Source organism: Muriventricola aceti (genome assembly GCF_025567565.1).
Classification (GTDB): Bacteria; Bacillota; Clostridia; order Oscillospirales; family Oscillospiraceae; genus Lawsonibacter; species Lawsonibacter aceti.
Map to the genome: position 1 here is coordinate 189,795 of NZ_JAOQKF010000001.1, position 52,463 is coordinate 242,257.

Sequence of the window (52,463 nt, forward strand, 5' to 3'; positions counted from 1 at the left end):
CGTGGCCGGCCAGCAGCTGGCCGGGGTGGTTTACCCGGAACGAGCCCCGGCCCAGAACCGGATCTCCGGGCACCAGGGCAAAAATAGGGCCGTCGGCGGCAGGATCGGTTTCAGGGCCGAAGCCCTCCAGAGGGGCTGGAGAAACCAGGGCAGCCCCTTTCCAGCGGTAATAATACATACAGATCACCTGTCCTTTTTACAGTTTCAGCGGTTGGGACACAGGGGGCACAAGCGTGGCAGCTCCGCTGTCATCCGTTTTGACGGAGAAGCTGCTCCAGGTCGTTCTCCAGATAGACGGAGGGGGACAAATTGGGGTCGTAGCTCAAGCAGGTGCCCTTGTCCGGGCACAGGGGCAGGACGACCGCCTCTGGCAGCCGGGACAGGGTCAGGTTGCGGCCATAGAGGACCCGGTACTCCCGCTCCAGCACCCGCATCACATCCAGAGCGGCCTCCAGGCAGGTGCGTGACAGTTGAAAGACAGCTTCCCGACCGCACTCATCCTGGTAGGGCGGCGCCGCATAGGGCAGGATATGGTTGATGCCCGGCAGCAGCCCCGGCACCGGGGAGGCGGGCCGGCGGACCGTATTGCCGCCGATAAAGGGATACAGGGTGGCCTCTACGAACCACTGGCGCAGCCGGGGCAGGAAGTAGACGCAGTCCACCGGCCGGTCCCAGGAGCGCATCAAATCCCGGCCATAGCCGGACAGGATACCCACCAGCACCATACGGATATCCACCCCCTCTTGGCGAAGGATGGGGTCCAGACTCCCCATCCGGAAGCCGGGGTGCATCAGGTCGTCCACCAGGATAACCGGACGATTGAAGGACTTGATGGTGCGGATCTGGCTGGGGATGGGGGCATAGTATGGGAACGCCTCCATCACGCTCTCCGACAGGTCAGGCGTAAACACCTTGTCGGTGTGGATGGTCTTGGTCACCGTGTTGGGCACAATCTTTCCCCGGAGCATCTTGCCGAAGGGGACACACATATCCTCGCCCAGCGTCCTGGGGGTGGTGGGGGTGGCGGGGACATTGTTATAGGCCGTGATTTTCTCCAGCAGGCGGTGGTGGATGATATCGGTGGACAAAGTCAGCACCAGGCAGCCGGGATAAAGGCCGGTCATAGCCCGCTGGAGCCGCTCGTGCCCGCGGCGGATAGCGGACAGCACCCTGGGATTGCCGGACAGAGGCTCCTGAATGGTGGTCTCCAAATTCTGGATAAGCACTGTGGGCGTCCGCATATCCACCTCCCAGATGGCGGTACCGCCCCCCTCCCGGTCCACAAAGCCGGACCGGGACAGGATGTCGCCCAGCTCCTGAGGCAGCTTTCCGTCGTGGGGGGAGAACACGGCGTAAACATACTCCTCCTCCAGAGCTCGGGCCAGCAGTTCGCTCAGGATGAGCTGGCCGTAGTCCTTATGCCGGTCGGTCCGGTCGGCAGCCAGGGCAGTAATAAGCAGCACCTTTCCCCCCGCCCGCAGCCGCAGGCGGTCCGCCAGCCGCGGGTCCTCGGTAGCCGGGAACAGGTCGGAGGAGGCCAGATAGCGGTAGCTGGCATAGCCCAGCAGCTTCCCTTCCTCCCCGGTACGGTGGAGAAGGAGAAGCTGGTCCCCCTTCCGGATAATGGCGGAGCGCAGGGCCTCCCCCTCGGGATGACCGGCGGTGATGTCCGCCAGCAGCAGCGGGGAGGGGTCCTTCACCCACTGGAACTCCAAGTCCCCGGCATAGAGCAGGGGCTTGTCCTGGCTGTCCCGGAGGTAGAGGCCGTTTTGATAGATAAAGTCCTGAATGACCGGGTCGATGAAGTTGGAAATGTCCCGGTTCAGGTCCACGTTCTCCCGGATGCGGGAGGAGCTGATGTCCTCCAGATGGTGGGGCAGCTGGAGCTGAATGACCCGCCCCGTGATGGGCAGGGGCTGCGGCAGCTCCGCCTCTCCCGCCCGGCGAAAGATGACGTGGTCCATGTGGTGGATGGAGAAGGGCCTGGGCTCCGTTTTGTAAGAGGACGCGTTGGCCACCACATCGCTGCCCGCCACGATATAGACCTGCTGACCGGGGAACAGCTCCACCAGCCGCTTCAGGTCCCTGGGATTGGCGATATTCACCGGGATGTCGTCCGGGAACAGGTGGACGTGGAAGTCCCCGGCAATAGACAGGTTGACGATCTGCCGGCGGACCAGGTGGGGCTGGGCCTTCTTGGACCAGGAGAACTCGTCCACAGCCAGATAGACCTCGAACCCCAGGTCCCGGATGGCGTGGACGATGCCCTTGTGGGACAGGGTGAAGGGGTCAAAGGTGCCAGGGAAAAAGGCGATTTTCGTGGGGCAGGAGAACTGGAAAGGCCCTTGGTCCAGCCGCCGCAGAGCTATGAACCTGTTGATATGGGCCAGGGCGGCGGCCCGGTAGAAGAAGGTCAAGCCGCTGTGCCCCGTGGTCTCCTGTGTTAGGAAAAGGAGCTTGCGGTAGCACAGGGCAAAGAGCCGGGCCTTCTCCTCCATGTCCAGGATGGGGGACTCAAAGAGGAGCTTGCCAGTCACCAGCAGGGCCTCCTGCCGCACTGCCTCCCGATAGTGGGCCAGCCCCTGGAGAAGCAGTCCCAGCAGCTCCTGCCGCCGGCCTTCGTAGTGCTTGTCCGGCTCAGGAAAGCGGTCCCGGTAGGCGGGATAGTGCTGTAAGAGGACTCCAATGGTATTCAGGGCGCCGGATACGGCGGAGTCGTTGGGGGAGCCCAGCAGCCCCTTGAGCCAAAGCACCTGCTCGTCCAGCTCAGAGGGGTAAAGATAGAGGGCGGCCTCCCCCAGGTATTGGGGGATATATTTGGATATCTCGTACTGTCCCATCTCCAGCCCTTTGCCCAGCTCCACCACTACCTCGTTGCGCTGGTCCCGGCGCAGCAGGGACAGAGTGCGTACCAGGGCGGAGCCGGCGGTGTGCCGGACCACCACCCGCTCAGATACCTTGACCAGGTTGGAAAAGTGGGTGGCGATGTGAAGAATATGGGTGCGCATCCCGTATTCCACCTGGTCCCGGAGCAGCTCCACGCCGGCCACCTTGACGATCCAGGGGGTGGCCGTCTTTAGGTTGTCCAAAAAGACCTCGCTGGTGATGTCCAACTGGTACAGAGTCTGCTCCAGAGGGGTGGCGTCCTCCCCGGCCCGGCTTAAGATCTTATACTTCAGGAAAATTGTGGTCAGCTGGTCGGAGCCAGCCTGTCGGGCCACCTGGGCGATGCGGGCCATCTGGGGATGGCTCCGAGGGATGGACCGCTCCGCCTCCCGCAGGAACTCCAGGGCGGCGGTGACCAGGCGCAGGTCGTCAGACCTGATAAAGTGGGCGGCAAACTCGATCAGCCTGCCACGGACGTCATCTCCGTAGTATTGGGGCGGCAGGTAACGTACCGCATCCAGCAGGGTAAAGGCGGTGTCTGGGATGGTGTCCTCTGGGGTCTCAAAATAGCGCAGAAAGGCCCCCAGGAACCGGGGAATATCTCCCGGCCGGGCGTGGTCCAGCATAGAACCGATGACCAGCTTCAGAGTATAGCCGATGTGGGATCGCTGCTGAGGGGTGGTCTTGTGGTCTGGAAAAATGATCATGTCCAGATACTGCTCCCACAGGGTAAAGGGCACCTCCTCCGCCGGGTCGCTCTGGGCGTCGGCGGGCACCTCCTTGCGGTACACCAGGTGGAAACGGGCGATCAGCTGGCCGATGAGGCCACCGGCCTGGCGGCGAATATCGCCCTCACGGTGCATCAGCAGCTCATAGAGGAAGGACAGGGCCTGGGTCTTCTGTCGGACAGACAGATAGGTAAAATATTCCTCAAAGATATTCAGATAGGCCCGCAGCTGCTGCCAGCTCTTGACAGAGCGGGCCTCCTCGATGATGTTGCCAAACTTCTGCTCGTTGGACAGCATGTGCATCAGCCGCAGATTGTGATCCACCGACAGCAGAATCAGCCCCTCCAGCGTTTCCTCCGGATCCATGAGCGCCGGGTCCTTGTGGGGCAGCGGAGGCTGGGGGCGGCCAGTGAGGTCCACGTCTACCCCCAGTGAACGCATATAGTCCTCGAAGTCATGAAGCTTTCCATAGACGAACTCATACCGGCGGCGCTTCTCATAGTCCACATTGTCCAGCTTGGACAAAATGACCTGGAAGGACTGATCCAGGGGAAAAATGGTGGTCACCTCGTTTCCTTCCTGGTCCCGCTCCTGCTTGCAGCGGAAGTCGGCGTAGATAAGAAGCAGGGACTCCACGGACAGGGACTCCAACTCCAGATCCCAGGTCGAGTGGTTGGAGGCGATGTGACTCACCGCCTCCATCTTCCGGCCCAGCAGCCACTGGTCAGTATAGTAATAGTGGAGGTAGGGCACCCGCTCCCTAGGCCGGCAGCCGAATTTGCCCACATCGTGGGCAGCGGCCGCGGCGGAGATCAGGGCCAGATCCACGTCCACCTGAGCCTCCGCCAGACCTCTGGCCGCCGTCATAGCGATATAGTGAACGCCGGCAATATGATTCAGGGCACGGAAGGGAGTAACCTCCAATCCCATCCGCATCAGTTCGTAGACGAACTCCTCCCGCCACGCAGCCAGAAACCAGCGGTACTCCTTTGCCTGGTCGCAGAGGGAGTACTCCTCCTCCGTCAAAAACTGGAAGTCCAGCATTGGGTCAAAGGGCAGGGCAGCCCGCTCATGGTCCAGCAGGACCTGGAGTACGGTGAGATAGAACTCCGCCCCCTGGGCATACCGGCCGGCCTCCGGCGCAAAGCCGTTTTCTGGGAACATCAGCCGGCACACATACTGATAGATAAAGGGCTCCCACCCCTTCTCCGGTCCCTGGGGACAGAGACGCTCCAGGGCCGGGGCGCACAGCTCCAGCACCCGTACGCAGCTCAACCGCTCCCGGATGGGAAACAGGGCCGCCAGGCTCTCGGCCATGCCGCAGGACTTCAGCAGGGCCTGGGCGGCCTTTCGGTTGGGAATCGCGGCCAGCTTTCGGGATACCAGGGCCTCGGCGATCTCGCCGGTGATCTGACGAATCAGCTTGTCATTCATAGTGGGCCCGCCTTTCTCCGCGCCCGTGTGGCACGGGATACTATTGTAAAAAGTGTAACACATCCCTGCCGGTTTGGAAAGTGTATCCGGCCGAGAAAATGGCCACACGCTGGGAGGCTGCGGGATAGGGCGGCCCGCATCTCACGCGGGCGGGCCCTGCCGCCTCCTCTCTCCCCTCCGGGCCGCAACCTGGCCGAAGATTGCCCCCAAAAGCAGGATATTTCCGCAGAAATACAGCCATACCAGCAGGATAATCAGCGAGGCCAAGGAGCCGTACACCAAGGTATACCGAGAAGACAGGCCGATAAACCAAGAGAAGAGGACGGAGCAGGCCACCATGGCCAGGGAGGCCAGCAGGGCGGCTCCCCGCACGATCCGACGCCCGGCCCGGTCTCTAGGCGTCCCTACCCGATAGATCACCAGCACCAGCAGCAGGAAAAAGAAGAAGAGCAACAGATAGCGGGTCCATCGCCACAGCCCGGACAGCGCCTGCAGCGGGATCAGCTCCACCACTCTGGGGGGCAGATGGGTCTGAAGCAGGCCAAAGAACCAGTCCCCGGTGAAGATTACCACCACGGACAGGTAGATGGTCAGCAGAAAGAGCAGAGACAGCCCCAGGCTGAGAAGAAACCGGGCCGGGCCGTTGTTCCGCCTGACCTGGTACAGCTCGTCCATGGTCAGAAACAGGGTACGGATGCCGGCGGAAGCTGAAACCAGGATGGTAAACAGTCCGGCGGCCAACAGGGCTGGGGACTGGATGTCCGCCGCGTAAGCCAGATAGTCCTCCATAATGGCCAGAGCCTGGGCGGGGAGCAGCTGGTCCAGGGCGGTCAGGAGCTGCTCCAAGTCTAGATGGAACAGCCCAATGAAGTAGTTGACACACAACAGCATGGGAAACAGAGTCAAAATCAAAAAATAGGACAGGGCCGCCGCCGACCGGGCCACACCCACCCGGATGTAGGTGTGGGCCATCTCCAGAGCAAGGGCCACGGGCGGAAATGTTATCAGCTTTTTCACCATAGGAGGTCCCTCCTTCTCAGACCATTGTACTGGTCCCGCCTGTCAAAAAAAGTATGTTTTCGGGGGCGAGGTCTTTCTTCCCTCTGATCCCCCGGCCTGTCTGGGAAAATCCCCTTGATGAATTGGGGTATCCGTCGTAAACTGTAAGAGATTTGTAAGAGATATCCGCTGAAATCTGTAAGGGATCTCTGTTATCCTGTATCCAGTGACCGAGGAAGGAGCTGTTTTCATGGCTGAACAAGCGGCTATCCTGGTGGTGGACGACGACCGGGAGATCGTGGGGGCCATCACCGCCGCCCTGGAGAAGGAGGGCTACCGGGTGCTTCGGGCCTACGACGGCATGGAGGCGCTGGACAAGGCCCTGGACCCGGACCTGCGGCTCATTCTGATGGATGTGATGATGCCCAGGCTGGACGGCCTGTCCGCCGTCCTCCGCATCCGGGAGCGCCGGAACCTGCCCGTCATTCTCCTGTCCGCCAAGAGTGAGGAGAGCGACAAGGTGCTTGGCCTGTCCATGGGGGCGGACGACTATATGACCAAGCCCTTCGGCATCCAGGAGTTAGTGGCCCGTGTCCGCAGTCAGCTTCGGCGGTATACCCGGCTGGGGGATGTGAATGCCGCCCCCGCTGGGGCCATCGTCAATGGCCGGCTGGTTTATGACCCGGACCGCCGCGCCCTGACGGCGGATGGGGATGAGGTACGTCTCACCGCCACCGAAACAGGCATCGTGGACCTGCTGATGCGGAACCTGGGCCGGGTCTTTCCAGCGGAGGAGATCTACCGCCGGGTTTGGGGGGAAGACGCGTTCGCCTCCGACAACACGGTAATGGTCCATATCCGCCGCATTCGGGAGAAAATTGAGCTGAATCCTCGGGAACCAGACTATTTGAAGGTGGTGTGGGGCATTGGATACAAAATGGAAAAAAAGTAGAGCGGCTGCCGGGTTTTTGGCCTTCCTGCTGGGAATCTCCATGCTTCTGGAGGGGGCCCTGTACTTTGGCACGGCGCTGACCTCCTCTGGCAGCCGCCGGTGGATCTCCGACAGCTTCCAAGCCGACTGGCGGGATACCACAGAGTTTCAGGGCTTTATCAGCGCCCGGTTGGTGCAGCTGATCACTATGGGCGCCGGAGGCGATGTCTTTGGGGATATCAATGGCTATGACGGGGGCGACTGGGGGTTACGGGATACAAAGGTCCGCTCTCTTCACAACGTCATGAAGGAAGACTTGAACATCCTCTACCGCGTTGAGCGAGAAGGAAAAGAACTTTACAGCAATAGTGACACTTTGACCTCCTCTACAACGGCGGCACAGCTCCCCGATGGCTATGGATTCCTGCTCCAGTTCGACGGAGCGAAGGTCCGGGCCTGGCGGGACGGTGTCGAGCTGGACATCTATGGTGATGGCTACTACCGCTATCAGAACATTGACGAGCCCTATCAGTGGTATGTCCCCGGCTACAAAAACTTTACCATAGATGAGGCAGGGAGCAAAGTCAGGGTAACCATGGCGGTCATCGACGAGCCGCATATCTTTATTAGGGGGGACTATGGCAATTCCGGGGCAAAAGAGTATAACGAGCTGTATTATTTAAAGCAAAATTTACAGATCTATCGAGAAACGATCCTCGCCCACGCCGCCTGCATGGGTGTGGGAGGGGCGCTGTTCCTGGTGTATATCCTTCTGCGGAAGGACAAACAGCGGGCCGACCGACTTCTGGCCCGTGGGACGGGAAGGATATGGTTTGAGGCGAAGCTCGTCCTGGCTTTCCTGCTGGTGTTTTTCTGTATGCCCCGGACGCAGTATCTGGGGGATGTATGGCAGGATCTGGTGTACAGCGACACGCCCCAAAGCACTGCTTCTGGCTCCACCTCCGCCGCTACCTATGACCCCGAAACGGGAGAGTGGGCCTCTGTCGAACCCGTTTACGAATACGACTACTCCTTTGAGCAGGCCATTGGCATCGGTACGGCGGTGACCACTCTGTCGGAGAACCACGGCTGGCTGCTGCGGGAGTATCTGCCCCAGCTGGCAGACCACGCTCCCGGCCTGCTGGCGGTGCTCTGGGGACTATACCTGCTCATCATCAACGACTGGCGGTATAACAAAAAGCCCTGGCGGCACGGCGTGCTGGGAATGCTGGCCGCTCGGGAGCTAAGTCGTCCTATCCAGAAGCAAATGAGCCGATTGGCTGGGCTGACGGGGCTGACCTTCGGAGCGCTGGGACTGGTGGCGGGCTATCTCTTTTTAGTTATTGTGTCAAATGAGGGCTGGCCCGATCCCCTGTGGTGGTATTTCCTAGTGCTAGGACCTTGTATGTCGGCACTGCTCTTGTTGGTATGGGCCCTGGGGCGACAGAAGAATATCTGGACTGACCTGGGGGCCCTGGCCAACCACACCGCCCGGCTCCGGGCGGGAGAAATGGACCGGCCTTTGGATCTGCCCCCGGATCACGGCCTTTATCAGTTGGCCGACGACCTGAATCACATCCAGCAGGGCCTCCACCAAGCGGTGGAGGAGCGCACCCGCAGCGAGCGGATGAAGGTAGAGCTGGTCACCAACGTATCCCACGATCTAAAGACCCCCCTGACCTCCATCCTGAGCTACACCGAGCTGCTGGCCCAGGAGCCCCTGAATCCCCCGGCCAGCGAATATGTGGCTATTTTGGAGGAAAAGGCCCATCGGCTGCGGGCTATGGTTCAGGATGTATTCGAGGTAAGCAAGGCCGCTACCGGTCAGCTTCCGGTAAAACTGGAGCGGCTGGACCTGGGCCGGCTGCTTCGACAGACCTTGGCGGACATGGACCAGGCGATTCAGAACAGCGGTCTGGCCCTGCGGCCCTCCATCCCGGATGAGGGTATCCCCATCACGGCGGACAGCGACAGGCTGTACCGGGTCTTCCAAAATCTGCTGTCCAATGCCCTAGCATACTCCCTGCCCGGCTCCCGGGTCTATCTGACCCTGACCGTGGAGGGGGAACAGGCCCGGGCCATCGTGCAGAACACCTCCGCCGCCGAGCTAAGGCCGGGAGTGGACTACACCGCCCGCTTTGTCCGGGGGGATGAGAGCCGGACCGACGGCGGCTCCGGTCTGGGGCTGTCCATTGCGGACTCCTTCACCCAGGCCTGCGGCGGTGTGCTGGAAATCACCACAGAGGCGGACCTGTTCACCGCCACAGTCATTTTTCCTCTCGCGCGGTGAATAAAATACTGCTCTCGGCACGGGGACGAACTTTCGTCCCCGTGTTTTGATTCAGATACGAAAAAAGCCGTCTGTCAGTACAGACGGCTTTCCCCACATCGGCCCTTAGGCCAGCTTGTTCAGCTTGATGGTCATGCTGCTCTTCTTGTTGGCAGCGTTGTTCTTATGCAGCAGCCCCTTGGCAGCGGCCTTGTCCACAGCCTTGACGGCCACCTTATAGGCGACATCGGCCTCGCTGCGGTTGCCTTCCGCCACAGCGGCGTCAAACTTCTTCAGTTCGGTCTTCAGCGCGGACTTCGCGGCCTTGTTCTGCGCGGCCTTGGCCTGATTGACCAGCACACGCTTCTTGGCAGACTTGATATTCGGCAAACCAAACACCTCCTCCGATCTTATCGTTGATTTGAGCACAGTACGCCTGTGCAGATATGTATTGTACCATCGGTTTTTGAAAAAATCAACTGTTTTTTTCATTTTTTCCAGATTTTTTGGATAGAACGGAATGTGCCGCAAAGACTAGGGGCGCAAAGAAATCATCCGCACAAGATATAGCGTGAAGGAGGGATGGTCATGACTATGCGCCGGACCGACCTGGCCCTGGAAGCCAGAGAGCTGTGGCAAGAGAGCGCCGGAGAGACCACCAAGCTGCCTGGGGTGGAGGCTAGGGATGGAGAACGGGAGGGCCTGCCTGTCACCACAGTGGACATTCTGGACCAGGAGGGGGAAAAGGCCCTTGGCAAGCCCAAGGGCCGCTATGTGACTCTCACTCTGGAGGGGTTGGCCAGCCGGGAGGGGGACATCTTCGCCCGCTCGATACAGGCTCTGGCCGCCGAGCTCTCCCTGCTGCTGAAGGATATTCCTCCCCAGGGGCTGGTGCTGGTGGCCGGGCTGGGCAACCGGGCCATCACCCCGGACGCCATCGGCCCCAAGGTCCACAACTACACTCTGGTAACCCGGCACCTGGTCCGCCAGATGCCGGAGACGTTTGGCGCCTTCCGGCCTGTGGCCTCCCTGGCGGCAGAGGTCATGGGGACCACGGGGGTGGAAAGCGGCGAGCTGATCCAGTCCCTGTGTGAAAAGATATGTCCCCACTGTGTCATCGCCGTGGATGCTCTGGCCTCCCGCTCCCTCCACCGGCTGTGCCGGACCGTGCAGCTGACGGATACCGGCATCACCCCTGGCTCCGGGGTGGGCAACCACCGGATGGGGCTGGACCGGAAGTCCCTAGGCGTGCCCGTTATCGCCATCGGGGTTCCCACGGTGGTGGACGCCGCCACCCTCGCTGCCGATCTGATGGGCGTGGAAGAACTGCCCGATCTTGGGGAAGGCCGGGACCTGCTGGTCACCCCCAAGGACATCGACAGTCAGGTGGGCGACCTGTCCAAAATCATCGGCTACGCCATCGATCTGGCCCTCCAGCCCGGCCTGACCATTGAGGAGCTGGAGCTGCTCCTGAGCTGACCGCTCCCCCTCTTTCTTTCACAGCTTCTGGGCAAGCCAGATCAGGACCACATTTACCACATAAATCAGAGCCAGCCCTGCCAGCCGCTGCCACTGCTTTTCCTTCACAACGTCCCCCCTTTTCCTCCACGCCTAGTCTACGGGTGGGACAAGGAAGAATATACCGGCCAAAAAGTGGACACACTAGTTCCATGATTGGGAATGTGGATCCCCGGAAAGGATGTGGCAGATATGGTCAAGGGCATCACCCGCCAGGTCATCCTGGTCAAGTCCCCGGACCCCCGGCTCTTTGAGGAGGCCATTTTTATTGTCAAGGAGGAGGCTCTGGCCCGGGAGGGCGTCAGCGCCGACCGGGTCTTGAAGGAGGCCCGTCAGGCGGCGGATGGCTATCTCAAGCAGGGTCGGGCCTGGAACCGGCGGCTGGAGCGGCTGCCCGGTCCCGTCTGGGGAGCGGCGGGGGCCCTTCTGGCCTCTCTGGGCTGGACGGTGTGGCTGTTGCTGCTGTGAGCCCTCTCCCGGCGGCGGAATAGAATGGAGATGGCAGGCCCCCTCCCACTCTCTGCGGGGCAGCCAGCCTCCGCCGCCGGACCGGCTCCGGGCGGACACTCCAAATTGATCCCATAAAGGAGCGTATGTACTTATGTCTGGTATCTGTGGATCCTGCGACTTTTTTCGTGACGGCGGCACTTTGGCCCGCCGGGAAGAGGCCCATCAGATGGGAGAGGGGCTGACCTGCCCTCAGCCTGTGGAGCGCGGCCTATGGCAGAGCCGGCACTGTGTGCTGGTCCACCGCCGGCCGGCGGGTCTGGCGCCCCAGGCCCGTCAGCCCATGGTCCGGGGTTGGGAGGGGGCGGAGTACGCCCTTGTATGGGATGGGGCCCTGACCAACGGCCCGGAGCTTCGCCGGGAGCTGGCGGAAGCCGGTTTTCCCCTTGACTCCCACGATGATACGGAAACTCTGCTTGCCGCCTGTATCCTCTGGGGAGTAGAGACGCCCAGACGGCTGCGGGGCTCCTTTGCCTACGCCTTCTGGGACGGGGGCTCCAGGCGGCTCCTCTGCTGCCGGGACCGGCTGGGAGGACGGTCTCTGTTCTGGACCTGGGTGGACGGCACCTTTCTCTTTGCTTCCCAGCAGCGGGCCCTGTTCTGTTTCCCCGGTCTGGCCCCTCGGCTGAGTCAGGACGGCCTACGGCAGCTTCTGAGCCTGGCTCCAGTCCCACCGCCCGGCATTGAAATGTTTGAGGGTATCCATCTGCTGCCCCCCGCCTCCCTGCTGATCTTTTCCCCGGACGGGGTCAGTGTCCACCCCTATTGGGCGCTGGAAAGCCGTCCGCACCCCGACGACTACCCCACCACCGCCGCCAGGGTCCGCCAGCTGGCCGACGAGGCTGTCCGCCGGGAGCTGGCCGGCCCGCCTGCACTGGGCTCTTTTTTGTCGGGCAGTCTTTCCTCCTCATTTGTAACCGCGGCCGCCGCCCTGGCGTATACTGAGGATGGGCGGCCGCCATTGGACACCTGGTCCCTTCAGCGGAACGGGGAATCCTCCGTCCGACAGGTGGCCGATGCCTTTCATACCCGGCACCGCGCTCTGGAGTGTCCCCTGCCCTCCTTGGTCAATTGTATGGAGGAGGAAGGGGAGATTCTGGAGTTTCCCGCCATGGCCCTGTCGGACGCCGGACTGTTCTTTCTCTGCCTCCAGGTCTCCGGGACCTGTCACACGGTCCTCACAGGGACTGGGGGCGGCTGTATTCTGGGCGGCTCCCTCTGGCCGGAGGGGGAAGGCGGGACTTTTCTCCCCCTCCCCCGGTCCACCGCCCTGCCCCTAGGCAGGCAGATCTTTGATCCCGGTCTGTGGCACTCCTCTGGAGTGGAGGAACACGGCAGGGACCACCTGTCCCGGCTCCTAGATCGCTGTCCCACACTGGATGGTGAGAGTCCTCGAGAGACACAGCGCCGCCGGGAGAGCTGGCTGGCCTTCAACTGGCTCCTTCCCGCCCTGCTGGCCCGCAACGAGCGTTTGGGCCGGGCCTCCGGCCTAGACCTCCGCTCCCCTCTGTGCGACCACCTTTTAGTGGAGTACGCCTGGAACATCCCCTGGTCCATGAAGACGGCCAACGGCAGACCCCTTCAGCTGCTGCGGGACGGGACAGAGGACCTTCTCCCCCAGGCAGTCCGGGACCAGGCCGCTCTCCCCCGCATCCCTGCCGCAGAATCCCTGTATGGGCAACTGGTTCGGGCCAGGCTGGCCCGTCTCCTGGACGACACCAACGCCCCGATCCGCCCTCTGGTAGAGGAGCGGGCCCTGCGCCGCCTCCTTATGGAGGATGGCGGCGCTCCCGTGGGCTCCTCCATCCCGAAGGCCCATGTCATGGCCTATCTGGTTCAGCTCAACCGCTGGATGGAGGCATTCCATCTGTCGGTATGACACCGGCGCAACCAATTTTCTTTGCTCTCATTCTTTTCCTCCTTATCCTGGCGCCCCGGTTTTCCGGGGCGTTTTCTTATTGAAAGTTTTAAAACAATTTTAATGAAATCCTCATAATTCCTTTAGAGTAATCGTCAAAACTGTATGATATGATTTGATACAGTTTTAGGGGTAATCCCCCGAAGGGAGCGGATATACGATGACGAACCATATCAAGACGGGACTGTGCGCGGCTGTATTGGTGCTGGCTCTGCTGGCAGCCTATCTCCAGGATGTGTCCTATCAGGGTGGAGGGCCTGGGGCAAGCTCCGCTTCCCCCATTCCCTTTTCCTATCTGGCTCCCGGACGATAGGGTTTACTCCGCGGGCCAGCTTTGTCCGCGCTTACAGTATGACAAGGAGGAACATCATGGCAGAGATTTTAACAGTAACAGACCTTCGGCGGGTCTATGGCAAAGGGGCGGCCACCACCCGCGCGCTGGACGGGGTGTCCCTGTCTCTGGAAGCGGGGGAGTTCGTGGGGGTCATGGGCCCCTCTGGCTCGGGCAAGACTACCCTGCTCAACTGCGTGTCCACCATCGACCGGCCCACCGCCGGCTCCATCGTTATCGACGGCCGGGAGCTCACCGCCCTGCGGGGCAAGGAGCTGGCCCGGTTCCGCCGGGAGCGGCTGGGCTTCATCTTTCAGGACTGCAATCTGCTGGACACCCTGACCGCCGGGGAGAACATCGCCCTGGCGCTGTCCATCGTCAAGGCCCCCGCCCAGGAGATCGACGGCCGGGTGAAGGAGATGGCCGGACTGCTGGGTATCTCCGACTGTCTGAACAAGTACCCCTATCAGATGTCCGGCGGCCAGCAGCAGCGGTGCGCCGCCGCCCGGGCCATGGTCACCCGGCCGGCCCTGGTGCTGGCCGACGAGCCCACAGGGGCCCTGGACTCCAAGTCGGCCAAGCTCCTGCTGGACCGGCTGGAACACTTGAACCGGGAGATGGGAGCCACCATCCTGATGGTTACCCACGACGCCTTCACCGCCAGCTGCTGCCGCCGGGTGGTCTTTCTCCGGGACGGGCAGATTTTCCTGGAGCTCCGCCGCGGAGGGGAGGACCGGCGCGCCTTCTTCCAGAAAATCATCCGTGTGGTGTCTGAAATGGGAGGAGAGATGGCCGATGTTCTCTAAGCTGGCCCTTCGGAATGTGCGCCGGTCCTTCCGGGATTATGGGGTCTATCTGCTGACCCTCACCTTCGGCGTGTGCCTGTTCTATACCTTTAATTCCATCGACGGGCAGGGGGCCATGGTCTATCTGGCCCAAAATCAAAATCCCATGGTGGAACCCATCCTCATGCTGATCGACATCTTTTCCGTCTTTGTGGCGGTGGTGCTGGCCTGCCTGATCCTATATGCCAACCGCTTCCTCCTCCGGAGGCGGAAGCGGGAGCTGGGCACCTATCTCCTGCTGGGCCTGTCCCAAGGGCAGGTTTCAAGACTGCTCTTTCTGGAGACCGGAGTTGTCGGGCTCCTCTCCCTAGCCGCCGGGCTGGGTCTTGGAGTGGCCGCCTCCTACGGGATGTCTGCCCTCACCCTGTCCATGTTCGAGATGGATGTGTCCGACCTGCTGGCCATCACCTTCTCCCCAGGGGCCGCGGTCAAGACCGTCCTATACTTTGGGCTCATCTTTCTGCTGGTGATGCTCTTCAGCGGTGTGCAGGTATCTCGGGCCAAGCTCATCGACCTGATGCAGGGGGAGAGAAAAAACGAAGTGCTAAAGCCCCGCCCCCTGGGAGTGGCCGTGTTCCAATTTCTGCTGGGCGTTGTATTTTTGGCCGCCGCCTATGCCATCCTGCTTACCTTCGGCATGGCCATCGCCGTAGCCGTTCTGCCCATCTGCGTCCCCATGCTGACTCTTGGTACCCTGGGCACCCTGCTCATTTTCCGCTCCCTGTCCGGCTTTGTGTTGAAATTTGTCCAGGGGCGGCCCCGGCTCTACTACAAAAATCTCAATCTGTTTACCCTGCGCCAGTGGATCAGCAAGGTCCATTCCACTTATCTGGCCCAGACCGTGGTGTGTATTCTCCTCCTGCTGGCCATCGGCATCACCGCCAGCTCGGTCGGACTGAACAGCACCATCGAATCCATGACCGGCTATCAGTCCCCCTTCGATATCACTGTCCAGAACCGGAACGCCGACGCCTTGGGGCCTATGGACTTTGACGCCCTGCTGGAAGAACACGGGGTAAACTCCTCCGCCCTTTCCTGGCAGCAGGACACCATTTTTTATTATAATGACGCCTCCGTCACCGGCATTGAGGAGGCCAGCGCCGCCGTCCGGCTGTCCGACTATAACGCCCTGCTGGCCCGCCAGGGAGAACCGGGGTGCAGCGGCCCCCTGCCCCATCTCCAGGAGGGCAGCGACGTGACGCTGACCACCGGGAATCTGGGGTTAAGCTATCTCATTATTCCGGATGAGATGGCGTCCGAACTCAAAATACGCCGTCAGGTCTGGTCAGCGGATTACGCCGGAAACCCGGAGGAAACGGAGGCGGAGGTCATGGCCGCCTTGCGCCAGTTCCAGGAGGAAAACTGGTACTTGTCCATCAACAGTCGGCTGATCATCTATCAAGAGGCCATGGGCAACAAGATCCTGGCCCTGTTCCTGGGGCTGTACCTGGGCTTTACGTTCCTGCTGGCAGCGGCGGCTGTGCTGGCCCTCCAGCAGCTGAGTCAGGGGGCGGACAATACCGGCCGGTATGCCATCCTCCGCCGGCTGGGGGCCGAGGAACGGCTGGTGGCCCGATCAGCCACCCAGCAGGTGGCCCTGGCCTTCCTGCTCCCCCTCGGGCTGGCCCTGATCCATTCCGCCGTTGGAATGAGAGCAGCCAACGAGCTCATCTCCACCGCCGGGAAGGTGGACAGCGCCGCCAGCAGCGCCGTCACCGCCCTGGTCCTGCTAGCTGTGTACGGGGGCTACTTCCTGGCTACCGCTCTGGCCTGCCGCCGGATGGCAAAACAGGCCTGAGGCTGTACAAGAAAGAGGCGATCCACTGACGATGTATCCGCTGTAAATGGGCATATTCCACACTTACGGGGTGAGGTACGCTTTTATTCTTTCGCACCTGTGGGCACGAAACTCTGTGAGGTTTTTTTGATAGTTTGTGGCCCGCCCATGGATATCCATGGGCGGGCCTTTCTGCCTTTCCCCAGTCGAGAGGGGCCTCCATTTCCCTCATGGGCCGCCGGCCGAGGCATTCTTTGCGTTTTAATGCAAAACAGTTGGCTCTCTAGCCATAAAGATTGTATAAAAAAGCTCTATGCAGGCCGGGAACAGGTGACTATAATACGGATGATTATTTTGGCTCCTGTTTGGAGGTATGTGCATGACTAAGGACCTGACCCAAGGCAGTCCCATGGGACTAATCGTCCGATTCGCCCTTCCCACTCTGCTGGGGATGCTGTTCCAGCAGCTTTATAATATGGTGGATACCATGATCGTGGGCAAGCTGTTGGGGGCTTCCGCCCTGGCGGCGGTGGGCTCTACCGGCTCCATCAACTTTTTTGTCATCGGCTTCTGTATGGGGCTGTGCGGCGGCTTTGCCATCCCGGTGGCCCAGCGGATGGGGGCCAACGAGCCCTCCAAGATGAGGCGCTATGTGGCCAACTCCGCCTATCTCGCCGCCCTTTTCTCCCTGTTGCTCACCACGGCCACTGGTCTGCTCTGCCGCACGATCCTGACCGTCATGCGGACTCCGGCGGACATCTTTGACAACGCCTACACCTATATCTTTATCATCTTTATGGGCATCCCCGCCACCATTCTCTACAATCTGCTGGCCGGCATCCTCCGCTCCCTGGGAGACAGCAAGACGCCGGTGGTCTTTCTGGCGCTGTCCTCCTTTCTCAATATTTTCCTGGACTTCGCCCTTATCCTGTGGTTCGACGCTGGGGTGGCGGGGGCAGCCATCGCCACGGTGGTATCCCAGGGGATCTCTGGTGTAGCTTGCCTATGCTACATGGCCAAAAAATATCCCATCCTCCGCATGAGTCGGGAGGAACGGCGGCTGGACGTCCACTCCTGCCGGGTGCTGTGCGCCATGGGAATTCCCATGGGCCTGCAATACTCCATCACCGCCATCGGCTCCATTATCCTCCAGTCCTCCGTCAACGCTCTGGGCAGTCTCTATGTGGCCGCCGTAGCGGCCGGAGCCAAGCTTTTTCAGCTGCTGGCCTGTCCCTTCGACGCCATGGGAGCCACTATGGCCACATACTGCGGACAGAACGTGGGAGCCTGCAAGCTGGACCGGCTGGGCCGGGGCATCCGCTCCTGCACGGCGCTGGGGCTGGGCTGGTCCCTCCTGGTGCTGTGCGCCATGCTGGCCTTCGCCCCTCAGTGTGCCATGCTCTTCCTGGACCCCAGTGAGGAACAGTTGGCCCTGCTGGTGGAACTGACCGCCCGGTATACTGTGATCCAAGTATCTTTCTACTTTCCCCTGGCCCTTGTGAATATTGTCCGCTTCTCCATCCAGGGGATGGGCTTCTCCACCTTCGCCATTCTGGCCGGGGTGCTGGAGATGTTTGCCCGGACCGGCGTAGCCACCCTGCTGGTCCCCATCTTTGGCTATACCGCCGCCTGCCTGGCCTCCCCCGCAGCTTGGCTGGCCGCAGACCTGTTCCTACTCCCAGCCAGTATCTTCTGCATCTCCCGGCTGCGCAAGCTCTACCCCTCTGTCCCGGACAATGAGCGGACTGCCGACCCCGCCCCCGCTCTTCTGTCGGACCCGGCCCGGTAAGGGCAAAAACTTTCCTTCAGGACTTGACACAGGGCTCTATCTATGATACAACAAGTAGCGTTGTTGCTTCAGCACTTTTAAGCGATAAAGTATTTGGGGAGGAACTCCAATGGAAGAAAACCGACCAATGGCCCAGCACGATCAGGAACAGCTGGAAGCCAAGGCCCAGAAGCTGCTGGAGGAAAAGGAGGCAGAATCCCGCACCCGCTCCTACTCCGGCCCGGCAGGTACAGCAATCACCATCCTTCTGTGTGTGTGGACGGTGTTCCAGCTGTATTACAGCACCTTTGGTGTCATGAGCGCCATCAACCTGCGGGCATTCCACTGTATTTTTCTGCTGGCTTTCACCTTTCTGCTCTACCCCACCTATAAGCGGGAGAGGCGGGTGCGGAAGCTGCCTCCGGTGTGGGACCTGGCGCTAGTCGTGCTCACCGTTCTCACCTTTGGCTATCTCATCTTGAATTATGAGCGCATCGCCCAGAACGGCGGCCGGATCAACCAGTTTGAGCTGATCATCGCCGGTGTGGCCCTGGTGCTGGCCTTTGAGGCTGCCCGCCGGGCCTCTGGCAATCTGGCCATCCTGGCCCTGATCTTCCTGGCCTACAACTGGTTTGGCCAGTATCTGCCCGGTAAGCTGGGCCACAACGGCTTTACTTTGAAGCGGGTGCTGTCCACCCAGTTCTGGGGGACCCAGGGACTATTGGGCACCGGCATCGGCGTTTCCGCCACTTACATCTTCCTGTTCGTGGTGTTCGGCGCCTTCTTGAAGTACAGCGGCTTCTCCCGCTTTATCAATGACTTCTCCCTGACCCTGGTGGGTCAGACCGCCGGCGGTCCGGCCAAGGTGGCGGTCCTCGCCTCCGCCCTGATGGGCATGATCAACGGCTCCGCCATTGCCAACGTGGCCACTACCGGCACCATTACCATCCCCCTGATGAAGCAGACGGGATATAAGAAGGAATTTGCCGGCGCCGTGGAGGCGGTGGCCTCCACCGGCGGTCAGTTCTGTCCCCCCATTATGGGCGCGGTAGGCTTCGTCATGGCGGAATTTTTGAACCTGAGCTACACTGCCGTCATGCTGGCCGCCATCGTCCCCGCCTTTTTATACTATTTGGGGCTGCTGTTTGCCGTCCACTTCGAGGCCAGGCGGCTAGGACTGTCCGGCCTGTCCAAGGAGAACATCCCCGACGCTATGAAGGTACTCCGGGAACAGGGGCATCTGGTGATTCCCCTGGTGGTCCTCATCGCCCTGATGGCCATGGGTTACACCCCTCTATATGCCGCCGTCATCGCCATCTTTGCCACTATCGCCGCCAGCTGGCTGCGGAAGGACACCCGGATGACCTGGTCCAAGATCGTGGCCGCCACGGTGGAGGGGGCCAAGGGCGCTGTTTCCGTGGGTGTCTGCTGTGTTATCATCGGCGTCATCATTGGCACCGTCACCCTCACCAGCCTGGGGTTGAATATGGGCTACCTCATCCTCTCCGTCGTGGAGAACAGCAGCATCTATCTCACTGGTCTGCTGGTCATGATCATGTCCACTATCCTGGGCATGGGCGTCCCCGGAGTGGCCGCCTACGTCATCGTTCAGGCGGTGGCCGTCCCCGTTCTGATCGACGTGAACGTACTGCCTATCTCCGCCCATATGTTCTGCCTTATCTACGCCTGTCTGTCCAATATCACCCCCCCGGTGGCCATGAGCAGCTATGTGGCCGCCGGCATCGCCGGCTCCAACCAGACCAAGACTGGCCTGCTGTCTGTCCGCCTGGGCCTGGTTGGCTTCCTGATCCCCTTCTTCTTCCTGGATAACCCCATCCTCCTCATTGGAGCCGACCCCACCGCCACCATCGCTGGCAGCCTGTGGGCCATGTTCACCGCCTCCATCGGCACTGTGGCCCTGGTGGGCGGACTGGAGGGTTGGTTCGTCCGCAAGTCCAGCTGGCCTGAACGTATCGTCCTCATCGCTGTGGCCCCCCTGATGCTCTATCCCGGAGCGGTCACCGACTTCATCGGCTTTGCCATCCTAGCGGCAGTCATTCTCTTCCAGTTCTTCACCCGCCGCCACGCCCCGGCACAGACTATCTGAACCTTGTCCTGGACCCCATCTGTTGTTCCTCATCCTCCTGTCACAGGGTGTCGGACATATGAAATTACATCGCAAAGGAGTATTCGAAATGAAAAAGATCCTCTCTCTTGCCCTGGCCGCCGCTATGACCCTTTCTCTGCTGGCCGGCTGCGGCTCCAAGGACAGCGGCAGCTCCACCAGCTCCGCCAACAGCGGCGGCACCTCCAGTCAGACCACCGGGACCCATGACCCGGTCACCATCAATTTCCCCACTGCCTCCGCCTCCGGCGCCCTATACGCCGTCGGCGCCGCCATCACCAATCTGTGGGATACTGAGATCGATTATGTCAGCGCCTCCAGCCAGGCCTCTGCCGGCGGCATCGAGAACCTGACTCTGGTATCCGAGGGCGAGGCCCAGGTGTCCATTGCCATCTCCAGCAACTGCTACCAGTGCCTCAACGGCACCGACAGTTTCGAGGGTTACGCCTATGACGATCTGAAGGTCATCGCCGGCCTGTACTTTAACCCCAATCAGGTGGTGGTCACCGAGAAGTCCGGCATTACCTCTCTGGCCGATGTGGCCGGCAAGCACTTCGCTGTGGCCGCCGCCGGCTCCTCTGTGGAGGGTGAGTGCCGCAACCACTTCACCGCCGCCGGCCTGACCTACCCCGACGACATCCAGGCCGAATATATCGACTTTACCGCCGCCGCCGATATGCTGGCCAACGGCACTATCGACGGCGCCTGGATTATGTCCGGCGCCCCGGCCGCCGCTGTGTCCCAGGCCCTCTCCTCCGGCTGCAAGCTGCTGAATATCGACGACGCCATCATCTCCTCCCTGCAGGAGCAGTACCCCTGGTACGCCCCTTTGACCATCCCCGCCGGCACTTATCCCAACCAGGACGAAGACATCCAGACCTCCGCCATCAAGATGGTCATGTTCTGCCGGGGCGATCTAGATGAGGAGACCGTCTATCAGCTTACCAAGACTTTCTGGGAAAATATTGATAAGTTGGGCGACTCCCAGGCCAATCTGAAGGGTCTGACTCCCGAGGAGGCGGTGAAGGATATCGCCGATCTGCCCCTCCATTCCGGCGCTGAGAAGTACTACACCGAAATCGGTGTGCTGTAAGCTTCTCTATTGGACCGAATAATTTAAATAGCTCCGGGACCTGTTCAGGTCCCGGAGCTATTTTTATCATCTTATCCACAGGCCGCCGTTCTCTTCGGCATACCTTATTTTCCCACGCAAAACCGGGAAAAGATGCGGTCAGTGATATCCTCCCGGACCGATTGGCCGGTCAGCTCCCCAAGGGCGGACAGGGCCTCCTCCACATCGGTAAGCAAGGCGTCCGGGGTAATCCCCGCCTCCAGGGCCTCTCGGGCCCGGCCTACCGCCTCCCGGGCCCGACCAGCCGCCTCGGCCTGCCGCTGGTTGGTGAGCATCTGGCCATAAGAGGCATCGCTGCCGCGGGGAAACAGGTATTCCACGGCGGCGGCCAGATCATCAAGGCCCTCACCAGTGGCAGAGCTGACAGCCACCGCGTGGGGCGCTTTTGCGCCAATCACCCCCAGGCTGCTGGCATTGCGGGCCAGGTCCTTCTTGGACACTACCAGTACCCAAGGTTTTCCGGTATCTGAAACGGTCCGCATCAGATCCAGGTCCTCCGGGGTGAGGCGGACAGTCCCGTCCACTATCAGGAGGATGAGCTCCGCCTGCTCTATGGCCTGCCGGGAACGCTCTACTCCCATCCGCTCAATGGGGTCGTCGGTGTCCCGAAGACCGGCGGTATCAATGAGGCGGAGGGTGACGTTGCCCAGTTCCACCCGCTCCTCCACCGTATCCCTGGTCGTTCCCGGAATATCGGTGACAATGGCCCGCTCATATCCCGCCAGCGCGTTCAACAGGGAAGATTTGCCTGCGTTGGGCCGCCCCACGATGGCACAGGGGATCCCATCCCGAAGATAGCGCCCCCTCTGGTAACTGCCTGCCAGCGTCCGGAGCGCATCCTCCTGACCCCGCAAAATCCCATTCAGCTCCTCCAGCCGGAAGGGGTCTATGTCCTCGTCCGGGTAATCCAGTACCGCGTGGAAATGGGCCATCACGTCCACTAAGGCGGAATAGATCTCCCCGATCCTTTTGGATAGAGCTCCGGCCAGCTGTCCGGCCGCATGGCGGGCCCCCTCCCGGCTTCTGGCTTCCAACAGGTCGCCCACCGCTTCCGCCTGGGCCAGATCCAGCTTGCCGTTCAAAAAGGCTCGCCGGGTAAACTCTCCAGGCCCCGCCTGACGGGCTCCCTGCGCAAACAGGGCCTCCAGCCCTAGAGAGAGCACCATAGGCGCCCCATGGCAGTGGAACTCAGCGGTATCCTCCCCGGTGTAGCTGGCTGGGCTCAGGCTGTAGGTACACAGCACCCGGTCGATGGGACGGCCCTCCAGGTCCAGCAGGTCTCCATAGACCAGGCAGCGGGGGGCATGATCCGTTAATCCCTTGGGCCCCAGCGGTTTGAAGCACTTTCCCGCAATCTCTACCGCCTGCGGGCCAGACAGGCGGAGTACCCCGATGGCTCCGGAGCCAGCAGGAGTGGAGATGGCGGCTATAGTGTCAGTGTAGCACATAAAAGCCTCCTTCGGTATGCGAGCCGACAGGAAGCGGTCCGCTTCCTGCAAAAACAGACGGCAAGTTTTTTGTCGAATTTTTACCCTTGACAATAATTATGGAAACCAAAATGAATCGTCTGCTCCCCAGAAGTTAACATAACACGTTGTGGAAAACCCTGTGGATAATGTGGACAACCCTTGAAAACAGGGCATACTTTCTTCTGTGAAAATCAAAATAACGGTTTCGCGAAACTGCATATACATCTGCCAAAAAATAACCGGCATCCCTCGGGTCTCGGCGCCCACCTTACCCAAAAATGCAGGAAGACCGCCGCGCCCTGAGCCGGCCACGGTAGCCGGAAGGACGGGCGGCCTTCCTGTCCAGGGGGCCGGCCTTACATCCGTTTTACGACAGCTCTGGCCGCCTGCACACCAGAGGCACCGGCCTGAGCTAGTCCTCTGGTAACACCGGCGCCATCACCCGCGGCAAAGAAGTTGGGCAGGGCGGTTTCCAACTCCTCGGTGAGCTGCAGGCGGGCGGAGTAGAACTTCACCTCTGCCCCGTAGAGCAGGGTGTCATAGTTGGCAGTACCGGGGGCGATCTTATCCAGCTGATAGATCATCTCAATGATGTTGTCCAACTGCCGCTTGGGCAATGTCAGGGACAGATCTCCGGGGACGGCGGCGGTAAGGGTGGGCCGGACAAAGGACTTGCTCATCCGATGCTCATTGGTGCGCCGTCCACCCACCAGATCCCCGAACCGCTGGACCAGTACGCCACCGGCCAGCATATTGGACAGGGAGGCCACGTGCTTGCCGTAGCGGTATGGTTCATTGAATGGCTTGGTAAAGCGGTTGCTGACCAGCAGGGCAAAGTTGGTGTTCTCACTCCGGAGGGCCGGGTCAGCGTAGGAGTGGCCGTTCACCGTGTTAATGCCCTCCACGTTCTCCGCCACCACATGGCCGTAGGGGTTCATGCAGAAGGTGCGCACCTGGTCGCCGTACTGCTTGGTGCGGTAGACTAGCTTGGACTCGTACACCACGTCGGTGATGTGCTCAAAAACGGTGGCGGGCAGCTCCACCCGCACGCCAATGTCTACCTGGTTGTTGAGCAGCTCCAGCCCCAGGTCCTTACACTGGTTGGAGAACCACTCAGCACCAGATCGGCCCGGGGCGGCGATGAGATATTTGCAGGCCACCTCGCCCCCCTTGGCCAGAGTCAGGCGGTAGCCCCCCTCTGCCCGGGCGATGGCGGCCACCTCGGTATTAAAGGAGAACTCCAGCTTGTCCCGCAGTCCCTCGTAGATATTGGTGAGGATGCGCAGATTGTTTTCTGTGCCCAGGTGCTTACACCGGGCCTGAAGCAGGTGGAGGTCAAAGGCCAGGGCCCGACGGGCCAGAGCCTTGGCCTCTGGGGACTCGGTGGAGAATACCTGGTCAGTGGCCCCGTGACGGACGTTGATGGAGTCCACATAGTCGATCAGCTCCATCACCTTGCCAGGCTCCATGAAGTCAGTGAGCCAGCCCCCAAACTGGGTGGTAAAGTTGAACTTCCCGTCGGAAAAGGCTCCGGCCCCGCCGAAGCCGCACATGGTGTGGCACACCGGGCAGTGGATGCACTCCTTCACCTTACCGGCCACGATGGGACAGCTCCGGTGGTAGATATCGCTGCCCTGATCTATGGCCAGTACCTTTAGGCCGGGGGCTAGATGGGTCAGTTCGTAGGCGGCAAAGATGCCAGCCTCGCCGCAGCCCAGGATGACAACGTCATAATTGGCGTTCATGGGAACGTCTCTCCTTTATCCTTATCTTGAAAATCCATTTTTGTCAGGGATCTCCCCTCAGACACATACAGGAAATAGTATAGCATACTTTTTAAAAAAAAGAAAGAGATTTCCCATAGCGGCGGCCTGTTTCAGTACCTACATGGCTCTAACCGTCCCTTTTCACCAGAGAGAACTGTAAAAAATCGGCAGAAAAGCCGCGCCCATAAATATGAATAAATCTTGACAGGAAAGACAGATGCCTTTACAATAGAAACGGACAAAAATGAAAAACTTTGGGGATGTTTTTCAGTTGTCGCAGAGAGGCCAGCCATTCCAAGTCGGGCGCTCTTTGCGGCTGATTTTATGTACAAGTCCCGTGAGGGCTGGCGGCCTGGACACGGGCGCTGGGGCGGTCCGCTCCAGCCTTATGAAATTTCATGGAGGTGTAAAAGACCAAATGCTACCCTATATCATCGGAGCGATCATCGGTATCGTGATCGGTCTGGCGGTAGGTATCCCTGTAGGCATTCAACGTCGGAAGAAGTCCGCCGAGCAGCAGATCGGCTCCGCCGAGGAGGAGGCTACCCGCATCGTTAATGAGGCCTATAAAAGCGCCGAGAGCAAAAAGCGCGAGGCCATGGTGGAGGCCAAGGAGGAGATCCTGAAGGCCAAGAACGAGCATGAGCGTGAAGTCAAGGAGCGTCGGGCCGACCTGCAGCGCCAGGAGCACCGGCTCCAGCAGAAGGAAGAGAACCTAGACCGCAAAACCGAGAACATCGAGAAGAAGGAGGAGCAGCTCTCCTCCAAGCTGTCCAGGCTGGAGGCCACCCAGGCCGAGGCGGAACAGATCAAAAAGAGCCAGTTGGAGGTGCTGGAGCGCATCTCCGGCTACACCGCGGAGGAGGCCAAACACTACCTGCTCCAGCAGTTGGAGGAGGAAGTCACCCACGAGTCGGCCATGAAGATCAAGGAGATCGAGGCCCGGTTCAAGGACGAGGCGGACACCAAGGCGCGGGAGATCATCTCCCTGGCCATCCAGCGCTGTGCCGCGGACCATGTGGCCGAGGCCACAGTTTCTGTCGTTCCCCTGCCCAACGACGAGATGAAGGGCCGTATCATCGGCCGCGAGGGCCGGAACATCCGCACCCTGGAGACCCTGACCGGGGTGGACTTAATCATCGACGACACGCCGGAGGCCATTACAGTCTCCTGCTTTGACCCCGTCCGCCGCGAGGTCGCCCGGCTTGCCCTGGAGAAGCTGATTCTGGACGGCCGCATTCATCCCGCCCGCATCGAGGAGATGGTGGAGAAGGCCAAGCGCGAGGTAGACGCCGTCATCAAGTCCGAGGGCGAGCGGGCCATCTTTGAGACCAACGTCCACGGCCTGCATCCGGAGTTGGTCAAGCTGCTGGGCCGGATGCGTTACCGCACCAGCTACGGTCAGAACGTGCTCAATCACTCCATCGAAGTATCCCATGTGGCTGGACTGCTGGCCGCTGAGATCGGCGCCAACGTGGCCGAGGCCAAGCGGGCCGGTCTGCTCCACGATTTGGGCAAGTCCATTGACCATGAGGTGGAGGGCTCCCACGTTCAGATTGGCGTGGAGCTGGCCAAAAAATACCGGGAGAGCGAGGGCGTCATCCACGCCATCCAGGCCCATCACAACGACGTGGAGCCCCGGACCGTCGTCGCCTGTCTGGTCCAGGCGGCTGATGCCATTTCCGCCGCCCGCCCCGGGGCCCGGCGGGAGAATTTGGAAAACTATATCAAGCGGCTGGAGATGCTGGAGGAGATCACCTCCTCCTTCAATGGGGTGGAGAAATCCTTTGCCATTCAGGCCGGCCGTGAGGTCCGTATCATGGTCAAGCCCGAGGTCATCAGTGAGGACCAGATGGTCCTGCTGGCCCGGGAGATCGCCAAGAAGATCGAGGACGAGCTGGAATATCCCGGCCAGATCAAGGTCAACCTGCTGCGGGAGACCAAGGCCATCGAGTACGCCAAATAATACAGTCAAAAAGAGCGGGACGCCCCCCAGCGTCCCGCTCTTTTTTGTTGATATTCTCGGAAGAACCACCGCGAAAGGCGGCGATCCGTCTTCAGCGGTACTTCACCGCGGTACCGTAGGCGATGACCTCGGCCGCCCCCTGCATGACTGAGGATGAGCCGTAACGCACGTTGATGACCGCGTCCGCCCCCATGGACTCCGCCTCGTCCACCATACGCTTGACAGCGATCTGACGGGCCTCGTTGAGCATCTCGGTGTAGCTGGTGATCTCACCGCCCACCAAAGTTTTCATCCCGGCCATAAAATCCTTGCCAAAGTTCTTGGACTGGACGACAGTACCTTTAGCAATCCCCAGCACCTCAAGCTCCCTGCCCGGAATATAATCAATGTTTACCAATAGCATATGTCTTTCCTCCTTATACAAACTCACAAACTCCTTTGCTGTATCCAGCTCCTGAAACCGCTTCCGCAGTGTCCACAGTGCGGGCAGCAGCACAGCGGCACAGACCGCCGCCAGTACAGTAAACAGGATAAACAGCCACCGTGGAATGTTCGGGATAGCGCTCAGGGCCGCAAATCCAATGACACAGGCCATCTGGAGCAGACCAAAAAGGGCCATTCCCAAGACAGCCGATCTCTTTTCTCTCCGCAGCCACTCAATATTTCCGCGCTTCATCCAGCTCCCCCCTCTCGATCTCCCGAATCCGCTGGATTAGCACGACAAAACTGAAGGGGATGGTAAGCAGATCTAGAATGGCCAGCAGAAGCAGCAGGCCGTGGAGTTCAGGCCAGGGGGTGTGCTCTCGTGTGAAAAGCAGCAGGGCCGCTCCAAGGATTCGGAATAGGCCGCTGAACAGCACGCTTTTAACGGCAGCCCGCTTCTGTTCCCTCTTGCGGATGTCAGTACCTTTTGGCTTCATCCTCCTCACCCCCTTGGATCTCTTTCCAGCGGCGGTACAAAGAGATGATCGCGCCTAGAGCCACCGCCAAATACAGCAGGGCAAAAAACAGAACGACGCCGGTGGCAAAGGGCTCGGTATCCCCGCCGAAGTAGCCGGTCAATAGGGCGCCAGTGAGCAGGAACATCAGGACCGCCACAGTGATCGTGACCAGTACAGCACCCAGGAAGCCTTTTCCCTTAGTAGTTTTTCGCATCGTCTTCCTCCCCCCGCTGAATCTCCCGAATCCGCTGGATCAGTGCCAGCAGAACCCCCAGAATGACCACTGCCGGGAGGGCCACCAGCACCACGATCAGCGGAAGGGGCGGAGCTTCCGCAGCCTCCACTGTAAACCCCCAAATCATCAGCGCGATGACACCAGCCATAAAGGCGGTCATTACCAGGGCCGCGATTACGGCCGCGGCATAGCGGATGGGCTTCACATCTCCGTACTGCTTATCCTGGAAGGTGGAGCCCGCCTGCTCCATCTGCTCCATCTCCGCCAGCAAGGATCCGGCATCCAGCTCGGCCAGCCGCTCCTCCCGGTTCTTCAGGCAGCGGCACAGTTCCATAGACTGCTCCAGACTGCGCTGCTCCCGCTCCAAGGTGACCAGGTGTCGCCTCATCCCGTCCGCTACCGTGATCCTGCCCGCCTGCATCCGCCGGATCTCCTCCAACGGGACACCCAACTTGCGCAGCAGCTTGATCTGCCGCAGAGTATCCACTTCCTCCTGGCCGTAGTCCCGATAGCCGTTCTCACTGTTGCGCCTGGGAGAGAGCAGGCCCTGCTCCTCATAAAACCGGATGTTCTTTTTGGTGATGCCCACCAGGGCCTCCACCTCGTTGATCTTCATGGGCTACGCCCCTTTCTGGTCCTACTCTACACCTTCCACCTGGGGGAAGGTCAAGACTTTTTCCATTTTTCCTGTAAATAGACCCGTCGGGCCAGCAGGGCCAGGGCTGCCGCCCATGCTGCCAGCAGCGCCTCGGTAGCCGGAATAGGCAGGAAGGCCCCGGCTGCCACAGCGGTGACGTCCACCGCGGCGTGGAGCAGAATGGCGGCAGGGAACCAATACCAGCCGCTCTTCCTGGTAACGGCGGCGTACACCAGTACCGACAGGGCGATCTGTACCACCATCGCCGTGATCCGCTCGAAGGCCCCCCAGAGGTAGAGTGCGGCGGGGGTAACAGCAAGAGAGGTGATAGCCGCCATACCAGCTTCTGGAATGGGGCCTATCAGCTCCTCCACCGCTGGCAGGCCGCCCCGGTTGATGGTCAGGGACAGAATGACATTGTTGACCATGGTCATTCCCAAGAGGAGGAATGACTCCGCCCCTCCGTGGCCCGCCCCATACATCAGGGCGTCTCCGGGACCCTGAGTCCACCGCCGGCCCAGCCGGAAGGCCACCCAGCGGCCGCACTCCTCAAAGATACCGGCCATCAGCCCCCCGTACAGAGCGTATAGCCAGATGCTGCTGTTCAGCGCCTGGCTCCAGACCCCGTAGTACAGCAGCCGGTGCCCCTGGGCCTCCAGCCCCATGGCGAACAGCGGGAACACCACACAGCCCAAGAGGAAGAATCTCGTGCGTCCCCCGGTCCTCCGCCGAAATAGCAGGGCCAGTCCCAGCGGGAGGGCGACCGAGAACAGCCCCACCAGCCCCATGACCAGTATGGCCGAGGAGTCTACCGCTCCATTCATTTCCATATCGCTTCCACTCCTTTCTGGTCAGACCATACATGGTCCAGAAGGGGGAATGTCAAGACTATTTTATAAATAACTTTTCTTCCTGTTGGTGGAAGGTCTTCTTTTTCAAAAAGCGGCCCCGGTCTGGCGAGACCGGGGCCGCTGTCCGCAGGTGCGCTTACAGTTTTTTAAAATCTGATACGTCCAGCACGAAGACTGTGGCTCCCCCAGCCTCCACCTGGATGGTGCTATAATTATAGTTCCAAATGGGCGCCCCGCCTATGGGATAGGGTGCGGCCACATCGATCTGGGTCCGCTTCGCACAGTTCTCCCGCAGGATCCCCATGACTTCCTCCACCCTGCTGTCCTCGACCCCGATCATCAGTGTGGTATTGCCCTCCCGCAAAAAGCCTCCGCTGCTAGCTAATTTTGTCACACCGATATTTTTTTCACTCAGAGCGCCGATGGCGGCATAGCTGTCCTTGTCCCGGATCACCGCAAAGATCATTTTCATAGGTTGCTCCTCCTGTACTTCTGTTTTTTCGATGCTTTTAAGACTGATATCCCTAGTCACTAATGTAGTATATAGCGATATTATACACCATTTTGAATCAAAACTTTATTAAGATTTCCTCCGGGATATTTGGCACACATTCAGGATATCCCCCTCTACCTGAAACTTTACCTCCAGACCTCCAAACTCCATGGTGTAGATCCGGTCCGGAACCTGTTGATAAGAGGGCCTGGGGTCCTGGGCCAGCACCCCAGTCAGCGCGGGCAGCAGTCCTTCTGGAATCAGAGCCTTCCACCGCTCCGGGATATCCACCGCCAGGGACGCCTCCTTGGGTTGGCTGGCAAAGCCCCCCACCGCCTCCGGCTTACAGTCGGAATAGGGCAGGTAGGGCTTGATATCATAGATCGGGGTCCCATCCATCAGGTCAGCCCCCCTGACACGGAGGACGGGCCCCCGTTCCGTGTGCGGATCTATTCCCGCCAGCCGGACACAGCTTAGGCCGATAGGGTTTGGACGAAAGGGGGACCGGGTGGCAAAAACTCCCAATCGGCGGTTTCCCCCCAGTCTGGGCGGCCGGACAGTGGGCGTCCAGCCTTTGTCCCTGACCTCGGAAAAGTCCCAGATAAGCCAGATATGGGAAAATCCTTCCAGCCCCCGCAGCGCATTGAGGTCCCGAAACTGGGGTTCGAACACGACGTCCGCCTCCAACTCCTCCACCAGACCGCTCTGCCGAGGGATACCAAATTTTGTGTGGAACTGGCTCTCGATGTGGGCGATTACCGTCATCGCTCCGTTTTCCTCCACTCCATATCCCCTCCTCCGCCGTCCATTGTCCCCTCTATTATACAACAGGTCAGCCCCGATTTCATCCCCTGAAGCAAATTTGTTTTTGCCCCTAAAAGCCCTCCCGCAAGAAGTTCCGTCGCCCGCAGGCGACGGAATAAAATTTGATCCCGTCATTTCCGGCGACATGCGCGTCGGAAATGACACTTCTCCCGCAGGGTGGGCCGACTTTTCCGCTGGGAGTGGAGGACCACCCTGCGTATGGCTTTTCTCGAAAAAGTGTCTTTGCCGCTTTTTTAACAGTTTCAAGCCCCCCTGGTCTTTGACCAGGGGGGCTTCCTTCAGACAGAAAAGGAGCTAATCTGTTCATGCCGGTCCATCAGCCCCTGCAGCTCCTGGGCGCTGATGGGTTCCTTGACCCGGACGGTCAAGGTATAGGCCACATCTCCATCTCCCGTCTTGTTCACGGCGCAGTTGCAGATACTGCCTCCCCGCTCTTGTAGAAGGCGGAAGAGATAGTCCCGAAATTCCAGGGAGTCCCGGAATCGCACCTTGATCTCCTGCATGGTGTAGGCGTCGTTTCCAAAGTGGAATCGGTGCATCAAAAATTGTTCCAACACAATAAGCAGCGTACCTGTGATGCCGATGATATACATACCCGCCCCTAGTGCCAGCCCCACGGCAGACGTGGTCCACAAACCCGCAGCGGTGGTCAGGCCCTTGATGGAAACCCCGGTGCGGAAAATAACTCCGGCCCCCAAAAATCCCACACCGCTGACTACCTGAGAGGCTATCCGCGACGCATCCGCCCCCTTCGTCCCGTAGAGATACACCCCGGCCTCCTGCACAAGATCCGCAAAACCATATTTGGAAACAATCATCATCAACGCCGCTCCGCAGGCGACCATACAGTGTGTGCGCACCCCGGCCTCCTTCAGCCTTTTGGACCGCTCAAAGCCAATTAAAATACCGCAGACGCTGGCCAACACGATACGGAGAAAAAACTCAGCTTCCAGTATGTAGGGGATCATGGACATATACTCCTCTCAAAAACCTCTTCAGCCGCACAGCAGCTGGATCAATGTATCCCAATCCAGGCCGGACACATAGGCCCCAAGGTCCACCCCGGTTAGAGGGGACAAGTCTTCTGGGATGAGCCGCCGTCCCCGGAACAGGTCTTCCAGGGAAGACAGCTCTTCCCTGCCAAAAAAGTCACCGGACAGTTTCAGGCATTGAATCCGGCCTTTCTCCATCGCCAGTTCAGCTGATATCTGACCGAAGGGGTAATACCCCTCCCTCCTGATATCACAGCGGGGAGACGCCCCGTAGTTCCACTCCCACGTCGCGTAGCGGCTGTCCCGCAAAATCTGGATTTCCGACAAATCTCCCTGGCTCAACACGACTGGATGGGGTGCCGCCGCAAAGACTTGTTTCCGTAGCACCTCTTTGAAACGGGCCATAGTAATGGGGCGCTCCAGATGCTCGTTGATTGAGGTGACACGGCTGCGCACGGATTTGATGCTCTTGGAGCGAATCTTGCCCTCCTTCACCTGGAGCGCCTTGGTCAGAGTATCCCGGTCACAGTCCAGCAGGATACAGCCATGATGGAGCAGCCGCCCATTCCTGAAATACTGAGAACTGCCGGATATCTTTTTCCCATCAATGGTGATGTCATTCCGACCGGATGTCTCCGCCGCCACGCCCAGTTCCTTCAAGGCAGCCAGCAGAGGCTTTGTAAACACTTCAAAACGAAATGCCTCAGCCCGGTCTTCCTCCACGATAAATGTGTAGTTCAGATTCCCCAGATCATGATACACCGCGCCTCCGCCCGACAGGCGGCGGGCTACCCGGATTCCCCTCTCATCCACGAATGTCTGGTCAACTTCCTCCAGAGTATTCTGGTATTTTCCTACTATAACAGCTTTATCATTCTGCCACAGCAAAAAATAGTCCTTCATGGAATCCATATGGGTAAAAAAATAGTCCTCCAGCGCCAGATTGTAATAGGGATCTGTGCTGGTGCTTTCATAAAATTCCATAGCGCCGGCGACCTGCTTTCTAAAGCAAAAATATTACTAATAATATTTTATTTTTATAGTAGATAGTATAGAGTATACTTTCTATTTTGTCAATAGCACTCCGTTTTTTGCCTATATTTTTTATCAATTATTCAACTTTTAAAATTTTTTCTCCATAAAATATTATTAATATATTTTATCCAATTCTTTTGCCAATCGCCGGGCCATTTCCCGATGCCCCTCAAGATTTGGGTGGATTCCATCCAAAAACAACTCATGGCGCACCTGCCCGGAAACGCTCAGGAAATCCGACGCAAAGTCTACCAGGACCAGCCCGGCACTGGCTGCAAAACGTCTGAGCCACTCATTGTAGGCCAAAATGCGTGGGGCACTCTGATAGAAGTCCACCACCCCCGTCCATTTCTCTGGAGCTTTGGACCAGTCTACCGGAAGCGGAATGCCAATTCCCGGAAAAATTCCCTCCGCCTCCAGTTGGTGACAGATCGCGGTCATATTGCCTCTGGCCTGGCTGTCTGTCCCGGAAAAAAAGATATCGTTGCTGCCCCCCATCACCAAGACCCGGCAGTCTCCGCCGCATCGGCGTTCCTCCAGCGCCGGACCCAGGACATCCCGTTGCAGACGAACCAGCATTCCGCCGGTCGTATCACCACTGATCCCCCGGTTGACCACCGTCCACCCACACTCCCTCTGAACAAGAGAGGTCCAGCAGTCCCGGCGAGTTACTCCCGCTCCAAATGTCAGGCTGTCTCCCAGGCATATCAGTTTCCTCCGAATGCCGTCCCCGTTTCTCCCTAGATCTTTACCTATACCACACATCGAATTTTGCCTCCAAGTTTTAATAATATATTTTTTCTATCTTCCCTTGACATCTCTGTATATTCCGTCTAAAATATTGATATTCAAAATATATTTTCCTGTTTTTTGCCAATTTTAGAGCAATTTTAAGTAATATCAAACTAATATTTTAATAGAATCGGAGGTCAACTATGCGAGACATTTACTTATCTACTTACTGCGTGGCCTTTCAAGACTACCCCTGGCTGGCGGAGTGCATCCGTACCTTCCCGGACTTCCCTGTAGGTGTAGAATTTGCCACCAGCTGGACCACACCCAATTTTGACGAAAATCTGGTCCGTCAGATCCCAGTCTTCTCCCATCTGCCTATTACCCTCCACGCCCCTTTTGTGGAGGAGTGCACCATCCCCGGCAGCCCAGAGGAGCAATTCATGGAAAAGGAGTACAACAAGGCTTGTCGCCTCTATCATCAATTCCACGCTACCTCCATGGTTATGCATACCCACGAGGGTAGCTTTCCCGCCCAGGAGGGGGACCGCTGGCGAGCCCGCTCTCTGGAGGTCTTGCTGGACTGGACCCGCCGCATGATAGACGAGGGCATCCACGTAACAGTGGAAAATGTGGGCTATCCCAAAAAGAACAGCGTCCTTTTTGACCAGGAGCAGTTCGTAGCTCTTTTTGACCGTCTCCCCCAGGAGGTCGGCTGTCTGATCGATACCGGTCACGCCATGCTCAACCGCTGGGATATTCCCGCCCTTATCCGCCGAATGGGGACCCGCATCAAAGGATACCACCTCAACAACAACGACGGCTTCCACGACAGCCACTACCCTATTTACGACCCAGAGGGCTTCTGTTCCCATCAGGAGATGGACGACATTCTCCGCGCCATCGCCCAATATACACCTCAGGCCCACCTAGTGCTGGAATACGCCCCCGACGGGAGGGCAACCACGCCTGTCATCCACTCCGACATCCGCCGAGTGGTTCAAATCACAGAGTCCCTGTAGCAGCTGTACTCCCTCACAAATATTGCGCGCCCCGGCATCCGGCCTCTCAGGCCGGCTTTGCCGGGGCGCATATTTTGTGTCCGCTTCCTGTCACTTTAACACCAGCCGGCTCTGGGCAGGAGGAGGAGCCGTGGTCCCACGGGCCACCAGCTGAGGATGGCACTCCACCTTGTACCGCGGCACTGTGCCGGCCGCCCCAGCTCCCCCCGGAGGCATTTTGAGCTTTTGCAGCAGCACTTCCACCGCGCTCCGGGCCAACATCTCAGTGTGCTGATCCACTGTGGTCAACGATACACCGGTCAGCCGGGAATAAAATAAATTATCAAACCCCAGCACCGATACATCTTCCGGCACAGAAATGCCCCTCTCTCGAAGGGAGTCAATCACTCCGTATGCCAGCATATCATTGATACAGACAATGGCGGTGACTCCCTGGTCGTACAGCTTCTCGTTCTGGGCCAGCAAGTAACCCGCGTGGTAATCATTGAGCCGTTCGGCCAGGTTGTCCGCCTCCGAATTGTTTTCAATACATAAGACCAGGTCATTGTCGGGCAGATGCTGTGCGAAATAGGCTTTCAGCCCGTTCAGCCGCTCCGTCCGAGCAGTGTTCCGTTTCAGAGGGCTGGTAAGTACAGCGATGCGCTGATGTCCCAGCGCATGGAGGTGTTCAGCAGCCAACCGGCCCGCCAGACAGTTATTCAGCTCTATGATATCTGTTTCCAGATTAGAGATGCGGTCACAAATGGTAACTACAGGTATCTTAGCTGACACCTCAGCAAAGGCAGCCGGATTATCCGGCGGCGACAGCAGGATAACTCCGGGATAGTTATTGCTGACCGCCATCTCCATATACAGCTTTTCCGACTCCGTATCGTGGTAAGTGCAGCAGGAGACCACCTTATACCCCTGGGCGTAACACACGTCCTCGATGCTGCTGAGCATGGCTGTGTAATACGGGTTGGTCACGTTTGCCATCAGCACCATAACGGTCTTGGGCCGAGGCCCCTGCGTAATGGGACGTTTCGCCTTATAGTTCAACTGGGCAGCAGCGGCATAGACCCGGTTGACAGTTTCCTGGGAAAAGGAGGCACTGCCGCTCTGGTTCAGAATCAGAGAAACCGTGGTCTGGGAAACTCCAGCTAAACGCGCCACGTCGTGCATGGTAACGGTAACCCTTTTCATTGTTCAACACCTTGCTCAGCTTTTCAGAATACCACCGCCCAGCAGAGGAGCAGGGAACCCCCTCCGCTGGCCGATGGTAATATTTTATCACAAATTCCAGCCCCTGTATAGTTTTTATGTGCGATACCTTTCGGTTTTGTTCCTTTTATGGTCAATACGGTCATCTAACGCAGGAAGCAGTCCATGGCCTTACCATCCGCCTGAGGCAGTTCCACCCCCAGAAGCTTGGCGTAGGTGGGCGCCTCATCTACCACCAGCCCCCGCTCCAGCGTAGTCCTCTCCCGAAAATCAGGTCCCTTTGCCACAAAGACGGGCTGCGCTCCCAGGTCCGGGAGGTATCCGTGGGTAGCCCGGCCGAAGCGGTAATCGTTCACGTCGAAGTTCTGCACCAGCGGACGCACCGCCTTGTCTCCAAAGGAGGTATAGCCGTCGCTCTCGATCACGAAGCTGAAGCCGCCGTAAAGATGCTCCTCATCTCGTGCTTCCTCGGCTGTGAACAGTCTGCCGATCCCATAAACTCCCTCCTGCCGCAGCTCCTCCAGACACTGATAGACAGCCTGTTTCAACGCCTGGTCCTCCGGGTCCCGGAGATAGACATTGGAGGACATGGCATTGGAGAAGCAGTAGGCGCGCCAGTCCACTACGTTGCCCTGTTTGTCCACATCGATAAAGCCACGATCAGCCAGCAGCACATTCAAATTGATAGCCCGGCAGATATCCCTCTGTCCATGGTCACTGACCAGAACCAAGTTGGTTTCCTCGGCTACACCGGCGATCCGGCACGCCTCCATCAGCTCCCCGATATACCGGTCCAGATTGGCCCGAGCCTCGTCCAAATAGGAGCTAAACACCCCGTGGGCATGGCGATAAGTATCAAAGGTGCCCGTGTGAACAAACATCACCTCAGGGGCATGTTGACGAATCACATCGCTGGCCACATGGATGATGAAGTCGTCCACCGTGGGCCACTGCATGAAATTCTTTTTGCCGCCTTTTTCATAGCCAGCGGGCAGGTACCTCTTATTAGCCTCTATGATGTCCAGCATAGCAGGGCTGGAACCCGCGTCGGCGAAGCTGCTGCGCAATGTGTCTCCAGGATGGGGCATCCAGTATTCAGCCATCAGCCAATCCACATTCTTGTTCCCAGCGGTAACAGGCCAGGAGATGGCGCCCGTGGTATACCCGGCTTTTTTTGCCGCCTGGAAGATGTCCTCCACCTGGATGGCGTCGCTGAACCACAGCCAGTTGTCATCCTTGTTGGTGGTGGTAAAGGAAAAGTTGCTGGTGACACCGTGCTTTCCCACATAGCATCCGGTCATCATGGACACATGGGCCGGATAAGTCACAGAGGGATATATGGTACGCATACCTCCCGTGACCTCACAGCCTCCCGCCAAAAATTTCTGAAAATTAGGCAGCCTCCGCAGGGCGTCTACGTCCTCACATACCATAGCGTCTACGGAGTAGACTAAAATACGTTTTTTCATTGCAGCATCTCCTTATTTGCGTACTCCGCTCCCGCCCGTCGGCAGGCCAGAGTCCTATCGGCTCAACGCCTTTTGCACCGCCCGGGCCCAGCCATCCAGCCGTTCCAGGCGCTCCTTCTGTTCCATCCGCGGCCGGAACAGCTGTGTCCGCCGAAGCCGTTCCAGCTCCGGCAGGTCATACAGTCCCATAGCCAGTCCAGCCATTTGTCCCGCGCCCACGGCTACCAGCTCCTCATACTTTCCAAGGACAACAGGGCGGTCCATAATGTCACTCTGAAATTGCGTCAGATAGCGATTTTTTGTAGGCCCCCCAGCCATCCGCACCTGACTGGCAGGCGCGCCCATATCCCGCTCCATGGCTCTCACGATATCGGCCACTTGGTATCCAATGCTCTCTATCCCAGCTCTGACCAGCTCCGCCCGCCCGGTCAGCCGGCTCATCCCCACAAAGCAGGCAGAGGCGCCATCGTCCCAGTAGGGCGCTCCGATCCCCGTGAAGGCAGGTACCAGATAGGTATGGTCACCTGGGTCAGCCCGACAGGCCAGCGCCTCGGTTTCCTCTGGGCAGGACACCAGCTCCAGACCGTCCTTCAGCCAGGTGGTGACCGCTCCAGCATAGTTCACCACACCCTCCAGAGCGTATACAGTCTTTCCATTCATCCGCCAGGCCACCGTGGTATTGAGTCCATTCTGGGACTCCAGCGGTTCTTCTCCAATATTCATCAGTACGCAGGTGCCTGTTCCATGACCCGCCATGCAGTCCCCCCGCTCCACGCATCCGTGTCCAAAAAGGGAGGCATGGGAGTCCCCGATAGCACTTCGGATCGGCACCGGATGGTCCAGCAGTCCTCCCAAATCTGTCTGTCCATATTCCCCATCAGAGCCGCACACCTGGGGCAGCACTGACATGGGGATATCAAATATCCGGCACAGCTCCGGATCCCACTCCATGGTATGGATATTAAACAGCTGGGTGCGGGAGGCGTTGCTGCAATCCGTTTTGTGGACTTTTCCTCCGGTGAGCTGCCAGATCGTCCAAGTATCCATGGTGCCGATGCAGAGCTGTCCCCGTTCAGCCTTCTCTCTGGCCCCAGGCACATGTTCCAGCGCCCAAGCCACCTTCCCGGCAGAGAAAAAGGGGGAGGGGACCAGCCCGGTACGCCGCTGAATTTCCGGATAATCGCCTCGTTCCTGGATATGGCGGCACAGCTCCGCCGCTCGGTTACACTGCCAGACGATAGACTCACACACCGGCCTGCCTGTATCCCGCTCCCACAGGGCCACGCTCTCCCGCTGATTGGTGACCGCCACGCCGGCCAGCCGCCGGGAATCAATCCCGCTGTCCCGTACCGCCGCCTGAGCAACCCGAATAATATTTTCCGCGATCTCCTGGGCATCGTGCCCCACCCATCCCTGGGCGCTGATTAACTGCCGGTGGGGCAGGTCCCGGCGCAGGACGAACTGGCCCTGGCCATCCAGCAGGATCGCTTTGGTCCCCTGGGTGCTCTGGTCAATCGACAAAATATAGCCTCGTTCCATAGAGATCCTCCTTTCCCGCTCCTTTCACAATTTTATTCCTGGGGAAAAATCAGTTCATTGATAGCCGGCCACACCAGCGCTACGGAGAGGGCGGCAGCAGCGGCCAAAAGCAGCATGGCCCACGGCAATACAGAAATGGGATAAAGCAGCAGGAACACACAAAGCGACCCGTACACCGCCCCCATTGCCAACAGCGTACGGGGGAGCCGGGCGAAGGACAGCAGCGCAGCGTCCCACAGTGCTGAAAAGAACGGTATGCTACTGTCCGCCAGCAGAGGGACCAGATATACGCCCGTCATTGCCGCCAAAAACAGCGACAGGGATATAAAGAGCCAAAGCATTGTCCGTCCCGCTCCATCCAACTGTCCAGCTACGCTGGCGCTCCAAAGGATGATCAGCAGGTACAGTCCTACCACCGCTTCCAGCTGGATGCCCCGCCAGAATTTGGCTTTAAATACATACCAAAAGTCTACCCAGCAGCTCGAATTTCCCCGGTCATCAGCCCGTCTGGTCAGCACCCCATTCATGGCCAGCAGCGCCGGTCCTACTGTGAGCAGCGGCAGAGAAAAGGCCGTGAATAGGAGATTGGCCAGCAGCAGAGCCTTCCACTCCTCCAGAAAAAGCCGTTTAAGCAGTTCCGTTGTCTGTCCCATGTATGCCTCCCAATGTATGGACGGTCAAGAGATCACGATGTGTCCCTCCGAAGGGGCATCCGGCAGGACCGCCACATCTCTTATTTTCTGGATCTGGACATCATACACGCCGTCGCCGGCAGTGGATACCCGGATCGCTCCGTCTGTGCTGTTGTAGAATACCTCGGCCCCACCGGCTATATACCGCATTGCCACTGTCCGGCTGGCCACGCTGTCGAACATCCCCACCGCGATCTTGGGAGACATGGCCTGAACGAAGTCCTTGCCGTTGGAGGTATCCTTGCCGTGGTGGTTCATTTTTACCACATCGCTAGCAATATCCTGCCCATACGTCTCTGTCAGCGCCTGTTCCCCAGTAATGTACAGATCGCCGCTAGTCCAAAAGCTAGACTGACCATAGGTCAGACGCATGGCAATCGAACCGTCATTGGCGTCCAGATAGCCGCCGGCCACCTCCTCCGTATCCCCCGGAGTTGGACCAAACACCTGGACTTGGACTTCCTCCCCCAAAGAGAAGGCGTCCCCCGCCTCTAAAACTTCACAGGGCAGGGACAGTTCTTCTATCTTTTCCATCATGGCTTGGTAGGTCCCGCTGTCATATTCATGCCCATTGACATAGACCTGCCCGATTTCAAAATTGTCTGCTACTGTGACAAACCCTCCCACATGGTCCGCATGCGGATGAGAGAGGACCAGAACGTCGATCTTATCTACACCCATAGCCAGCAATTGGTTTGTCACCTCCTGCCCTCCAGGTACGTTTCCACAGTCCACCAGCATCACCATCCCATCCGGCGAAGTATAGACCGCGCTGTCGCCGGTGGTGACCGCCTCCTTACCCGTTCCGTAGATCGTCTGTAGATAAAGGTAGCGGGCGGTCAATTTCCCTTGGTCTTGGCTGGTGTCAAAAACCAGATCAAAGTAATCCTCCGGCTGGGAAATTTCTCCCTCTTTCAAAGCCGAGGAGCCAGAAGCGGAGTCCCCTGGTCCTGACGCGGACACAGATGTGCCGCTCTGACCGCCGCTGATATCCCCTGGCTCTCCCGCACACGCGGCCAGCATCGCTAGCGCCAGAAGGGAAGTCCAGAAAAGTTTATGTTTCATGACCAAGTTCCCCCTTTATCATCGGAAAAGGGGGGCAGGGCCTGGCCCTGCCCCCACATGGGAAGTTATGCTATACCTGGAACACCGTCCGCTCAGGGATTGGACATATTGTATAGGTCAATCGCTTCCTGGATGGTCTCCTCAGCAGTCTTGATGACGTCGTCGATGTTAGCCTTAGGATCGCTGGACACGGTTTCGATGGCCAGCTTGTTAGCCACCTTCATCTCGTTGGAGATGGGGATATAGGGGTTGGTAGCGGAGTCGTCAGAGGCGGCCAGGGACTCGTACACGCCGGTAACGGCGGGGAAGGTGTTGGCCACATAGTCGTTATAAGTATCGCTGGTATAGGACTCCTGGTTGGGAGCCAGATAGCCGGTGGCGACAGCAAAGGAAGCGGCCTGCTCGCCGGTGCTGGCGAACTTGATAAATTCATAGGCGCCCTGCTGTTCAGCGGTGTCGCCGGTGTTGCAGATCCACAGGCCGGTGCCGCCGGCGGGCTCGCCGGAATTCATGCCGGCCTCAGTGGCGGAGATCATGGGGATGATTCCCACTTCAAAAGCGCCGTTGGCAGCGTCCAGAATCTTGGTGGTCATAGAAACCACGCCCATGAACATGGCGCAGTCGCCGGAAGCCATCTGGGGAATAACCTCAGCCTGGTAGTCAGAACCGTAGGCCACACACAGCTTTTCCGCGTGGAGCTTCTGATACACGTCCAGCATATTGTAGATGGCGTCGTGTACTTTGGCATCCTTGGTGTACAGACACTCGGTGATCCGCTCGCTGCCCAGGCCGTTGTTGTTGTTATATGCCTGCAGGCCCTCACGGCCCAGAGCGGCGTTGAAGTAGAAGCCATCGGGATGGAAGCCGACGCCGTAGGTGGTATAACCGCCCTCGACCAGTTTGACGCAGGCGTCATAGAGATCGTTGAAGCTCTTGATCTCCTTGGGATCGATGCCGGCCTCAGCCAGCATATCGGCGTTATAGTAAATGCCGGGATAGCTGTAGCCCACGGGGTAACCGACCTGGTTGCCCTCGTTGTCGCAGTAAGCGGTGCGGATGGCTTCCCAGGTGCTCTCCAGCTCAGGCCAGCCGTTGGTATCGGCGTCGATAAAGCCCTGGAGCGGGACACAGTATTCAGCCGTGGCGTACATAGCTACGTTCTCCACAGGACCAGAGAACATGGAGGGCAGATCGGCCTGGGCGGTAGAGCCCAGCTTGGCGTTCAGCTCGGTCTGATTGCCCTGATACTCGATGGTCACATGATAGGCGTCCTGGCTCTCATTGAAGGCGTCAATCACCTTCTGCAGGTGGTCCACGTTGGCCTGGCCAAAGGCGGTCCACCACAGAACCTCGACAGGCTCGCCGGAGGTGGAGGGGGTGCTGGCGCTGGTGCCCGCGCCGGAAGACGCGCTGCCCTTGCTGTCGTCGGGCTTGTCTTTGCCGCCGCAGGCCGCCAAGCTCATAGTCATGGCAAGCGCAAGAACAATGGATAAGACCTTTTTCATACTAATGCTCCTTTTCCAATTTTTTATAAAAAGCCTCTTTGCTTTTTACAACATCAGGATAGGCCTCAGCCCTTCAGGCCGCCGGCTGTCATGCCCTTGATAATGTAATCCTGACCCAAAATATAGATTAGGACCGAGGGAATGATAGCTACCACGGCGCCGGCCAGAATATGTCCGTAGTTCACCACATCGGCTGTGACTAGATAGGAGATTCCAATCTGGATGGTCCGCATCTCGTCCCGGCTGGTGACCAGCATAGGCCAGAAATACTGGTTGTAGATCTGGACGAACAGATAGATCGCCAACGAGGAAATGGTAGGGATGGACAGGGGCATAGCCACACGGAAGAGAAATCCCATGTCACCGCAGCCATCCAGAATAGCGGCCTCCTTATAATCTTTGGGCAGGGTCATAAAATACTGCCGCATTAGGAAAATAGCGGTGCCCGAAATGAGGGAGGGCAGGACCAAACCGATATAGGTGTCAATCAGGTCCATGTTCTGAATGGTAACATAGTTGGTGATGACCACCACCTCGCCGGGGATCATCGTCGTCATCAAAATCAGGGTAAACAGCAGGTTTTTCCCAGGGAATTTGAAGAACACGAAGCCGTAGGCTGCCAGACAGGAGATTATGACTTGGGCCACGATACACACCAAGCATACCACGGCAGAGTTTTTCAGATAGTGAAGAATGGGGATCTGCCGAAAAACCTGAGCATAGCTCTCCAGGGTGGGGTTGGCTGTGATCAGCTTCAGGGGATAGGTCATCAGCTCCTGATCCGTCTGCAGCGAGAAGCATACGCCGACAATCAGCGGAGAAATGAACAAAATACCGATGATCGTCTTGAGAGCAAAGGAGGATATCTCTCCCGCTATTTTCTTCTGATGGGGCGTAATCATTGGTAATGCACCACCTTTTTCTCCAGGGCGAACTGGATCCTGGTGAACAGGAAGATCAGCCCAAACAGGAACAGGGCCTGCACGCAGGCCGTTTCAAATCGACCGTTAATAATGGCGTTCTCGTATATGTAGTAGATTAGTGTCTTCGTCTGGTTAGCCGGACCGCCCTGGGTCAGCAGTCTGATCTGAGCAAAGCTCTTGAACGAGCTGCCGATGTTCAGAAACAGGACAAAGAAAATCTGAGGAGAGGCCATTGGAATAATAATATCCTTAATTCGGCGGAAAGGGCCGGCCCCGTCCAGCAGGGCACTCTCCAGCAGGTCCTCAGGCACATTCCGAAAGCCTACCAACAGGAAGATGAAACTCACGCCAATATGCATCCAGATTGTCATAGCGCAGACCGCCCAGATGGCATGGGGCATCTCGTTTGTCCAGGCGATCTCCGTACCCAGAATATTATTCAGCAGGCCGTTCTTCTGGCGGTAGATAAACAAGAAGATAGCGGCAGCCGGGGAGGAGGCGATGGCCATGGGCAAGGCGTACATGGTCTGGTAGACCTTGGAAAAACGGACCTTTTTAGTCGCCATCAGGGCAAAAATCATGGCGACAATAAAGGTAAAAAACAGGTTGATAGCGGCCATCTTCAAGGTAACGGCCACCACATCCCAGAAGGAGTCCTTGGTCAGCACTCGGATCCAGTTGTCCGGACCAACCCACTGGGTAAAGTTACCCTGCTTATTGGTCAGCGCGAAGGACAGTACAATAGTCTTGATAAAGGGATAAAAGGTAAACAGCGTGAACAGGGCCATAGCAGGAAAGATCAGTACATAGGGCAGCGGTTTGACCCGTCCCAGGCGCCGTTCCTTCCCCGGTTCCCTTTGGAGTTTGCTCAAAATTTTCACCCTTCCTCTGTTCGCTCAAAGCATCAAACGGTCATCCACCCGGCCTCAGGCCAGGATGGGATAAGGGCACGGGGGAGAGAACAGCTCAAGGGCCATACGGTCCCGGAAGCCCCGCATAGGGGTAAAGGTAAACCGCTCCACCACCCGCCGGTCCTCGGGCAGCCGAGGAACAGAGACGGTCAGAACACGTTTCCCCTGATACCGAAACACATGAGCCGCATATCCGAACAGCTGTTCAGTATAACCCTTACCCTGAAGCTCTGGCAGGACAAACATGGTCCTGACATGGCCGCAGTCCTCAGGAGTCTCCTCCTCGTTTTCCATCCAGACAAAGCCCACAGGGCGGCCCTTTAGGCGGCAGACAGCCAAATAATCCGGATTGTAGGCCGTCAGCTCTCTGGCCCGTGCCAGCCACTCCGCTCCGTCAAAGGGCACTTCCGCTCCCTCTGTCTGCCGGGCGTGGGCTCTGGCCAGTTCCTCCAGGACCTCACTCTCCTTGTCTAAGTCCACCGGGTCCACAGCCATATTGATGTCGGCTCCCGCTACGCCGCTCCAGGCCCGCCGCAGTTCCGGCGGGAGGTGGGAGCCGTCATTCATATACTCCACAGAGAAATTGCCCTCCCGGTCTACATGAATCAGGCTGACCGAGGTGTTGTCCCCATGGCCTACCACTTTCACATCAGACATGGGCCGCCCCATCATAGCGCATAGGCCAGCCTTGATGGTACAGGAGTGGGATACGCACAGGGCATTCCCGTCCCCCACTTCCCGGGCAATGCGCCGCAGGCCGAACAGCAGACGGTCTGCCACCTGCTGAAAGGTACTGGCCCCCGGAGTAGTATTGGCCCAGGGGTGCTCATCCCAATCTTTGCTTTCTTTGGGATATTCCTTGGCAATATTGCCCCAGGCCATATCCTCCCAGACACCAGTGGTGACTTCCCGCAGGTGGATCCTCACTCGGATGGGCAGCCCTCGCTCCTTGGCGATGGGCTCCACTGTCATGATAGAACGGAAGGCGTCGCTAGAATAGATGCCGTCGATAGGGATATCCCGAAAACGGCGGCGAAGCATCTCATTTTGCAGATAGCCCTTCGTGGTGACCAGAGCGTCCGTCTGTGCCTGAGTCCGCCGGCAGGCGTTTCCTTCTGACTCGCAGTGCCGGACCAAGTAAATGTTTGCCATTCCAGATTCTCCCTCCATTCCGCCTCGTTACTATTAGTAAAATTTTAACGATTTCTTTTAAGAATTTTCAATTTTATTTTACACATATTTTATTACTTAGTCAAGATTTTTTGTTTAATTCTTGTAAAAATTGTGTAAAATATCTCCTTAAATGTTTTTTAATATTATTAATATTACATATAAAGGCCGCCGTTTATATTCATGGCATCACCAGTCACATAGCTGGACAGGTCGCTGGCGTAGAACAGCACCGCGTTAGCAATGTCCTCGGCAGTGCCGTACCGGCCCAGGGGGATATAGGTCTTGGGGTCCTTCTGGGACCAGGAGAGCGTTTTGCCCATCGGCGTCAGGATATTGCCAGGACACACAGCGTTGGAGGTAATGTTGTATGCGGCGCCATGAAGCGCAAAGCATTTGCTCAGGTTCAGGATGCCGGCCTTGGCCGCCGCATAGGAGGCGTCAGAACTTCGGCCGCCCCGCAGCGCCGCCAGAGAGGACATATGGACGAGCTTGCCGTAATTCTGCTCCTTCATGATGGCAAATACCGCCTGGGTGCAGAAGAACATAGCCTTCAGGTCAATGTTCATCATCTTGTCCCAGCTCTCCAGACTGATCTCCTCTATAGGTGTGGAGCCGGTAATGCCGGCGTTGTTGACCCACACATCGATCCGGCCGAACAGCCCCTTGATCTCCTCAACCTTCTCCTTGATATGGTCAAAGTCCGCCACGTTGAACAGCACACACTTGGCCTGCCCCCCCTGGGCGATGATGTCGTCCACCACCCTCTGGGCCGTTTCCATATTGATGTCAGTAATGACCACCTTGGCCCCAAACTCCGCCAGGCGGCGGGCAATCGCCTCGCCAATCCCCCGGCCGGAGCCGGTGACCACGGCCACCTTATCTCGCATAAACATATGGTCCATTGAACCGATCTCCTTTCCTGTCGGGCAGGCGGGGTCATCGCCGCGCCCGCCCCTCCGAAGGGCGGCAGGAGGCCGCCCTTCGGGTCCGTTAAGCCTTATGAACCGCGGCTCCGAAGGCGTCCAGAGCGGCCTCCCGCACCATCTCCGCCAGAGAGGGGTGGGCCACTACCATCCGTTCCCACTCCTCCAGAGTCAGCTTTTTGTCTACCGCCAGGGCCCCAAAGGCAATCAGCTCAGAGGCGTTTTCTCCGACGATGGTAACGCCCAGAGTCTGCTTGGTGGCCTTATCCGCCACCACGAACACCCGTCCGGAGGCTCCCTCCGCCAGCGCCATACCATTAGCGGAGTAGTCAAAGGTACCCAGAGCCGGATCAAAGCCGGCCTCTTTGGCACTGTCCGTATTCAGTCCCACAGAGGCAAAGCAGGGATTCGTATAGACGCAGCTGGGCACAGGTGCCCGGTCTTTGGGTGCCTTGCCTGTCAAGATATGGGTCAGAGCCGCTTCGCCCTCGGCGTAAGCCGCATGGGCCAGCTGGATCCCTCCCGCTACATCCCCGATGGCGTATACGCCCTTCAAATTTGTGCGCTGGGCGCCGTCTACCAGGATGTGCTTCTTCTCGCTCAACTTCAGTCCCAGGGCCTCCGCGTCGATCCCGGACAGATTGGGGCGTCGTCCCACCGCCATCAGCACCTGATCCGCTTCTACGCTGTCCTGCTTTCCGTCCAGCTCATAGACCGCCCGCAGGGCGCCGTTTCCTTTCTCCACCCGCAGCATCTTAGCCCCGGTGAGAATACGGATCCCCTGCTTTTTCAGCGCAGATACCACCATATTGGCAGCTTCCTTCTGATCCCGGGGCAGCAGACTGGGCAGCATCTCAATAATCGTGATCTCAGTGCCGTAGCAGGCAAAGGCGCTGGCCAGTTCCAACCCGATGACACCGCCGCCCATCACCACCATACGGCGGGGCAGCCGCTCCAGATTCAGCGCTCCGGTGCTGTCAATCGTCAGCTCATGGCCGGGGATGGGCACCGTCATGGGGACCGAGCCGGTGGCGATCACCACATTTTTCCCCTTGTACTCCTGTCCGCCGCAGCGGACCACCCGGTTTTTCTCCAGACTGGCCTCGCCGTTTATCACGGTGACGCCGCACTTTTTCAGCAGAAATTGTACGCCGCCCACCAGCTTGGCCGTCACTTCCCCTTTGCCCTTCTGAATCTTGCGGAAGCTGAAAGAACCGGCATCCCGGAAAATCTCCCTGTCTACCAGCGAGCGGACCTTTTCCATGGCGTTGGCCTTGTCCACCAGGTATTTAGTAGGGATGCAGCCCACGTTCAGGCAGGTCCCACCCAGATGCTCCTTTTCAAACAGGGCTACCTTCTGCCCCTTTTTAGCCGCAGCGATGGCTAAAGAGTATCCCCCCGGGCCGCCGCCCAGCACCAAAATATCAAACGTTTCCACAGCGAATTCCTCCTCAGCCCAGCATCAGGGCAGGATTCTCCATCAGCAGCTTCAGCTCACGCAGGAACTGGGCTCCATAAGCTCCGTCAATGATCCGGTGATCGAAGGACCCGGTCACGCTCATCATATGGACGGGCTGGAACTGCTGTCCGTCCCAAACGGGCTGCACAGCAATCCGTCCCACCGCCAGGATACAGCTCTCCGGCGGATTAACGATGGCAATAAACTGATCCACGTCAAACATACCCAGATTGGAGATGGTAATGCTGCCACATCCCATGTCCGAGGGGGCCAGTTTGCTGTCCCGGGCCTTTTTCACCACCTGGCGGTACTTGTCCGCGATCTCCTCCAGCCCCATTGTGTCAATTCCCTTTACTACAGGGACCAGCAGAGCGCCCTCCAGACCCACGGCCAGACCCACATTGGTATGGCGGTAGACCCGGACCTCGCCGCCCTCGCAGCGGGCGTTGACCAGAGGGAACTTTCGGGAGGCCACGGCGATGGCCTTGGCCATAATGTCGTTGTAGGACAGCTTGATGCCCCGCTTCTCCTGATAGCTCTGCTTGAGGGCCATGCAGGCCTCCATATTGATATTTACCGTACACTGCCAAGCCGGGATGTTCTGGACGGACTCCAGCATCCGGCGGCCAATGACCTCCCGGGTCTTGGTCATGGGCAGGACCTCATATTCCGCCTCGGCGGGCGCAGCAGCCGGAGCGGGCAGGGCCTGCTCTGCCGCCAGAGCCGCCGCCTGGGCTGCGCGCACATCCTTACGGGTAAGCATCACCCCATTGGCCGGAGTCAGACCGGCCAGCTCCACACCCAGCTCCCGGGCCAGCATTTTGGCGTTGGGCATAGCGGGCCACAGGGCCTTGGCTACAGCGGGAGCAGCGGGACGAGGGGCGGGAGCAGCGCCCTTGATGATGGGGATATATTCCTCCTCATCCAGAACGCCGGCGGCAGGAGCGGCAGGGGCGGCTGGTGCCTGAACCGCAGGAGCGGCAGCAGGACGGGGGGCAGCGGCTCCGCTCCCGATCATCATCAGCACATCCCCGGAGGTGACATCGTCCCCCTCCTTGACCAAAATCTCCAGCACGGTGCCGGCCAGGTAACTCTCTACCGGCAGCACCGCCTTGTCTGTTTCCGCCTCCACCAAAGTATCGCCCCGTTTGACCTTGTCGCCCACCTTGACCAGTACGCTGGTGATCCGGGCCGCGTCGGTGGTCTGGCCGGCGGAGGGCATTTTGATGGGCTGGCCGCCGGCCGCCGGCGCCGGCTTCTCCGGTTCGGGCCGGGCCGCCTGAACCACAGGAGCGGCAGGGGCGGATTCCCCGCTCCGGACATAGCTCTTCCGATCCTCCTCAGAGCCCACGGCTACCAATACATCTCCGGCGTGGACATCGTCGCCCTCCGCGACCAGAACATCCAGCACGACGCCGGCAGCATAGCTCTCTACCGGCAGGATCGCCTTATCAGTTTCCGCCTCTACCAGAATATCGCCCCGCTTCACCGGATCTCCCGCCTTTACCTTGACGCTGGTAATCCGGGCTTCATCGGTGGTCTGTCCGGCAGAGGGCATTTTGATCTGCTGTACCATAGTTCGGTCCCTCCCGATCACAGCCTGGCCAGTTTGCACGCGCCCTCAATGATGCGCTGGGTAGAGGGGATCACAAACTGCTCCAGCGGCGGAGAGAAGGGGGTAGGCGTATCTGTGGCGCCCAGGCGGACAATAGGCGCATCCAGCAGGGTGATGGCGTTCTCAGCTACATAGGAGCCCAGTTGAGCGCCCCAGCCGCAGTTGTAGTGGTCCTCGTGGACGATCATCAGCTTTCCGGTCTTCTCCAGCGAGGCCAGCACCGTATCATAGTCGAAGGGGACCAGGCTGCGGGGGTCGATAATCTCACAGCTGATGCCCTCCTTCTCCAGCTCTTCCGCGGCCTCCATCGCCCGATACCACATCAGCAGGTTGGCTACGATGGTTACATCCTTGCCCTCCCGGCGGATGGCCGCCTTTCCAAAGGGAACGGTGTAATCTCCCTCGGGCACCTCGCCGGCGGAGCTGAGCTGGCCGGCCTCCTTTCGGGAGCCTCCGTACAGCAGCTTGTGCTCGAATACCAGCACTGGGTTGTTGTCCCGGATGGCCTGCTTCATCATGCCCTTGGCATCATAGGCGGTAGAGGGGCAGATGACCTTCAGTCCGGGCACATGAGTAAAATAGCTCTCCAGGCTTTGGGCGTGCTGGGCACCGCGGTTGGTGGCGCCGCAAGGGGCCCGCATGACCATCGGCACAGACACCTGACCGTTGGACATATAGCGCATCTTGGCCGCCTGATTGACCAGCTGATCCATCATGCAGAACAGGAAATCGCCATACTGCAGGTCGGCCACCGGGCGCATCCCCGCCATAGCCGCGCCGACACACACGCCGGAAATCATGATCTCCGCGATGGGCGTGTTGATGACCCGAGCCTCGCCAATGGGCACCGGCGTGCCGCCGAAGCCCTTATCGTCAGCGGATCTCACATTAGCGCCGAACTCGTCAGCCAGCCCCTTCGTAACGGTAAAGGCGCCGCCCATACCTCCGGGGATATCCTCGTCCTCACCGATGCAGAATACGGTGGGATCTCTTCTCATTTCTTCCGCAATGGCGCTCTTGAGCGCGTCAGCGATAGACATCACAGCCATCACTCATCATCCTCCTTAAACACGTTGATCAGAGCGTCCTCGTTGGCCGGGAAGGGCGCCTGCTTGGCGTATTCCACCGCGTCCTCGATCTCCTGCTCGATAGCCGCCTCTTCTTTTTGCAGTTCCTCCTCCGTGATCACGCCGTGTTCCAGGATCTTCTTCCGGAACAGAACCACAGGGTCCTTGGCAAACCACTCGGCCTCCTCCTCCTTGGGGCGGTAGCCGCAGGCGTCGTTTCGGGAGTGTCCGCCGTGGCGGTAGGTCTTCAGCTCCAGGATAGTAGGACCCTCCCCAGCCCGAGCCCGAGCAATGGCCCGCGTAGCAGCCTCGTTGACAGCCAGCACGTCGTTGCCATCTACCACCTCGCTGGGAATGCCGTAGATGGCGGCCCGGTCGGCGGCCACGTTCTCCTGCAGGCAGGTCAGGCTGATTGAGGTGGTGGCAGAGTACAGGTTGTTCTCGCACACAAAGATCACCGGCAGCTTCCACAGGCCGGCCACATTCATCGTTTCATGGTAGGAGCCCTCATTGCTGGCCCCGTCGCCAAAGAAGCAGACCACCACATTGTTCTTCTTCTGCATCTTAAAGGCCAGAGCGACACCCGCCGCGATGGGCAGGTTTCCGCCAACGATGGCGTTGGCCACCATAGCGCCCACAGAGATGTCGCCGGTGTGCATAGCGCCGCCCTTGCCGCCGCAGCAGCCCTCGGCCTTGCCGAACATCTCACACATCATGGCCTTGACGCTGATACCCTTGGCGATATCATGGCCGGCGGGCCGATGGGTGGAGGCCATCCAGTCCTCATGGCTCAAATCGTAGAGCATACCGACGGCGCTGGCCTCCTCGCCAGTGCTCTGGTGGATGGTGCCGGGCATGATGCCCTCTAAAAACAGATAGTAGATACTCTCCTCATACTTTCTGATCTCGTACATCTTTTTGTACATTCCAAGGGCTTTTTCTTTCGATGGGAAATCGCTCATGATCATATCCTCCTGCTCATTACATTTTGCCGGCTGTGCCGTATTCCTTCCCACTGTTTTCCAACCAGTCCCGTCCCTTCTCCCCCTCTTTTTATTACTAATATTTTATTTCCTCGAACGTAAAGCAAGTATACTTCTAGCTCTTATTTTTGTCAATAATAGACTGAAAATAAATTTTTTCAAATCTAATTTATCTATTTTTTCTCAACCTTCTTTTACTCACGTTGTTTTTTTATTTTTCGAACAATATTTTATTTTCTTTTATAATTATTTATTTTTACTAACATTTTTCTTTTATTTTTCTTATTTTTTACATTTCATTTCTCTTTTTATTAATTACTAATATATTTTTCAGGTTGATGGTATTCCTCTTTACCTTTTTATTCGGCACTTTTTACCTTCATTTTACTTGTGTTTCCCAAAATCATCATGTATAATAGCCAAAATCGAGCGATCGATTTAGATCAGGCCGGCAGCCTACTCCATTCTTATAGTCTGTCAGGCTAATAAAGTAAGGAGGACCAAATATCCGCGCGGCTTGCGGTACAGCAGTGTGGAGACCTGCTGCAACGTCCGCGGAGTTCCGCTCTCCGCGGGCAAGGGGTCACAGGCAGAGGCCGTGACACCAAAGCCGATCACTATGGCGACTCTCTCCCTTAGAAACATCAAAAAGATCTATCCCCATACCAGCAACGGCAAGAAAAAGAAGGCTTCCAAAAAAGGCGAGGCGCCCACAGGCGAAAAAGCCAATCTTGAGGTGACCTCCCAGGGCGTGGTAGCTGTCCAGCAATTCAATCTGGATATCGCTGACAAGGAGTTTATCGTACTGGTCGGTCCCTCCGGCTGCGGAAAATCCACCACGCTTCGGATGGTCGCCGGTCTGGAGGAGATCTCAGAAGGCGAGCTGTACATTGACGGCAAACTGATGAACGACGTAGAGCCCAAAGACCGTGATATCGCAATGGTCTTCCAGAGCTATGCCCTGTACCCCCATATGACTGTATATGAAAATATGGCCTTCCCCCTGAAGCTTCGGAAAATGCCCAAAGACGAGATCGACCGCAAGGTGAAGGAGGCCGCAGCCACTCTGGACATCACCCAGTACCTGAACCGGAAGCCCAAGGCCCTGTCCGGCGGCCAGCGTCAGCGCGTTGCCATCGGCCGCGCCATCGTGCGGGAACCCAAGGTGCTCTTGATGGACGAGCCCCTGTCCAATCTGGATGCCAAGCTCCGCAATCAGATGCGCTCCGAGATCATCAAGCTGCGCCAGAAAATCGATACCACATTTATGTACGTTACCCACGATCAGACCGAGGCTATGACCCTGGGCGACCGTATTGTCATCATGAAGGACGGCTTTATCCAGCAGATCGGCACGCCTCAGGAGGTCTTTGACCACCCGGCCAATCTGTTCGTTGCCGGCTTTATTGGCACACCCCAGATGAATTTCTTTGATGCCAAACTGCTTCTGGAAGGTGGGCGCTATTTTGTCACCACCGGGGCGGTCAAGGTGGAGCTTTCTGAAGAGAAGCAGCAAGCCCTAGCGGCGAAGAAAGTTTCCGCTCAGGATGTCACCTTAGGCGTCCGCCCCAACCACATCATCCTCAACGACGGCACCAACGCCATCGAAGCCACGGTAGATGTGTCAGAGATGATGGGCAGCGAGGTCCATCTCCACGCCAACACCCAGGGCCGGGATGTAATTATCATTGTCCCCACCATGGATATCTCCGGCAGCCATAAGGAGACATTCTCCTACGGCGCCAAGATCAATTTCACTTTCGGCGGCAACGTATGCCACATTTTTGGTGCTGACGAGAACAATTTG

44 protein-coding genes (1 of these 44 only partly in view) are annotated in these 52,463 nt (G+C 58.5%); 14 read left to right on the plus strand and 30 right to left on the minus strand.

Translation table 11 applies throughout. The features are described 5' to 3' along the window. From OCV64_RS01070 to OCV64_RS01080, 3 genes are all read right to left on the minus strand, one after another. A protein-coding gene (locus tag OCV64_RS01070; protein ID WP_262669022.1) for a lactate dehydrogenase crosses the window boundary here: on the minus strand, positions 1-178 show its start. 1,061 nt of this gene lie to the left of the window's left edge; 178 of the gene's 1,239 nt are visible here — the first part of the coding sequence; the start codon lies at positions 176-178; its stop codon lies beyond the left edge, outside the window. A gap of 70 nt (positions 179-248) precedes the next feature. Continuing rightward, positions 249-5,048: a nicotinate-nicotinamide nucleotide adenylyltransferase gene (locus OCV64_RS01075; RefSeq protein ID WP_262669023.1), complete on the minus strand. Its 4,800-nt coding sequence runs from the start codon at positions 5,046-5,048 to the stop codon at positions 249-251. A gap of 141 nt (positions 5,049-5,189) precedes the next feature. After that, complete coding sequence (locus tag OCV64_RS01080) at positions 5,190-6,068, minus strand: YihY/virulence factor BrkB family protein (protein WP_207721904.1); 879 nt, start codon at positions 6,066-6,068, stop codon at positions 5,190-5,192. 229 nt (positions 6,069-6,297) lie between these two features. On the opposite strand from OCV64_RS01080, the gene OCV64_RS01085 reads away from it, so the two are divergent. Next, a complete protein-coding gene (locus tag OCV64_RS01085; RefSeq protein WP_186852351.1) occupies positions 6,298-6,999 on the plus strand; it encodes a response regulator transcription factor in 702 nt (233 codons plus the stop codon). Next, positions 6,974-9,268, plus strand: coding sequence for a sensor histidine kinase (locus tag OCV64_RS01090; protein WP_262669026.1), 2,295 nt, complete (start codon positions 6,974-6,976; stop codon positions 9,266-9,268). The genes OCV64_RS01085 and OCV64_RS01090 overlap by 26 nt, the downstream gene beginning before the upstream one ends. Before the next feature lie 105 nt (positions 9,269-9,373). Here OCV64_RS01090 and rpsT read toward each other — a convergent pair whose 3' ends face one another. Further along, positions 9,374-9,637, minus strand: a complete 264-nt coding sequence (rpsT, locus tag OCV64_RS01095; RefSeq protein ID WP_147572797.1) for a 30S ribosomal protein S20 — start codon at positions 9,635-9,637, stop codon at positions 9,374-9,376. Positions 9,638-9,835: 198 nt separating this feature from the next. On the opposite strand from rpsT, the gene gpr reads away from it, so the two are divergent. From gpr to OCV64_RS01140, 9 genes are all read left to right on the plus strand, one after another. Next, positions 9,836-10,726 (plus strand): GPR endopeptidase, encoded by an 891-nt coding sequence (gene gpr / locus OCV64_RS01100; protein WP_147572798.1) that lies wholly within the window; start codon positions 9,836-9,838, stop codon positions 10,724-10,726. A gap of 231 nt (positions 10,727-10,957) precedes the next feature. Further along, positions 10,958-11,233 carry a translation initiation factor 2 gene (locus OCV64_RS01105; protein WP_147573036.1) on the plus strand — a complete coding sequence of 92 codons (276 nt, stop codon included), beginning with the start codon at positions 10,958-10,960 and terminating at the stop codon, positions 11,231-11,233. Positions 11,234-11,366: 133 nt separating this feature from the next. Then, positions 11,367-13,151 carry an asparagine synthetase B family protein gene (locus OCV64_RS01110; RefSeq protein WP_262669027.1) on the plus strand — a complete coding sequence of 595 codons (1,785 nt, stop codon included), beginning with the start codon at positions 11,367-11,369 and terminating at the stop codon, positions 13,149-13,151. A gap of 199 nt (positions 13,152-13,350) precedes the next feature. Next, on the plus strand, positions 13,351-13,503 hold the full coding sequence (locus OCV64_RS01115; RefSeq protein ID WP_186852355.1) for a hypothetical protein: 153 nt from the start codon (positions 13,351-13,353) through the stop codon (positions 13,501-13,503). 56 nt (positions 13,504-13,559) lie between these two features. Then, the gene (locus tag OCV64_RS01120; RefSeq protein ID WP_262669030.1) at positions 13,560-14,327 is read left to right on the plus strand and encodes an ABC transporter ATP-binding protein; all 768 of its coding nucleotides are present in this window, start codon (positions 13,560-13,562) and stop codon (positions 14,325-14,327) included. Beyond that, entirely contained in the window at positions 14,317-16,164 is a 1,848-nt protein-coding gene (locus tag OCV64_RS01125; protein ID WP_262669031.1) for an FtsX-like permease family protein, read from the plus strand. Before OCV64_RS01120 ends, OCV64_RS01125 begins: the two co-directional genes overlap by 11 nt. A gap of 358 nt (positions 16,165-16,522) precedes the next feature. Then, complete coding sequence (locus OCV64_RS01130; RefSeq protein WP_240288710.1) at positions 16,523-17,932, plus strand: MATE family efflux transporter; 1,410 nt, start codon at positions 16,523-16,525, stop codon at positions 17,930-17,932. Positions 17,933-18,041: 109 nt separating this feature from the next. Beyond that, positions 18,042-20,018, plus strand: coding sequence for a TRAP transporter permease (locus OCV64_RS01135; RefSeq protein ID WP_262669032.1), 1,977 nt, complete (start codon positions 18,042-18,044; stop codon positions 20,016-20,018). A gap of 88 nt (positions 20,019-20,106) precedes the next feature. Then, positions 20,107-21,129 carry a TAXI family TRAP transporter solute-binding subunit gene (locus OCV64_RS01140; RefSeq protein WP_262669033.1) on the plus strand — a complete coding sequence of 341 codons (1,023 nt, stop codon included), beginning with the start codon at positions 20,107-20,109 and terminating at the stop codon, positions 21,127-21,129. Positions 21,130-21,233: 104 nt separating this feature from the next. Here the strand turns inward: OCV64_RS01140 and mnmE are convergent, their stop codons facing one another. Then, positions 21,234-22,616: a tRNA uridine-5-carboxymethylaminomethyl(34) synthesis GTPase MnmE gene (gene mnmE, locus OCV64_RS01145; protein ID WP_147572821.1), complete on the minus strand. Its 1,383-nt coding sequence runs from the start codon at positions 22,614-22,616 to the stop codon at positions 21,234-21,236. Between the two features lie 377 nt (positions 22,617-22,993). Next, positions 22,994-24,382 carry an NAD(P)/FAD-dependent oxidoreductase gene (locus OCV64_RS01150; RefSeq protein ID WP_147572823.1) on the minus strand — a complete coding sequence of 463 codons (1,389 nt, stop codon included), beginning with the start codon at positions 24,380-24,382 and terminating at the stop codon, positions 22,994-22,996. A gap of 439 nt (positions 24,383-24,821) precedes the next feature. On the opposite strand from OCV64_RS01150, the gene rny reads away from it, so the two are divergent. Beyond that, positions 24,822-26,369 carry a ribonuclease Y gene (gene rny / locus OCV64_RS01155; RefSeq protein ID WP_147572825.1) on the plus strand — a complete coding sequence of 516 codons (1,548 nt, stop codon included), beginning with the start codon at positions 24,822-24,824 and terminating at the stop codon, positions 26,367-26,369. A gap of 91 nt (positions 26,370-26,460) precedes the next feature. Here rny and OCV64_RS01160 read toward each other — a convergent pair whose 3' ends face one another. The 10 genes from OCV64_RS01160 to OCV64_RS01205 form a co-directional block, all read right to left on the minus strand. Then, positions 26,461-26,772 carry a YbjQ family protein gene (locus tag OCV64_RS01160; protein WP_147573039.1) on the minus strand — a complete coding sequence of 104 codons (312 nt, stop codon included), beginning with the start codon at positions 26,770-26,772 and terminating at the stop codon, positions 26,461-26,463. A gap of 253 nt (positions 26,773-27,025) precedes the next feature. After that, positions 27,026-27,289 carry a hypothetical protein gene (locus tag OCV64_RS01165; RefSeq protein ID WP_147572828.1) on the minus strand — a complete coding sequence of 88 codons (264 nt, stop codon included), beginning with the start codon at positions 27,287-27,289 and terminating at the stop codon, positions 27,026-27,028. Beyond that, entirely contained in the window at positions 27,270-27,524 is a 255-nt protein-coding gene (locus OCV64_RS01170; protein ID WP_147572830.1) for a hypothetical protein, read from the minus strand. The genes OCV64_RS01165 and OCV64_RS01170 overlap by 20 nt, the downstream gene beginning before the upstream one ends. Beyond that, complete coding sequence (locus OCV64_RS01175) at positions 27,508-28,161, minus strand: MerR family transcriptional regulator (protein ID WP_147572832.1); 654 nt, start codon at positions 28,159-28,161, stop codon at positions 27,508-27,510. Before OCV64_RS01175 ends, OCV64_RS01170 begins: the two co-directional genes overlap by 17 nt. Positions 28,162-28,211: 50 nt before the next feature. Continuing rightward, the gene (locus OCV64_RS01180) at positions 28,212-29,012 is read right to left on the minus strand and encodes a YhfC family intramembrane metalloprotease (protein ID WP_240288720.1); all 801 of its coding nucleotides are present in this window, start codon (positions 29,010-29,012) and stop codon (positions 28,212-28,214) included. A 157-nt stretch (positions 29,013-29,169) separates the two neighbouring features. Beyond that, on the minus strand, positions 29,170-29,505 hold the full coding sequence (locus OCV64_RS01185) for a cyclic-di-AMP receptor (protein ID WP_147572836.1): 336 nt from the start codon (positions 29,503-29,505) through the stop codon (positions 29,170-29,172). A 108-nt stretch (positions 29,506-29,613) separates the two neighbouring features. Next, positions 29,614-30,291 carry a tRNA (N6-threonylcarbamoyladenosine(37)-N6)-methyltransferase TrmO gene (gene tsaA / locus OCV64_RS01190; RefSeq protein WP_147573040.1) on the minus strand — a complete coding sequence of 226 codons (678 nt, stop codon included), beginning with the start codon at positions 30,289-30,291 and terminating at the stop codon, positions 29,614-29,616. A 338-nt stretch (positions 30,292-30,629) separates the two neighbouring features. After that, positions 30,630-31,319, minus strand: a complete 690-nt coding sequence (locus OCV64_RS01195) for an MgtC/SapB family protein (RefSeq protein WP_240288722.1) — start codon at positions 31,317-31,319, stop codon at positions 30,630-30,632. A 27-nt stretch (positions 31,320-31,346) separates the two neighbouring features. Further along, positions 31,347-32,327 (minus strand): lipoate--protein ligase, encoded by a 981-nt coding sequence (locus OCV64_RS01200; protein WP_262669035.1) that lies wholly within the window; start codon positions 32,325-32,327, stop codon positions 31,347-31,349. A 165-nt stretch (positions 32,328-32,492) separates the two neighbouring features. Continuing rightward, positions 32,493-33,143: a GDSL-type esterase/lipase family protein gene (locus OCV64_RS01205; RefSeq protein ID WP_262669036.1), complete on the minus strand. Its 651-nt coding sequence runs from the start codon at positions 33,141-33,143 to the stop codon at positions 32,493-32,495. Positions 33,144-33,313: 170 nt separating this feature from the next. On the opposite strand from OCV64_RS01205, the gene OCV64_RS01210 reads away from it, so the two are divergent. Beyond that, the gene (locus OCV64_RS01210; RefSeq protein WP_186852363.1) at positions 33,314-34,132 is read left to right on the plus strand and encodes a sugar phosphate isomerase/epimerase family protein; all 819 of its coding nucleotides are present in this window, start codon (positions 33,314-33,316) and stop codon (positions 34,130-34,132) included. Between the two features lie 90 nt (positions 34,133-34,222). On the opposite strand, the gene OCV64_RS01215 is transcribed toward OCV64_RS01210, so the two are convergent. The 14 genes from OCV64_RS01215 to OCV64_RS01280 form a co-directional block, all read right to left on the minus strand. After that, complete coding sequence (locus tag OCV64_RS01215) at positions 34,223-35,314, minus strand: LacI family DNA-binding transcriptional regulator (protein WP_147572846.1); 1,092 nt, start codon at positions 35,312-35,314, stop codon at positions 34,223-34,225. A gap of 164 nt (positions 35,315-35,478) precedes the next feature. Then, a complete protein-coding gene (locus OCV64_RS01220; RefSeq protein ID WP_240288726.1) occupies positions 35,479-36,801 on the minus strand; it encodes an alkaline phosphatase family protein in 1,323 nt (440 codons plus the stop codon). Between the two features lie 54 nt (positions 36,802-36,855). Further along, positions 36,856-38,340 carry an FGGY family carbohydrate kinase gene (locus tag OCV64_RS01225; protein ID WP_186852365.1) on the minus strand — a complete coding sequence of 495 codons (1,485 nt, stop codon included), beginning with the start codon at positions 38,338-38,340 and terminating at the stop codon, positions 36,856-36,858. Between the two features lie 32 nt (positions 38,341-38,372). Next, positions 38,373-38,993 carry a DUF624 domain-containing protein gene (locus tag OCV64_RS01230; protein ID WP_186852366.1) on the minus strand — a complete coding sequence of 207 codons (621 nt, stop codon included), beginning with the start codon at positions 38,991-38,993 and terminating at the stop codon, positions 38,373-38,375. 24 nt (positions 38,994-39,017) lie between these two features. Next, on the minus strand, positions 39,018-40,097 hold the full coding sequence (locus OCV64_RS01235; RefSeq protein ID WP_262669037.1) for a ComEC/Rec2 family competence protein: 1,080 nt from the start codon (positions 40,095-40,097) through the stop codon (positions 39,018-39,020). A gap of 92 nt (positions 40,098-40,189) precedes the next feature. After that, positions 40,190-41,602 carry an extracellular solute-binding protein gene (locus OCV64_RS01240; protein ID WP_147572856.1) on the minus strand — a complete coding sequence of 471 codons (1,413 nt, stop codon included), beginning with the start codon at positions 41,600-41,602 and terminating at the stop codon, positions 40,190-40,192. Positions 41,603-41,667: 65 nt separating this feature from the next. Further along, positions 41,668-42,504 (minus strand): carbohydrate ABC transporter permease, encoded by an 837-nt coding sequence (locus tag OCV64_RS01245; protein WP_186852368.1) that lies wholly within the window; start codon positions 42,502-42,504, stop codon positions 41,668-41,670. Then, positions 42,501-43,397 carry a carbohydrate ABC transporter permease gene (locus OCV64_RS01250; protein ID WP_147572860.1) on the minus strand — a complete coding sequence of 299 codons (897 nt, stop codon included), beginning with the start codon at positions 43,395-43,397 and terminating at the stop codon, positions 42,501-42,503. Before OCV64_RS01250 ends, OCV64_RS01245 begins: the two co-directional genes overlap by 4 nt. 54 nt (positions 43,398-43,451) lie before the next feature. Continuing rightward, the gene (locus tag OCV64_RS01255; RefSeq protein ID WP_262669039.1) at positions 43,452-44,588 is read right to left on the minus strand and encodes a GNAT family N-acetyltransferase; all 1,137 of its coding nucleotides are present in this window, start codon (positions 44,586-44,588) and stop codon (positions 43,452-43,454) included. 173 nt (positions 44,589-44,761) lie between these two features. After that, on the minus strand, positions 44,762-45,511 hold the full coding sequence (locus tag OCV64_RS01260; protein ID WP_262669040.1) for an SDR family NAD(P)-dependent oxidoreductase: 750 nt from the start codon (positions 45,509-45,511) through the stop codon (positions 44,762-44,764). A gap of 88 nt (positions 45,512-45,599) precedes the next feature. Then, on the minus strand, positions 45,600-46,970 hold the full coding sequence (gene lpdA, locus OCV64_RS01265) for a dihydrolipoyl dehydrogenase (RefSeq protein WP_147572863.1): 1,371 nt from the start codon (positions 46,968-46,970) through the stop codon (positions 45,600-45,602). A gap of 13 nt (positions 46,971-46,983) precedes the next feature. Beyond that, positions 46,984-48,567: a 2-oxo acid dehydrogenase subunit E2 gene (locus tag OCV64_RS01270; protein WP_262669042.1), complete on the minus strand. Its 1,584-nt coding sequence runs from the start codon at positions 48,565-48,567 to the stop codon at positions 46,984-46,986. Between the two features lie 17 nt (positions 48,568-48,584). Next, the gene (locus tag OCV64_RS01275; RefSeq protein WP_262669155.1) at positions 48,585-49,655 is read right to left on the minus strand and encodes an alpha-ketoacid dehydrogenase subunit beta; all 1,071 of its coding nucleotides are present in this window, start codon (positions 49,653-49,655) and stop codon (positions 48,585-48,587) included. Next, a complete protein-coding gene (locus OCV64_RS01280; RefSeq protein ID WP_240288741.1) occupies positions 49,655-50,635 on the minus strand; it encodes a thiamine pyrophosphate-dependent dehydrogenase E1 component subunit alpha in 981 nt (326 codons plus the stop codon). The genes OCV64_RS01275 and OCV64_RS01280 overlap by 1 nt, the downstream gene beginning before the upstream one ends. Positions 50,636-51,275: 640 nt before the next feature. On the opposite strand from OCV64_RS01280, the gene OCV64_RS01285 reads away from it, so the two are divergent. Further along, positions 51,276-52,463 (plus strand): ABC transporter ATP-binding protein (locus tag OCV64_RS01285; RefSeq protein ID WP_262669156.1); only part of this gene is annotated, 1,188 nt, incomplete at its 3' end.

What these genes read in the sequence shown, in the direction of transcription:
- OCV64_RS01115 (WP_186852355.1), top strand. Translation starts at nt 13,351, where the DNA reads ATGACGAACCATATCAAGACGGGACTGTGCGCGGCTGTATTGGTGCTG.
- tsaA (WP_147573040.1), bottom strand. Translation starts at nt 30,291, where the DNA reads ATGACGGTAATCGCCCACATCGAGAGCCAGTTCCACACAAAATTTGGT.
- OCV64_RS01185 (WP_147572836.1), bottom strand. Translation starts at nt 29,505, where the DNA reads ATGAAAATGATCTTTGCGGTGATCCGGGACAAGGACAGCTATGCCGCC.
- OCV64_RS01135 (WP_262669032.1), top strand. Translation starts at nt 18,042, where the DNA reads ATGGAAGAAAACCGACCAATGGCCCAGCACGATCAGGAACAGCTGGAA.
- OCV64_RS01075 (WP_262669023.1), bottom strand. Translation starts at nt 5,048, where the DNA reads ATGAATGACAAGCTGATTCGTCAGATCACCGGCGAGATCGCCGAGGCC.
- mnmE (WP_147572821.1), bottom strand. Translation starts at nt 22,616, where the DNA reads ATGTGCTACACTGACACTATAGCCGCCATCTCCACTCCTGCTGGCTCC.
- OCV64_RS01220 (WP_240288726.1), bottom strand. Translation starts at nt 36,801, where the DNA reads ATGAAAAAACGTATTTTAGTCTACTCCGTAGACGCTATGGTATGTGAG.
- OCV64_RS01120 (WP_262669030.1), top strand. Translation starts at nt 13,560, where the DNA reads ATGGCAGAGATTTTAACAGTAACAGACCTTCGGCGGGTCTATGGCAAA.
- rny (WP_147572825.1), top strand. Translation starts at nt 24,822, where the DNA reads ATGCTACCCTATATCATCGGAGCGATCATCGGTATCGTGATCGGTCTG.
- OCV64_RS01175 (WP_147572832.1), bottom strand. Translation starts at nt 28,161, where the DNA reads ATGAAGATCAACGAGGTGGAGGCCCTGGTGGGCATCACCAAAAAGAAC.
- OCV64_RS01280 (WP_240288741.1), bottom strand. Translation starts at nt 50,635, where the DNA reads ATGAGCGATTTCCCATCGAAAGAAAAAGCCCTTGGAATGTACAAAAAG.
- OCV64_RS01205 (WP_262669036.1), bottom strand. Translation starts at nt 33,143, where the DNA reads ATGTGTGGTATAGGTAAAGATCTAGGGAGAAACGGGGACGGCATTCGG.
- OCV64_RS01085 (WP_186852351.1), top strand. Translation starts at nt 6,298, where the DNA reads ATGGCTGAACAAGCGGCTATCCTGGTGGTGGACGACGACCGGGAGATC.
- OCV64_RS01225 (WP_186852365.1), bottom strand. Translation starts at nt 38,340, where the DNA reads ATGGAACGAGGCTATATTTTGTCGATTGACCAGAGCACCCAGGGGACC.
- OCV64_RS01270 (WP_262669042.1), bottom strand. Translation starts at nt 48,567, where the DNA reads ATGGTACAGCAGATCAAAATGCCCTCTGCCGGACAGACCACCGATGAA.
- OCV64_RS01255 (WP_262669039.1), bottom strand. Translation starts at nt 44,588, where the DNA reads ATGGCAAACATTTACTTGGTCCGGCACTGCGAGTCAGAAGGAAACGCC.
- OCV64_RS01105 (WP_147573036.1), top strand. Translation starts at nt 10,958, where the DNA reads ATGGTCAAGGGCATCACCCGCCAGGTCATCCTGGTCAAGTCCCCGGAC.
- OCV64_RS01210 (WP_186852363.1), top strand. Translation starts at nt 33,314, where the DNA reads ATGCGAGACATTTACTTATCTACTTACTGCGTGGCCTTTCAAGACTAC.
- OCV64_RS01200 (WP_262669035.1), bottom strand. Translation starts at nt 32,327, where the DNA reads ATGGAATTTTATGAAAGCACCAGCACAGATCCCTATTACAATCTGGCG.
- OCV64_RS01160 (WP_147573039.1), bottom strand. Translation starts at nt 26,772, where the DNA reads ATGCTATTGGTAAACATTGATTATATTCCGGGCAGGGAGCTTGAGGTG.
- OCV64_RS01245 (WP_186852368.1), bottom strand. Translation starts at nt 42,504, where the DNA reads ATGATTACGCCCCATCAGAAGAAAATAGCGGGAGAGATATCCTCCTTT.
- OCV64_RS01240 (WP_147572856.1), bottom strand. Translation starts at nt 41,602, where the DNA reads ATGAAAAAGGTCTTATCCATTGTTCTTGCGCTTGCCATGACTATGAGC.
- OCV64_RS01195 (WP_240288722.1), bottom strand. Translation starts at nt 31,319, where the DNA reads ATGATCCCCTACATACTGGAAGCTGAGTTTTTTCTCCGTATCGTGTTG.
- OCV64_RS01165 (WP_147572828.1), bottom strand. Translation starts at nt 27,289, where the DNA reads ATGAAGCCAAAAGGTACTGACATCCGCAAGAGGGAACAGAAGCGGGCT.
- OCV64_RS01215 (WP_147572846.1), bottom strand. Translation starts at nt 35,314, where the DNA reads ATGAAAAGGGTTACCGTTACCATGCACGACGTGGCGCGTTTAGCTGGA.
- OCV64_RS01260 (WP_262669040.1), bottom strand. Translation starts at nt 45,511, where the DNA reads ATGGACCATATGTTTATGCGAGATAAGGTGGCCGTGGTCACCGGCTCC.
- OCV64_RS01080 (WP_207721904.1), bottom strand. Translation starts at nt 6,068, where the DNA reads ATGGTGAAAAAGCTGATAACATTTCCGCCCGTGGCCCTTGCTCTGGAG.
- OCV64_RS01170 (WP_147572830.1), bottom strand. Translation starts at nt 27,524, where the DNA reads ATGCGAAAAACTACTAAGGGAAAAGGCTTCCTGGGTGCTGTACTGGTC.
- OCV64_RS01110 (WP_262669027.1), top strand. Translation starts at nt 11,367, where the DNA reads ATGTCTGGTATCTGTGGATCCTGCGACTTTTTTCGTGACGGCGGCACT.
- OCV64_RS01150 (WP_147572823.1), bottom strand. Translation starts at nt 24,382, where the DNA reads ATGAACGCCAATTATGACGTTGTCATCCTGGGCTGCGGCGAGGCTGGC.
- OCV64_RS01130 (WP_240288710.1), top strand. Translation starts at nt 16,523, where the DNA reads ATGACTAAGGACCTGACCCAAGGCAGTCCCATGGGACTAATCGTCCGA.
- OCV64_RS01275 (WP_262669155.1), bottom strand. Translation starts at nt 49,655, where the DNA reads ATGGCTGTGATGTCTATCGCTGACGCGCTCAAGAGCGCCATTGCGGAA.
- OCV64_RS01140 (WP_262669033.1), top strand. Translation starts at nt 20,107, where the DNA reads ATGAAAAAGATCCTCTCTCTTGCCCTGGCCGCCGCTATGACCCTTTCT.
- OCV64_RS01230 (WP_186852366.1), bottom strand. Translation starts at nt 38,993, where the DNA reads ATGGGACAGACAACGGAACTGCTTAAACGGCTTTTTCTGGAGGAGTGG.
- OCV64_RS01180 (WP_240288720.1), bottom strand. Translation starts at nt 29,012, where the DNA reads ATGGAAATGAATGGAGCGGTAGACTCCTCGGCCATACTGGTCATGGGG.
- OCV64_RS01125 (WP_262669031.1), top strand. Translation starts at nt 14,317, where the DNA reads ATGTTCTCTAAGCTGGCCCTTCGGAATGTGCGCCGGTCCTTCCGGGAT.
- OCV64_RS01235 (WP_262669037.1), bottom strand. Translation starts at nt 40,097, where the DNA reads ATGAAACATAAACTTTTCTGGACTTCCCTTCTGGCGCTAGCGATGCTG.
- gpr (WP_147572798.1), top strand. Translation starts at nt 9,836, where the DNA reads ATGACTATGCGCCGGACCGACCTGGCCCTGGAAGCCAGAGAGCTGTGG.